At 59.1% G+C, this 57671-nt stretch carries 49 protein-coding genes (2 of these 49 cut by a window edge); 23 read left to right on the plus strand and 26 right to left on the minus strand.

The genetic code is table 11. From position 1 onward, the window contains the following. On the minus strand, positions 1-710 hold the 5' portion of the coding sequence (locus QZQ97_RS19735; RefSeq protein ID WP_311994830.1) for a threonine/serine dehydratase. The gene continues 259 nt to the left of window position 1, outside the view; only the first 710 of its 969 coding nucleotides appear in the window; its start codon is at positions 708-710; its stop codon lies beyond the left edge, outside the window. A 218-nt stretch (positions 711-928) separates the two neighbouring features. On the opposite strand from QZQ97_RS19735, the gene QZQ97_RS19740 reads away from it, so the two are divergent. Then, the gene (locus QZQ97_RS19740; RefSeq protein ID WP_311994831.1) at positions 929-2209 is read left to right on the plus strand and encodes a DUF3748 domain-containing protein; all 1281 of its coding nucleotides are present in this window, start codon (positions 929-931) and stop codon (positions 2207-2209) included. A 35-nt stretch (positions 2210-2244) separates the two neighbouring features. On the opposite strand, the gene QZQ97_RS19745 is transcribed toward QZQ97_RS19740, so the two are convergent. Continuing rightward, the gene (locus QZQ97_RS19745) at positions 2245-2589 is read right to left on the minus strand and encodes a YceK/YidQ family lipoprotein (RefSeq protein ID WP_311994832.1); all 345 of its coding nucleotides are present in this window, start codon (positions 2587-2589) and stop codon (positions 2245-2247) included. Positions 2590-2892: 303 nt separating this feature from the next. On the opposite strand from QZQ97_RS19745, the gene ibpA reads away from it, so the two are divergent. The 3 genes from ibpA to QZQ97_RS19760 all read left to right on the plus strand — a co-directional run bounded on the left by ibpA (position 2893) and on the right by QZQ97_RS19760 (position 5663). Continuing rightward, positions 2893-3306 carry a small heat shock chaperone IbpA gene (ibpA, locus tag QZQ97_RS19750; RefSeq protein ID WP_311994833.1) on the plus strand — a complete coding sequence of 138 codons (414 nt, stop codon included), beginning with the start codon at positions 2893-2895 and terminating at the stop codon, positions 3304-3306. Positions 3307-3409: 103 nt separating this feature from the next. Continuing rightward, positions 3410-3838, plus strand: a complete 429-nt coding sequence (ibpB, locus tag QZQ97_RS19755) for a small heat shock chaperone IbpB (protein WP_013810933.1) — start codon at positions 3410-3412, stop codon at positions 3836-3838. 166 nt (positions 3839-4004) lie between these two features. Then, positions 4005-5663, plus strand: a complete 1659-nt coding sequence (locus tag QZQ97_RS19760) for a putative transporter (protein ID WP_311994834.1) — start codon at positions 4005-4007, stop codon at positions 5661-5663. Positions 5664-5711: 48 nt separating this feature from the next. Here the strand turns inward: QZQ97_RS19760 and QZQ97_RS19765 are convergent, their stop codons facing one another. The 10 genes from QZQ97_RS19765 to QZQ97_RS19810 all read right to left on the minus strand — a co-directional run bounded on the left by QZQ97_RS19765 (position 5712) and on the right by QZQ97_RS19810 (position 16775). Continuing rightward, positions 5712-6965: a valine--pyruvate transaminase gene (locus tag QZQ97_RS19765; protein WP_311994835.1), complete on the minus strand. Its 1254-nt coding sequence runs from the start codon at positions 6963-6965 to the stop codon at positions 5712-5714. A gap of 134 nt (positions 6966-7099) precedes the next feature. Continuing rightward, positions 7100-9166, minus strand: coding sequence for an alpha-amylase (locus QZQ97_RS19770; RefSeq protein ID WP_311994836.1), 2067 nt, complete (start codon positions 9164-9166; stop codon positions 7100-7102). A 161-nt stretch (positions 9167-9327) separates the two neighbouring features. After that, on the minus strand, positions 9328-10305 hold the full coding sequence (gene ghrB, locus QZQ97_RS19775) for a glyoxylate/hydroxypyruvate reductase GhrB (RefSeq protein WP_311994837.1): 978 nt from the start codon (positions 10303-10305) through the stop codon (positions 9328-9330). A gap of 105 nt (positions 10306-10410) precedes the next feature. Further along, the gene (locus tag QZQ97_RS19780; protein ID WP_311994838.1) at positions 10411-11679 is read right to left on the minus strand and encodes an MFS transporter; all 1269 of its coding nucleotides are present in this window, start codon (positions 11677-11679) and stop codon (positions 10411-10413) included. Positions 11680-11911: 232 nt separating this feature from the next. After that, positions 11912-12871, minus strand: a complete 960-nt coding sequence (locus tag QZQ97_RS19785; RefSeq protein ID WP_311994839.1) for a sugar kinase — start codon at positions 12869-12871, stop codon at positions 11912-11914. Positions 12872-12876: 5 nt separating this feature from the next. After that, positions 12877-13629, minus strand: a complete 753-nt coding sequence (locus QZQ97_RS19790) for a sugar phosphate isomerase/epimerase family protein (protein ID WP_311994840.1) — start codon at positions 13627-13629, stop codon at positions 12877-12879. Between the two features lie 183 nt (positions 13630-13812). Continuing rightward, positions 13813-14829 (minus strand): LacI family DNA-binding transcriptional regulator, encoded by a 1017-nt coding sequence (locus QZQ97_RS19795; RefSeq protein ID WP_006321734.1) that lies wholly within the window; start codon positions 14827-14829, stop codon positions 13813-13815. A gap of 156 nt (positions 14830-14985) precedes the next feature. Then, positions 14986-15645 carry an OmpA family lipoprotein gene (locus tag QZQ97_RS19800; protein WP_013810943.1) on the minus strand — a complete coding sequence of 220 codons (660 nt, stop codon included), beginning with the start codon at positions 15643-15645 and terminating at the stop codon, positions 14986-14988. Between the two features lie 132 nt (positions 15646-15777). Further along, positions 15778-16212 (minus strand): N-acetyltransferase, encoded by a 435-nt coding sequence (locus QZQ97_RS19805; protein WP_311994841.1) that lies wholly within the window; start codon positions 16210-16212, stop codon positions 15778-15780. After that, positions 16209-16775 (minus strand): DNA-3-methyladenine glycosylase I, encoded by a 567-nt coding sequence (locus QZQ97_RS19810; protein ID WP_311994842.1) that lies wholly within the window; start codon positions 16773-16775, stop codon positions 16209-16211. The genes QZQ97_RS19805 and QZQ97_RS19810 overlap by 4 nt, the downstream gene beginning before the upstream one ends. Positions 16776-16972: 197 nt before the next feature. On the opposite strand from QZQ97_RS19810, the gene QZQ97_RS19815 reads away from it, so the two are divergent. Further along, a complete protein-coding gene (locus QZQ97_RS19815) occupies positions 16973-18961 on the plus strand; it encodes an autotransporter outer membrane beta-barrel domain-containing protein (RefSeq protein ID WP_311994843.1) in 1989 nt (662 codons plus the stop codon). On the opposite strand, the gene QZQ97_RS19820 is transcribed toward QZQ97_RS19815, so the two are convergent. Beyond that, the gene (locus QZQ97_RS19820; RefSeq protein ID WP_311994844.1) at positions 18945-20288 is read right to left on the minus strand and encodes an MFS transporter; all 1344 of its coding nucleotides are present in this window, start codon (positions 20286-20288) and stop codon (positions 18945-18947) included. The genes QZQ97_RS19815 and QZQ97_RS19820 overlap by 17 nt on opposite strands. A gap of 262 nt (positions 20289-20550) precedes the next feature. On the opposite strand from QZQ97_RS19820, the gene glyQ reads away from it, so the two are divergent. Together glyQ and glyS are read left to right on the plus strand one after the other, a co-directional pair. Then, positions 20551-21465 carry a glycine--tRNA ligase subunit alpha gene (gene glyQ / locus QZQ97_RS19825; RefSeq protein WP_006321728.1) on the plus strand — a complete coding sequence of 305 codons (915 nt, stop codon included), beginning with the start codon at positions 20551-20553 and terminating at the stop codon, positions 21463-21465. Positions 21466-21474: 9 nt separating this feature from the next. Next, positions 21475-23544, plus strand: a complete 2070-nt coding sequence (gene glyS, locus QZQ97_RS19830) for a glycine--tRNA ligase subunit beta (protein ID WP_311994845.1) — start codon at positions 21475-21477, stop codon at positions 23542-23544. Positions 23545-23582: 38 nt separating this feature from the next. Here glyS and QZQ97_RS19835 read toward each other — a convergent pair whose 3' ends face one another. Next, positions 23583-23858, minus strand: a complete 276-nt coding sequence (locus QZQ97_RS19835; protein WP_311994846.1) for a Fic family protein — start codon at positions 23856-23858, stop codon at positions 23583-23585. A gap of 203 nt (positions 23859-24061) precedes the next feature. Between QZQ97_RS19835 and QZQ97_RS19840 the strand changes: the two genes are divergently transcribed. The 4 genes from QZQ97_RS19840 to QZQ97_RS19855 all read left to right on the plus strand — a co-directional run bounded on the left by QZQ97_RS19840 (position 24062) and on the right by QZQ97_RS19855 (position 29089). Then, positions 24062-24781, plus strand: a complete 720-nt coding sequence (locus QZQ97_RS19840) for a DUF3053 domain-containing protein (protein ID WP_004950637.1) — start codon at positions 24062-24064, stop codon at positions 24779-24781. A 532-nt stretch (positions 24782-25313) separates the two neighbouring features. Continuing rightward, positions 25314-27233, plus strand: a complete 1920-nt coding sequence (locus QZQ97_RS19845) for a PTS mannitol transporter subunit IICBA (RefSeq protein ID WP_311994847.1) — start codon at positions 25314-25316, stop codon at positions 27231-27233. Positions 27234-27291: 58 nt separating this feature from the next. Then, entirely contained in the window at positions 27292-28443 is a 1152-nt protein-coding gene (locus QZQ97_RS19850; protein WP_311994848.1) for a mannitol-1-phosphate 5-dehydrogenase, read from the plus strand. 94 nt (positions 28444-28537) lie between these two features. Then, on the plus strand, positions 28538-29089 hold the full coding sequence (locus QZQ97_RS19855; RefSeq protein ID WP_041415802.1) for an MltR family transcriptional regulator: 552 nt from the start codon (positions 28538-28540) through the stop codon (positions 29087-29089). Here QZQ97_RS19855 and QZQ97_RS19860 read toward each other — a convergent pair. After that, complete coding sequence (locus tag QZQ97_RS19860) at positions 29086-29694, minus strand: LysE family translocator (RefSeq protein ID WP_311994849.1); 609 nt, start codon at positions 29692-29694, stop codon at positions 29086-29088. The genes QZQ97_RS19855 and QZQ97_RS19860 overlap by 4 nt on opposite strands. 139 nt (positions 29695-29833) lie before the next feature. Here QZQ97_RS19860 and QZQ97_RS19865 point away from each other — a divergent pair, with 139 nt between their 5' ends. Both QZQ97_RS19865 and QZQ97_RS19870 read left to right on the plus strand, forming a co-directional pair. Further along, positions 29834-31300 carry an aminotransferase-like domain-containing protein gene (locus tag QZQ97_RS19865; RefSeq protein WP_311994850.1) on the plus strand — a complete coding sequence of 489 codons (1467 nt, stop codon included), beginning with the start codon at positions 29834-29836 and terminating at the stop codon, positions 31298-31300. A gap of 73 nt (positions 31301-31373) precedes the next feature. Beyond that, complete coding sequence (locus QZQ97_RS19870; RefSeq protein ID WP_062869127.1) at positions 31374-31736, plus strand: YibL family ribosome-associated protein; 363 nt, start codon at positions 31374-31376, stop codon at positions 31734-31736. 31 nt (positions 31737-31767) lie between these two features. Here the strand turns inward: QZQ97_RS19870 and QZQ97_RS19875 are convergent, their stop codons facing one another. The 5 genes from QZQ97_RS19875 to fdhD all read right to left on the minus strand — a co-directional run bounded on the left by QZQ97_RS19875 (position 31768) and on the right by fdhD (position 36995). Then, complete coding sequence (locus QZQ97_RS19875) at positions 31768-32547, minus strand: class I SAM-dependent methyltransferase (protein WP_311994851.1); 780 nt, start codon at positions 32545-32547, stop codon at positions 31768-31770. Between the two features lie 52 nt (positions 32548-32599). After that, the gene (gene yiiM / locus QZQ97_RS19880) at positions 32600-33271 is read right to left on the minus strand and encodes a 6-hydroxyaminopurine reductase (RefSeq protein ID WP_311994852.1); all 672 of its coding nucleotides are present in this window, start codon (positions 33269-33271) and stop codon (positions 32600-32602) included. A gap of 98 nt (positions 33272-33369) precedes the next feature. Beyond that, positions 33370-35295: a methyl-accepting chemotaxis protein gene (locus tag QZQ97_RS19885; protein WP_311994853.1), complete on the minus strand. Its 1926-nt coding sequence runs from the start codon at positions 35293-35295 to the stop codon at positions 33370-33372. A gap of 124 nt (positions 35296-35419) precedes the next feature. Next, positions 35420-36040 carry a superoxide dismutase [Mn] gene (gene sodA / locus QZQ97_RS19890; RefSeq protein WP_006317212.1) on the minus strand — a complete coding sequence of 207 codons (621 nt, stop codon included), beginning with the start codon at positions 36038-36040 and terminating at the stop codon, positions 35420-35422. A gap of 127 nt (positions 36041-36167) precedes the next feature. Continuing rightward, positions 36168-36995, minus strand: a complete 828-nt coding sequence (fdhD, locus tag QZQ97_RS19895) for a formate dehydrogenase accessory sulfurtransferase FdhD (RefSeq protein WP_311994854.1) — start codon at positions 36993-36995, stop codon at positions 36168-36170. A 144-nt stretch (positions 36996-37139) separates the two neighbouring features. Between fdhD and fdnG the strand changes: the two genes are divergently transcribed. From fdnG to selB, 8 genes are all read left to right on the plus strand, one after another. Then, the gene (gene fdnG, locus QZQ97_RS19900; protein WP_311994855.1) at positions 37140-40187 is read left to right on the plus strand and encodes a formate dehydrogenase-N subunit alpha; all 3048 of its coding nucleotides are present in this window, start codon (positions 37140-37142) and stop codon (positions 40185-40187) included. Positions 40188-40199: 12 nt separating this feature from the next. After that, entirely contained in the window at positions 40200-41099 is a 900-nt protein-coding gene (gene fdxH / locus QZQ97_RS19905) for a formate dehydrogenase subunit beta (RefSeq protein WP_311994856.1), read from the plus strand. After that, entirely contained in the window at positions 41096-41731 is a 636-nt protein-coding gene (fdoI, locus tag QZQ97_RS19910) for a formate dehydrogenase cytochrome b556 subunit (RefSeq protein WP_013810963.1), read from the plus strand. The genes fdxH and fdoI overlap by 4 nt, the downstream gene beginning before the upstream one ends. Then, positions 41731-42660 carry a formate dehydrogenase accessory protein FdhE gene (gene fdhE / locus QZQ97_RS19915; RefSeq protein ID WP_311994857.1) on the plus strand — a complete coding sequence of 310 codons (930 nt, stop codon included), beginning with the start codon at positions 41731-41733 and terminating at the stop codon, positions 42658-42660. Before fdoI ends, fdhE begins: the two co-directional genes overlap by 1 nt. Positions 42661-42791: 131 nt before the next feature. Next, positions 42792-43433, plus strand: coding sequence for a DcrB-related protein (locus QZQ97_RS19920; protein ID WP_311994858.1), 642 nt, complete (start codon positions 42792-42794; stop codon positions 43431-43433). Positions 43434-43468: 35 nt separating this feature from the next. Further along, positions 43469-44074, plus strand: a complete 606-nt coding sequence (locus QZQ97_RS19925) for a glutathione S-transferase (RefSeq protein ID WP_311994859.1) — start codon at positions 43469-43471, stop codon at positions 44072-44074. Between the two features lie 70 nt (positions 44075-44144). Further along, the gene (gene selA, locus QZQ97_RS19930) at positions 44145-45536 is read left to right on the plus strand and encodes an L-seryl-tRNA(Sec) selenium transferase (protein ID WP_311994860.1); all 1392 of its coding nucleotides are present in this window, start codon (positions 44145-44147) and stop codon (positions 45534-45536) included. Further along, positions 45533-47380 (plus strand): selenocysteine-specific translation elongation factor, encoded by a 1848-nt coding sequence (selB, locus tag QZQ97_RS19935; RefSeq protein WP_311994861.1) that lies wholly within the window; start codon positions 45533-45535, stop codon positions 47378-47380. Before selA ends, selB begins: the two co-directional genes overlap by 4 nt. Before the next feature lie 476 nt (positions 47381-47856). Here the strand turns inward: selB and QZQ97_RS19940 are convergent, their stop codons facing one another. Beyond that, a complete protein-coding gene (locus QZQ97_RS19940) occupies positions 47857-49104 on the minus strand; it encodes an MFS transporter (RefSeq protein WP_311994862.1) in 1248 nt (415 codons plus the stop codon). A gap of 344 nt (positions 49105-49448) precedes the next feature. Here QZQ97_RS19940 and QZQ97_RS19945 point away from each other — a divergent pair, with 344 nt between their 5' ends. After that, complete coding sequence (locus tag QZQ97_RS19945) at positions 49449-50441, plus strand: acyltransferase (RefSeq protein WP_311994863.1); 993 nt, start codon at positions 49449-49451, stop codon at positions 50439-50441. Here the strand turns inward: QZQ97_RS19945 and QZQ97_RS19950 are convergent. The 5 genes from QZQ97_RS19950 to xylA form a co-directional block, all read right to left on the minus strand. After that, positions 50436-51359, minus strand: a complete 924-nt coding sequence (locus tag QZQ97_RS19950) for a GlxA family transcriptional regulator (protein WP_311994864.1) — start codon at positions 51357-51359, stop codon at positions 50436-50438. The genes QZQ97_RS19945 and QZQ97_RS19950 overlap by 6 nt on opposite strands. Beyond that, positions 51359-51913, minus strand: a complete 555-nt coding sequence (locus QZQ97_RS19955) for a cysteine hydrolase family protein (RefSeq protein WP_311994865.1) — start codon at positions 51911-51913, stop codon at positions 51359-51361. Before QZQ97_RS19955 ends, QZQ97_RS19950 begins: the two co-directional genes overlap by 1 nt. Positions 51914-52012: 99 nt before the next feature. Next, complete coding sequence (locus QZQ97_RS19960; protein ID WP_311994866.1) at positions 52013-53407, minus strand: amidohydrolase family protein; 1395 nt, start codon at positions 53405-53407, stop codon at positions 52013-52015. Positions 53408-53553: 146 nt separating this feature from the next. Next, positions 53554-55005, minus strand: a complete 1452-nt coding sequence (xylB, locus tag QZQ97_RS19965; RefSeq protein ID WP_311994867.1) for a xylulokinase — start codon at positions 55003-55005, stop codon at positions 53554-53556. 47 nt (positions 55006-55052) lie between these two features. After that, on the minus strand, positions 55053-56372 hold the full coding sequence (xylA, locus tag QZQ97_RS19970) for a xylose isomerase (RefSeq protein WP_311994868.1): 1320 nt from the start codon (positions 56370-56372) through the stop codon (positions 55053-55055). 343 nt (positions 56373-56715) lie between these two features. Between xylA and xylF the strand changes: the two genes are divergently transcribed. Beyond that, positions 56716-57671, plus strand: partial view of a D-xylose ABC transporter substrate-binding protein gene (gene xylF / locus QZQ97_RS19975; protein ID WP_311994869.1) — the 5' portion only. Its footprint extends 40 nt past the window's final position; the window shows 956 of its 996 coding nt (coding positions 1-956); its start codon is at positions 56716-56718; the stop codon falls past the right edge of the window.

Here is a 57671-nt window from a genome sequence, read left to right on the forward strand (position 1 = left end):
TCCACACCGCCGGCGGTACCGTCGGACAAGGTCTCCTGTTCTTCTACCGGGAAGATATGGCCGGCTTCCAGCGCGCTGTACATGCTGGTGGCATTCTCTGGCCAACAGGCTATCAGCTGGGTTTTCGGCGACAGTTGCTTCAGTACGGTGCCAATACCTGAAATATAGCCACCGCCGCCTACGGCGATAATCACCGCATCCAGATCCGGCTGCTGTTCGATCAGCTCCATGCCGCAGGTGCCCTGGCCGGCGATCACTTGCTCGTCGTTATAAGGGGAGACATACACTTTGCCCTGTTCCTGGGCCGCCTTCTCGCCTGCCTGTTCCGCTTTCAGAGCGTCCCCCGGCACCGTCACGACTTTACCGCCCAAAGCGCGGATGGTTTCAAGCTTGATCGCGGCGGCGGTTTCCGGCGCATAGACCGTCACGTTGACGCCCATCAGTTTGCCCGCCAGCGCCATCGCCTGGCCGTGATTACCGCTGGAGGCGGCGATCACCCCGCGTTGACGCTGCTCGTCACTCAGCAGCCGCAGTTTATTGCTGGCACCGCGAAACTTGAATGAACCGGTTGGCTGCAGATGATCGCATTTCAGATACAGCTCGCAACCCAGCTGTTGCGACAACAGCACACTGCGCTCCAGCGGAGTCACGCGTACCTGGGGACGCAACTGCTGATGGGCGGAAACAATTGCGTCAAATAAGCTGCTCATACCGGTTCCTTTTATTTTTCATCGAGTTGATGGCCATTTCTGGCCTGAGTTGCCACATGGGCATTAATTATTGATATAGACTAAAAAATCCATATTGTACTTTATTGTATTTATTGTAAACCCCTTCACCGACGGAAAATGCCCTGATGGGCGATGTGAAGCCATTGTCCAATCCGGTAAGATGGTGACTTAGCGCCAGCATGTGCAGGGGAGCCGTCATGAGCTATCGGGAAAAACAGCTGACTTTTGATCCGCGTGGACACCAGTTAACCAATATCAACGTCTGGACGCCAGACAGCCAGTGGCTGGCTTACGACGTGCGTCCGAACGGCGCTTCCTTTACCGGCCTGAGTATTGAACGGGTGAATGCCAACAGCGGCAAGGTAGAGGTGGTATATCGCGCCCAGCACGGCGCACATGTGGGTGTGGTAACCGTCAGTCCGGACGCGCCGGCCCGTTACGCTTTTATTCACGGCCCGGAACACCCGGACAGCGTTTGGCATTACGATTTTCATCACCGCCGTGGCGTGGTCGTCAGCGAACCGGATCGTGAACTGGCCATTACTCTCGATGCGATGGATATCACCGCGCCCTATACCCCCGGGGCGCTGCGCGGCGGCACTCATGTCCACGTCTTCAGCCCGGACGGCAGCCGCCTGAGTTTTACCTATAACGACCATGTGATGCATGAGTTGGACCCGGCACTGGATTTGCGTAACGTCGGTGTGGCTGTGCCGTTGCAGGGCGTAAATCCACCCAAGCAACACCCGCGTGAATATGATGGCAGCCATTACTGCGTGCTGGTCAGTGAGACCACGCCACAACCGCAGCCGGGCAGTGACCAGATTAGCCGTGCCTATGAAGAGGGTTGGGTCGGACAATGCGGCTATGCCCGGCCTGATGGACGCCAACAGCGTTGGGCACTGGCGTTTATCGGCGATACGCGTTCCGCTGCCGACGAAAAGTTGCCGGAAGTGTTTATTGTCGACCTGCCGTACGACGACGCCGATTACGCCAAAGCCGGTTCCCGACCGCTGCAGGGCACCTCGAGCCATTTACCCGCTCCCCCTTTGGGCGTGCGCCAGCGTCGCCTGACCTTTACTGGCCGGCGTCGTTACCCGGGTGTCGTCACCGTGCCGCGCCATTGGCTGCGCAGCTCGCCTGATGGCAGCATGATTGCCTTTCTGATGAAGGATGACGAGGGCGTAGTGCAACTGTGGACGGTTTCGCCGAACGGCGGTGAGCCGTGCCAAATTACCCGGGGCGAACACGGGATCCAGTCTGCGTTCAGTTGGCACCCGCAGGGTGGGCGGATCGCGCTGGTGTGTGATAACAGCCTGATGTTGTGCGAGGTGGCCAGCGGCCGCATGCAGCGTCTGACGCAACGCACTGCGCTGCCGCCGTCGGGCGATGCCATTGTTTTTTCGCCGGACGGTAACCACGTGGCATTTATGCGCGAGGTTGAGGGGTTCAGCCAGATTTTTGTGGCTGAGGTGTGATCAGGACGCGGGCCGGGCAGCCCGCGCAAGGTCTCTTAATGTGCGGCTACGTTGGCTGCATGGCTGGGATCGCCGCTGGCTGCCAGGTTCTGCTCTTCGCCGCGCAGGATGCGTGCTTTCGGTGAGTCGGCGGTGTCGTCGCTGCCGGAGCGCATATAGTCGTACGGCAGCAGTACGGTGTCCATCACGGCTGAGAAGGGCAGATCCAATACCACCAACGGCATCATCGCCCAACTGGTGTTGTCGTCCTTCAGCATACCCACGCTGGCGCGGGTACCTGGATAGTAGCCCTGATTCGGGCCGGTGTGGCTCATGACGCTGGAGCAGCCGTTGGTTGCCAGCAGTATGAAACTGGTTGCTATCACTTTTATCGTTTTCATTATTCCATCCTGCAGGGTGCTGTTCCCCAAAATTTGCTGATCTATAACATCTTGTCGATGTTTTAAAAGGAGCAAGGTCACGCTCTGTGGCGGCTCTCTCACTTTATTGTAAGGGATAAAAAAACTTTCGCCGAACTGATTGTCATTTTTTTGATCGCAGCCGGTTGAAATGATGAAATCAACCCCCATTTTCTTATCAGAAACAAATTAAGAATTTGCCGTAAGGAAATTCTTATTATTAGTCTGTCCAGAGTGGAAGGCTTAATTATTAAACCTCGCTGAAGTGCCTTAGGAGGCTGTTTTATGCGCAATTTCGATCTTTCCCCGCTATACCGTTCCGCCATTGGTTTTGACCGTTTGTTTAGCGCGCTTGAGGCCGGGCAGAGCCAGGGGAATGGTGGCTACCCACCTTATAATGTTGAGCTGGTGGATGAAAATCATTATCGCATTGCGATCGCGGTGGCCGGGTTTGCCGAGCAGGAACTGGAGATCACCACCCAGGACAATTTGCTGATTGTGCGTGGCGCCCATAATAATGAACCTGCTGAAAGAACCTACTTATATCAAGGTATTGCCGAGCGAAACTTCGAGCGTAAATTCCAGCTGGCCGAGCATATCAAAATTAAAGGTGCGAAGCTGGAAAATGGGTTGTTGTATATCGATATGGAGCGCATCGTGCCGGAAACATTAAAACCGCGCCGGATTGAAATTAAATAATTCTTATTTCATCAGCGAAACGTCTCGCTGGTGTTAAATGTTAACTTGCCCGCCGTCAGGGGGCGCTTAAACATCATCTCGCTTCATAGAAGGAGTTTACATCATGCGTAATTACGATCTGTCACCTTTGCTGCGTCAGTGGATTGGCTTTGACAAGTTGGCCAGCTCAATGGGCGGCCAGGAACCCCAGGGCTTCCCGCCTTATAACATCGAGAAAAGCGACGACAACCACTATCGTATTTCTCTGGCGCTGGCCGGATTCAAACAAAGCGAACTGAATATTGAAGTGGAAGGTCCACGCCTGACCGTGAGCGGTAAGCCGACCCCTCCGGAAAAACAGGTGGAATATCTGCATCAGGGGCTGGTGTGCAAAGAGTTTACTCTGACCTTCACGCTGGCCGAGCACTTGCAGGTTTCTGAAGCGCAGTTTGAAAACGGCCTGTTGCATATCGATCTGGTGCGTCAGGTACCGGATGCCTTGCAGCCACAACGTATTGCCATCGGCACCACGCCGGGATTAGAAGCCCAGTAACAGGCTGAAAAATAGGCAATAACACGGGGGAAGTCCAAAAGGACTTCCCCCGTTGCATTCTGTGGTGCAACCCACATTCCCCCTTTCCTGCTTATGTCAAAATCCATGCTAACCGTGTGTCTTTAACCGCAAGTCTGTTGTTAAACTTCTGGCAAGGATGTGACCTATGAGCGATATCGCCCTGACCGTCAGCATGTTGGCATTGGTGGCCGTTCTCGGGCTGTGGATGGGTAACTGGAAGGTGTATGGCGTCGGGCTGGGCATTGGCGGGGTGCTGTTCGGTGGCATTATCGTGGGGCATTTCGCTCAGCGCTGGCAAATCAGTCTTAACGGCGACATGCTGCATTTCATTCAGGAATTCGGGCTGATCCTGTTCGTTTACACCATTGGCATTCAGGTGGGGCCCGGTTTCTTCTCTTCCCTGCGGGTGTCCGGGCTGCGGCTCAATGGTTTCGCCATTTTACTGGTGCTGGTTGGCGGCGTAGTGGCGGCGGTGGTTCACAAGCTGTTTGCCGTACCGCTGCCAATCATTCTCGGCGTATTTTCCGGGGCGGTCACCAATACCCCCGCGCTCGGGGCCGGGCAGCAAATTCTTACCGATTTGGGATCAGATCCGGCATGGGTCGATCGCATGGGGATGGGCTACGCCATGGCCTATCCGTTCGGTATTTGCGGCATTCTGCTGGTGATGTGGCTGATCCGCCTGTTCTTCCGCATCAATATCGATCAGGAAGCGCAGGCGTTTGAAAACAGTCTGGGCAATCACCGCGAACTGCTGCACACCATGAACGTGGCGGTGCGTAATCCCAATCTGCAGGGAATGGCGATAAAAAATGTGCCGCTGCTGAACGGGGAGGACATCATCTGTTCACGGTTGAAACGCGGCGATCTGCTGATGGTGCCCGCGCCGCTCGAGAGGCTGGAGTTGGGCGACTATCTGCATCTGGTAGGAAAGCGCGAGAGCCTGGAAAATGCCCGGCTGGTGATTGGCGAAGAGGTGGACGTTTCGTTGTCAACGCGTGGCACGGCATTACAGGTGGTGAGGGCGGTGGTGACCAATGAGAAGGTACTGGGCTGCAAAATCCGCGATCTTAACCTGAAGCAAAAATATGACGTGGTGATCTCGCGCCTCAACCGTTCCGGGGTTGAACTGGTGGCAGGCAGCAACGTTACGCTGCAATTTGGCGATATCCTCAACCTGGTTGGCCGGCCGGAATCGATCGAAGCGGTCGCGGCTATCGTCGGCAACGCTCAACAGAAACTGCAACAGGTGCAGATGCTGCCGGTATTTATCGGCATCGGGCTGGGGGTGTTGCTGGGTTCTGTCCCGCTGTTTGTACCGGGTTTCCCGGCGGCATTGCGCCTGGGGCTGGCCGGCGGGCCGTTGGTGGCGGCATTGATCCTCGGGAGAATCGGCAGCATTGGCAAGCTGTACTGGTTTATGCCGCCGAGCGCCAACCTGGCGCTGCGCGAGTTGGGTATTGTGCTGTTTCTGGCGGTGGTGGGGCTGAAATCGGGAGGTAACTTTGTCGATACCCTGATGCACGGCGAAGGGCTGGCGTGGGTTGGTTACGGCGCGTTGATTACCGCCATCCCGTTGTTCAGCGTGGGCGTGCTGGCACGGGTGGTGGGCAAGATGAATTATTTGACGCTGTCCGGCATGCTGGCAGGTTCGATGACAGATCCGCCGGCGCTGGCTTTCGCCAACGGCCTGCACCCGACCAGCGGGGCTGCCGCGCTGTCCTACGCCACGGTTTATCCCCTGGCGATGTTTCTGCGCATCATGTCGCCGCAGTTGCTGGCGGTGCTGTTTTGGGCGATGTAACGTGCCGGGACGCAGCTTTTACCTGCCAACTGCGCCCCGGCTCAGACGTTAACTCGCTTCCTGATGCGCGCGTTCGATCTCTTCCGCCAAAATCGCTACGCCACGCTCAATTTTCTCCGGATCCGGCACGTAGTTCATCCGCATGCACTGGTGAGTATGCGGCCATTCATGCTCCAACCCCGGGAAGAAGTAGTGGCCCGGCACCATCAGCACGCCGCGTTTTTTCAGGCGCTGATACAGCAATTCGGTGGTGATCGGCAGATCCTTGAACCACAACCAAAGGAAAATCGCCCCTTCCGGTTTGTGGATCAGGCAACGCTCTGGCGACAGGTAACGGCGGATGATCTCGATGGTGTGTTCAACACGCTGTTTGTAGAACGGGCGGATCACCTCGTTCGACAGGCGCAGCAAATCGCCACGTTCGATCATTTCCGCTGCCATCGCCGGCCCCATGCTGCCCGGTGACAGGCTGATGATGCCGTTCATGTTGGTCAGGGCGCTGATGACTTTCTCATCGGCAATCACGATACCGCAGCGTGAGCCGGGCAACCCGAGCTTGGACAAACTCATGCACAGGATGATGTTTGGGTTCCACAGCGGCGTCGCTTCGCTGAAAATAATTCCGGGGAACGGCACGCCGTAAGCGTTATCGATCACCAGTGGAATATTGCGTTGTTGCGCCAGCAGATCGAGCTTCATCAGCTCTTCGTCGGTGATCACGTTACCGGTTGGGTTGGTCGGGCGCGACACGCAGATCATGCCGATATCGTCGCCGATGTTCAGATGTTCGAAATCAACGTGATATTTAAACTGGCCTTCCGGCAGCAGCTCGATATTGGGCTTGGCCGAAACGAACAGGCCCTCGTCCAGCCCGGCGTCGGCATAGCCGATGTATTCCGGCGCCAGCGGGAACAGCACGCGGCGGCGGCTGCCATCGGCATAACGCCCGGCAAACAGGTTAAACAAGTAGAAAAATGCGCTCTGACTGCCGTTTGTTAGTGCAATATTCTGTGGTGAAATCTGCCAGCCCAGCTCGTCGCGCAGCAAAGTGGCCAGGGCTTTCAGCAAGGCGTCTTTGCCCTGCGGGCCATCGTAGTTACACAGCGCCTCGGTCAGTTTGCCCTGGTCGAGCATGTCCTGACACAGCTGTTTGAAGTAGCTTTCCATCTCTGGAATTTGCGCCGGATTGCCGCCGCCGAGCATGATGGCGCCGGGCGTGCGCAGGCCTTCGTTCAGGTCATCCATTAAACGGGTAATGCCCGCGTAACGGGTAAATTTGTCGCCGAAAAGTGAAAAAGTCATAGGTGCAACAGTATTGTTTTTAGCAGGTAATCGCCCACCATACCGTCAGATAATTTTCGGCGCAATGCGGTACATAAATTAACCTTCGGGAATAAACTTCACCCTGAGGTTAATTTTCAGCATATTGTGCTGAATTAATGTGACCGATCGCCAACCCACACCACCATCACCTTGTCGTCGCCGAGCCGACGGCTGAAAGCATAGTAGCCTGCGGTTTGCTGCGACTGCTGCGTGCCGGCACCGATCGCCGGATGGCGGGCGCGGAACTGCCCAAGCCGCTGCCAATGCGCCAGCAGCGGAGCTTTGGGGCCTTGCAGCTCACTCCAGTTCATATCGGAACGCGTGCCCTGCAGCGGATCCGAACCGGTTGGGCCGAATTGGCGGCCGCTTTCATCACCGTAGTAAATTTGCACCGCCCCCGGGGCCAGCAGCAACAGATCTGCCGCACGCTGCTGCAATGGCAGCGAACCTTTGGCGTCGCTGGCGAAGAACAGCCGGGTATCGTGCGAGGAGAGATAGCTCAGTACATTGAAGTCCTGCAGTTTGCCGGCCATTTGCTGGTAAGTGGCATCGATACTGGAGAAACAGCTCAGCGCCTGCGAAGCCTGATCCTGAAAATCGAAATTGATCATCGCGTCAAAGCCATTCTGGTAATACTCGCTTTTCATCACGCCGTGGCCCCAGGCTTCGCCGGTCATCCAGAACGGGGCGTCATCCAGCGCCTGTTGCGGATTAGCGGCTTTCCATTGCGCCAGCGCCGCCGTGGCACGTTGTTTCAGCAGCGCCAGCGTGGGTTTATCCACGTGCTTGGCGGTATCGACGCGGAAGCCGTCAATACCGTAATCGCGCACCCATTGGCTCAGCCAGGTGGTGAGGTAGTCGCGGGTCGTGGCACCGGGAATGTCGCGTGCGGCGGTGTCGGGTTTGTGGCGATAGAACAGCGGTGGCCCACTGGCACCGGGCGCTTCGGTTTTGATGTCCGGGAGGAAGGCCAGTGACATGGTGAGGTCGTTATAACCCGGCGAGTCATAGTCGCCGATATCGGTGCGGATCCAGTTTTTTCCCCACCACGGGCTCCAGCCTGCCTTGTCGCTGAAATTAATGTAATCGTTGAAGCTGTGCCAGTTTTGACCTGGGCCAGGCCGCCAGTCGCCCCAGTTTTTACCCAGCGTTTTTTCGATCTCCGCGCCCTTCAGGTAGAGCGAGCCGAATTGGAAGGTCTGCATATCGGCCAAGGTGGCGTAGCCGACATGGTTTACCACCACGTCGAACAGAATGCGGATGCCGCGCTGGTGCGCCTGCTCGACCAGTGTGCGCAGGTCTTGCTCGGTGCCCATATTGGCGTCGAGCCGGGTCCAGTCCAGTGCGTAGTAGCCGTGATAAGCGTAGTGCGGGAAATCGCCTTTGGTGCCGCCGCCGACCCAACCGTGGATCTGTTCCAGTGGCGAACTGATCCACAGTGCGTTGACGCCAAGCCGTTGCAGGTAATCCAGCTTTTGCGTCAGCCCGGCGAGATCGCCGCCGTGGAAGGTGCCGATCTCCTGCATGCCGTCGCTGCGGCGACCGTAGCTGTAGTCGTTGGCCGGGTTGCCGTTCTCAAAGCGATCGGTCAGGGCGAAATAGACCGTGGCGTTGTGCCAGTTGAACGGTGCCGGTTTTTCCGTGCCGGCGGATTCCAGCAGCAACATGCCGCCACTGCCAGCTGCAGGCTGAAGGGTTACTTTGCCCAGGCTGACCCTGGCCGTTTGGCCGGAATAGAAATCGCGCACCGTTTCGCCTTCGGCAAAGGTCGCCGCTACGTCAAGGGTGACGGGCTTGCCGTCCCAGCGCTGGCAGATGTGGGTTGCCGCTGCTGCGGTGGCCTGTGGGGCCGTTTTCAGGCTGAGCAGCAGCGTCGGCGTACCGCTGCGGGTATCGACGCGCACCCGGTATTCACCGTCGCGGAACAGCCGCCAGTTGACCGGAGGGCCATCGCCGCAAGGTTGCAGCGACAGGGTTTGATTCAGCCTGGCCGCAGTGGTCGGCTGCCAGCATTGCCGATCCTGATAAATTTTCAGCGGCAGTTCGCCCTTGGGCAGCGTGGCTTGGCTGGTGAACAGCCCGGCGGTGGATTCGTCAAAGGCCGGGAAGCTTTGCAGCGTCCAGCTTGCTGTTGCGGCTGGTGACAGCAGCATCAGCAGGGGTAGGGTCAGGCGTTTCATGGCTCTCCTTACGCGTGGCAGGAAGCGTTTTTATTCTAGGGTAAGGTCAGTGTGACAAATGAAGAAAAAATAGCCTCATCCCGATGGCGTATTTTCAGGGAGGAGGGAGAAGGGGGATAAGAGGGAAAGAATATGGGCGGGAAAACTCCCGCCCGTTATGACTATTTCTTCAGCAACTGCGGATTGACGCAGTTTTCTTTTACCGTACCGGTCAGGGCGGCAATCAGGTTATCCACTGCGCATTCGGCCATACCATAGCGGGTTTCATGAGTGGCGGAGCCGATGTGCGGCAGTGCCACCACGTTCGGCAGCGTCAGCAGCGGAGAAGAGACCGGCAGCGGCTCTTTCTCGAAGACGTCCAACCCGGCGGCGTGGATCGTCCCGTTCTGCAACGCTTCGATCAGCGCCGCTTCATCCACCACAGGGCCACGGCCGGCGTTGATCAAAATACCGCTCTTTTTCATCTTCGCCAGTTGATCGCGGCTGATCATATGGAAAGTTTCTTCGGTCAACGGCAGCGTGATGCAGATGAAGTCGGACTCGGCCAACAGGGTGTCCAGATCGCAGCGGCGGGCGTTAAAACGCGTCTCGGCCTCTTCGTGATTGCGACGGGCGTTGTACAGTATCGGCATACCGAAGCCGAAATGCGCGCGCTGGGCCAGTGCCAGACCGATGCGCCCCATGCCGAGGATGCCGAGGGTTTTATGGTGCACGTCGACGCCAAACCAATCCGGCCCGATGCTGCCCTGCCATTCACCGGCTTTTACCCGCTCGGCCACTTCCACCACGCGGCGCGCCGTCGCCAGCACCAGGCTCATGATGGTATCGGCGACGGTTTCGGTCAGCACCGTCGGGGTATGCATCAGCACCACGTTATGGGCGTTAAGCGCGTCGACGTCGAAATTGTCGTAACCGACGGAAATGGTCGAGGCGGCGCGCAGCTTGGGCGCTTGTTGCAGGAAAGCTTCATCAATCTTGCCGCCGGAACCGATGATCCCTTCCGCCTGAGCGAGCGCTTGTTTCAGCTCGTCGCGGTTATCCGGCGACAGACCATCGAAGGCGTGCACGGTGAAGTGTTGTTGCAGTCGTTCACGCAGCTCGGCGGGAATACTTTTGTACAATACAATTGAAGGCTTCATCACGAACTCCAGCAATACCCTTCGTCTTTCAGGCTGTAGCGTTGTTGCCTGGCTACAACCTGAAATCCATTGGGTATGTTCAACAGAAAATAAAGTATAACGAGATCAGGCTACTTGTGGATGAACCTCGTTGCGGGCGGGTTTAACGATCAGCGTCACCACCACCGCCACGACCAGCGCAATCGCCATAAACATATAGGAAGCTGCCGGGGTGCCGGTCGCGCCGTTCAGGTAGCCGACGAACCAGGAGCCGAAGAAGGAGCCCAGCGCCCCCATGCTGTTGATCAGCGCCATCGCGCCACCGGCGACGTTTTTCGGCAGCATTTCGGGAATGATGGCGAAGAACGGTCCGTACGGGGCATACATTGCCGCGCCGGCGATCACCAGCAGGCTGTAGGAAACCCAGAAATGGTTGGTGCCGATGGCATAGGAACCGAAGAACGCCAGCGCGCCGATCAGCAGCAGCGGCCAAACGAACAGTTTGCGGTTCTGCATTTTGTCCGAAGCCCAGGACACCACGATCATGGAGATTGTCGCCGCCAGGTAAGGTACCGCCGACAGCCAACCGGCTTCCACCATGCCCATTTGCATGCCGCTGCGCAAAATGGACGGCAGCCACAGCACGAAGCCATACACGCCGATGCTCCAGGCGAAATACTGTACGCACAGCAGGATCACGTTGCGTGAACGGAAGGCTTCACCGTAGTTGCGTACCGCCTTGATGCCTTTCTGCTCCTCGTCAAGCTGCCGCTGCAGCGCCGATTTCTCGTCTTCGCTCAACCATTTGGCCTGCGCCGGCTTGTCTTTCGCCAGCACCCACCAGCAGAAGGCCCAGAGTACCGCCGGAATACCTTCGATGATGAACATCTCGCGCCAGCCGAAGGCGTGGATCAGGTAGCCGGAAACCACCGACATCCACAACACGGTTACCGGGTTACCGAGGATCAGGAAGGTATTGGCGCGTGAACGTTCTGATTTGGTGAACCAGTTGCTGATGTAAATCAGCATCGCCGGCATCACGGCGGCTTCCACCACGCCGAGAATAAAGCGAATGGCGGCCAGCATCGGGATATTGCTGACCACGCCGGTCAACGAGGCACAGCCGCCCCACAGGATCAGGCACCAGAAGATCAGTTTTTTAACGCTGCGGCGTTCGGCATAGATCGCACCGGGAATTTGGAAGAAGAAATAGCCAAGGAAAAACAGTGCGCCCAGCAGCGAGGACATGCCTTTGGTAATGCCCAGATCGTCGTTGATACCGGCGGCTGAAGCAAAGCTGAAGTTAGCGCGATCGAGGTAGGCCAGGCTGTAGGTGATAAACACGATGGGCATGATGTACCACCAGCGTTTGGCCGCGAGAGTGACTGTATTCATGTTCAGATTCCTCAGTGTCGGAGTGGTGCTCTCCCGGCGAGTCTGGTTGTAGGGCCAGAGGCGTGTGCCGTTCGGAGAAGGCTGTTAACTTTTTTATGTTTGTTATATACCCCAAATAATTCGAGTTGCAGGAAGGCGACAAGAGCGTGAATCCCGATGAGCTTACTCACGTAAGTGATTCGGGTGAGAGCTCGCAGTCAACACACCTGCAGCTTGAAGAATGACGGGTATTTTATTCAGCCAGTGCCGCGCGGGTTGGCAACCCTTCGCTGTCGCCGATGGCCTGGATCGCCAGCGAGCCGATTTTATTGCCGCGTTGCACCGCCTGTTTCAGCGTTTTGCCCTCCAGCAGGGCGCTGATTGTCCCGACGGCAAAGCCGTCTCCCGCACCAACGGTATCCACCACGTTGCTGACTTTTATCGCCGGCACCGTGGCCCGATCGCCGGCGGCGGTTTTAAACCAGGCGCCGTCCGGGCCGGTTTTGATGATCACCGCTTGCACACCGCGTTCCAGGTAGAAATCGGCGATGCCTTCCGGCGTTGATTGGCCGGTAAGAATTTGCCCCTCCTTGAGTCCCGGCAGCACCCAATCGGCAGCGAACGCCAGTTTGTTCAACTGATCGATCATCACCTGTTGGCTGGACCACAGCACCGGGCGCAGGTTGGGATCGAATGAAATGGTTTTGCCCATGGCGCGCATTTCACGGGCGGCATGGTTGCACAGCTCCAGCGACTGGCCGGACAGGGCGGCAGCCACGCCACTCAGGTGCAGATGGCGTGCGGAGCCGAAGTAATCGCGGTTAAAGTCGGCGGTCGACAGGTGGCTGGCCGCTGAGCCTTTGCGGAAGTATTCCACGCTGGGATCGGTACCATCGGTGGTTTTCGATTTGACCTGAAAACCGGTCGGATAGTTGCCGTCTATCGTGACCTGCTGGAAGTTAATGCCTTCCTTTTTCAGCTGTTGCAGGGCGAAACGGCCGAAAGCGTCGTTGCCGACCCGGCTGACCCAGCCCACGTTCAAACCCAGGCGCGCAAGGCCAATCGCCACGTTCAGCTCGGCACCGGCGATGCGTTTGGTGAAGGTCTCGACTTCAGCCAGATCGCCGGTTTGTGTGGCCACGAACATCGCCATGGCCTCACCCAGCGTAACTACGTCCAATGGCGCGTTACGCGCCGCGGTCAGGGTTGTCATGATGTTTACTCCGCACGCAGAAGGTTTACGTAGTGGCGGGTAACGGCTTCCAGGCTGTCACCCTGCAGGGGGAATTCTATGCCGCGCGGTGCATCCAGCGGCAGGCGGGCCAGCAGGTCGCGCCAGCTGCCGTCGGTATCATCCAGTGCCACCGCGCGCCAGCCGCGCAGGCCGTGAGTGGCGGCTTTGACGTGAACATAGCTGACGTGGCTCGCCAGGCGTTCGGCGGCGGCGAAGGCGTCTTGCCCCACCCAGAGCCAGTTGGCCATGTCGAACGTCATGCTGACCGGCAGGTGGTTGTCTTCCGCCGCATGGAAAAAGGCATTCAGCAGCGACAAGATCCCGCAGTCAGGGGTCTGGTCATTTTCCACCACCAGCTTGACCGGGTGCTGCTCCAGTGCCACTTTCAGTTCGGTAAAATCGAAACCCGGTTGGTAGTGGCCAAGGGAAAGCTTCAACTGACGTGCCTTCAGCAGCTGAGCTTCCGCCAGCAGCGCCGGCAGGTTTGGGTTCAGCGTATGCTGTGGGGTAAACAGCGCCTCAGGGGCGGAATAAACGGCAAATAGCTGTTGTTGTTCAATCGCCTGAGCCAGCGCCGGCAGGCTTTCCAGCTCTTGGGTGGAGAACAGCTCGCGGCGGATCTCCACGCCATCGGCGCCCGCGCCGGCGATGATCGGCAGTAAAGCGGCTTGCCCACCCTGTTGCTGAACCACATCGGTGCCGTATGCGCCGGTCACTACGATAATTTCTCTTTTCATTTTGGCTCCTGAGGTGGTGTTATTCCCACCGCTGCTGTTAAGAGTACGTTAAATGGAACCGGTTCCAGGTGAAAGCGACAGAATGTAAAAATATGATCGCAATCACGAACATGAGCAAAAAATAGTCTTTCAGAGGAGGGGGAGAGGCGCCGTAAACCGCGCCACAGCTGGGAGAAGGGGGGATTAGCGGGTGGTGGAGCCGCGAACGATCAGTTCACCGGAGAACATCTGTTCGCCGATCGGCGCATCCAGACCCTGAATACGTTGCACCAGTTGTTCCAGCGCCGCGTGGCCCATTTGATAGGTCGGCTGCTTCAAGGTGGTGATGCCTACCCCCGCCAGTTCGGCCCATTCCAGCTCGTCAAAGCCGAGCAGGCCGATATCGCTGCCCCATTGAATGCCCAGCCGGCGCATGGCGCGCGCTACCTGCAACGTCAGCGCGCCGTTGGCGGAAATCACTGCCTTGCGCATACCGCGGTGGCGGGCGTTAAAGCCGCTGAGCACGCTTTCCAGCTGCTTCAGGTCGTTAAGCGGCGTCTCGGCCTGTTCAGCCAGCAGCCCGTCATGTTGCGCCATAGTCTGGTTAAAGGCGTGCAGCCGCTCCAGCCGGGTATTGACCGTACCGATAGGCTCGCTGAGAAACAAGATGGCTTCGAATCCCTGCTGCAACAGATGTTCGGTGGCGGTGGTCGCCGCCTCATGGTTGTTCAGGCCGACCACATCGCAGGCGAAATCAGGGATTTTGCGGTCGATCAGGACCATCGGCAGCATGGATTGTTGCAGCGTCGACAACGCTTCTTCACGCATGCCGACGGCGTTGACCACGATGCCTTCCACCCGGTAGCTGCTGAGCAACTGCAGATAGTGTTGTTCCTGATTGACCTCGTTGTTGGTGTTACACACCAGCAGGGTAAAGCCGTGTTGACGGCAGGCGGCTTCGATGCCGCGCATGACGTCCACCGAGTAGGGGTTGGTGATATCGGCGATGATCAGGCCAATCAGGCGCGTTTGCCCGCCCTTCAGGCTGCGGGCCATTTGGCTCGGCCGGTAGTCGAGCTGGTGGATTGCCTGTTCGATGCGCTGTTTGAGATCGTCAGAAAGCAGGTGCTGCTCACCATTGAGATAGCGCGATACGCTGGTCTTGCCGGTTTTGGCGGTTTTCGCCACATCGCTGATGGTGGCGCGCCCCGAGGCGCGCATTGCCTTAACAGTGCTCACTGCCGATCTCCCCTGCGGTTAATTGCCAAGGAGACTACCACACCCGGCGCGGGGCCGGGAATGCTGAATGGCAGGTTGTGTGTGACCAGGGGATGGGCGGAAAGCGAGAAGCGGCGGGGCTTGGCACCCCGCACGGGATTACTGCAGCGGGCTGAGGGTGATCTCGACGCGGCGGTTTTGCGCCTTGCCTTCTGCCGTGCTGTTGGAGGCGATTGGGTTATCCGGGCCTGCGCCTGAGGTGCGGATGCGGTTTGCCGCCACGCCCTGAGTGATCAACGCGCTGCCTACGCCGTCGGCGCGCTGCTGCGACAGGGTCATGTTCAGGGAACGGGAACCGGAGCTGTCGGTGTAGCCAATCACGTTAACCGCAGTTTTTGGGTATTCCTTCAGCACCATGGCTACGCCGGTCAGGGTGTTGGCACCCGCCGGTTTCAGGGTAGCGCTGCTGCTGTCGAAGGTGACATTGTTCGGCATATTCAGCACGATATTGTCGCCCTGGCGGGTGACGCTGACGCCGGTGCCTTTCATTTTGTCACGCAGTTTGGCTTCCTGCACGTCCATGTAATATCCCGCACCGCCGCCCAGTGCCGCACCGGCTGCTGCGCCGATCAGCGCACCTTTGCCGCGGTCTTTTTTCGACGAAGATATCATGCCCACACCGGCACCCAGTGCCGCGCCAAGGCCGGCGCCAATACCGGATTTACCGGCTTCGGATTCCCCGGTGTACGGGTTGGTGGTACAGGCTGACAGCGTGAGCGCAACGCTCACCGCGCCGGCAATAATCGCAATGCGTTTCATGTTTTTTCCTTAACAAGCGGATAGACGCTGAGCCTGTTATCAGGGAAAAATCAGGGGAATACCATACAGCGGATTCTGAATTGAACGCACCCCGGTGCGGGATGCGTTATTTTTAAGCGAAATCGACAGGATTCAGACGGCCGCTGGCCAGTTCATGATCAGCGTATAAGCCTGGGTTTCTTCATTGAACAGCCGTTGGGCTACCTGAAAACCCTGTTTACGGTAAAACGCGCAGGCACGCAGATTTTGCTCATATACCTCAAGGCTCAACCGGGGATAGCGCTGCTGTACGTGCGTCATCAGCGCCTGGCCGACGCCGTGGCCGTGAAAGGCCTGTTCGACGAACAGCGCGCCGATAAAGCGTTCATCCAGCACGCTGATAAACCCGACGATCTCCCCTGCGTGGCAATACACCCAGCTTTGCGCCCGCGGCAGATAGCTATCCCGCACCAGTACAGCGCTTTCCCGCCAATAGCTTTCTGCCACAAACGGGTGGGCGGCGATGGTGCTGGGCAACCACAGGGCCATCAGCCGCGGCATATCGGCCGGGCGGCAGGGGCGGATCATTTCTGCTTTGGGTAGCAAATACACCCGGTCAGATGATCGTTCACCAACCCGCAGGCCTGCATAAAGGCGTAACAGATGGTGGAGCCGATAAATTTGAAGCCGCGTTTTTTCAACGCCTTGGACAAGGCACCGGACAGCTCGGTTTTCGCCGGCACCTGGTTCAGCGCTTGCCAGCTGTTGAGCTGCGGCTTGCCACCGACAAAGCCCCAGATAAAGGCGGAAAAATCTTCGCCGGCCGCTTCCATGGCCAAATAGGCTCTGGCGTTGGTGATGATGGCTTCGATTTTGCCGCGATGGCGGATGATGCCGCTGTCCTGCAGGAGCGTTTCCACGTCCTGCTCGGTCATGGCCGCCACTCGGACCGGATCGAAATTGTGGAAGGCGCGACGGTAATTTTCACGCTTTTTCAGCACCGTGATCCAGGAAAGCCCGGCCTGCTGGCCTTCCAGACAGAGCATTTCAAACAGTTCGCGCGCATCGGTGGTCGGTGCGCCCCATTCCTTATCGTGATAGTCGAGATATAACGGATCTGCCGTCACCCAACCGCAACGTTCGCTGGTCATACTGCCTGTCCTTAAGCTGTGTTTATTTACAGTAATCATCGCCTGAAGCGGTAAGCTTGGCAAGCCCCTGATTGTTTTATCATCAAGCGACTTGACGTGGCGAAAAAGCCAGCAATATTTACTAGATGGCCGAAGGTAAAAAAGGTCAATGATAAGAAACGGTTTTCCTTCATTTGCTGGCTCTCAGGAGTCTCTTCATGCCTCTAAAAATAACTCGCATGCCCCGCCCGGCGGCGCTTGCAGTGGCGATATTATGCAGTATGACTACCCCGGCGCCGGCTTATGACCAAGTCTACGTATTTGGCGATAGCCTGAGTGATACCGGCAACAATGGCCGCTTTACCTACGACAGCAATAAACACCTGTTGTATGACGAAGTGCTGGCGCAACGCATCGGCGCAGCGCTGGTGGCGTCGAACGACGGTGGCTACAACTATGCCGCCGGCGGCGGTGTGGCGGTGCCGGCGCTCAACCCGGCGGACAATACTCAGGATCAGGTGCAGAGCTACCTTGGTCGGGTCGATGGTAGGGCCGATGGCGACGGTCTGTATATTCACTGGATTGGCGGCAACGATCTGGCGGCGGCGGCGTTAAATCCCACCACCGGGCCGGACGTGGCCTATAACAGTGCAGCGGCAGCCGCTGAACAGGTTCATTCACTGTTGAATGCCGGTGCCGGTACGGTGATCGTGCCGACGGTACCGAATATTGGTTCAACGCCGCAGCTGATGGAGCTGATTATCCAGCAGGCGCTGACGCCGGTGCAGGGCGCCGCAGTGCAGGCGGCCTATGCCACCCTCAATTCGTTGGCCACGCCGGATAATGCTTCTCGCACCCAGGCGATCCATCAGGCGCTGACTTCCGCCGCCGCACAGGCCAGCGCAATCCCGCAGGTGCAGCAGGCGATTGCCGCACAGCTGATTGCCGCCTACGACAGCCTGAGTGCTCAGGCCGCGCAACTGACCGATTTTTATAACCAGAGTGAGGATCGCCTGCTGGCGCAGGGCGGCGGTAATATTGTTCGCGTCGACGTGAACAGGCTGTTTGCCGAGGCGATAGCCAATCCGGCGCAGTTTGGCTTTGCCAATACCGCCGGCATGGCCTGTCCGGCCGGGGTGTCGTCTGCGGTGTGCAGTTCCGCCACGCCGGGTTTCGACGCCAACCAGTCCTATCTGTTCTCCGACCATTTTCACCCCAGCCCGCAGGCGCATCTGCTGATTGCCGATTACATTCAGGCGGTGCTGGACGGCCCGGCGCAGGTGGTGGCGCTGAATCAGGCGACGGCGGCGATGGCGCGTGACAGCCGCGCGACGCTCGACAGCCGTTTCCAGCAACTGCGCAATGGCGACAACCCACAAGGCGCGCTGGGCGTTTTCGGCGGCTATGCCGGGCAGCATTATGATTACTCTGCCAATAAGGCGGCGGGCGACGGCAACGCCACCACCCATAATCTGACGGTTGGGGTAGATTATCAGTTGACCGAAGGCTGGCTGATTGGCGCGCTGATTTCCGGTTCCAATGACGATCAACAGCCTTCCAGCCGCTATGAATACAAGGCACGCGGCCTGTTGTTGTCGGCCTTTACCGCCCTTGATCTGTTTGAGCATGGCTGGGTGAATGCCGATCTGCACTACGCGACGATGGATTACGACGATATTCGCCGCAGCATGCAGCTTGGGCCGCTAACCCGCACCGAAACCGGCTCGACCTCCGGCAAGCAGTGGGGCGCGCGCCTTACCGCCGGATACGACTTCCCCATTACTTCTTATCTGGCTACCGGCCCGATGGCGCAATTTGCCTGGGATTACAGCAACGTCTCCGGTTACAGCGAGGATGGGAACAACAGCACCTCAATGCGCTTTAACGACCAGACCTACCATTCGCAGATCGGCGCGTTGGGCTGGCGGTTGGACAGCAAATTTGGTTTGTTTAATCCGTACGCCGAAGTCAGCTATCAGCATCAGTTTGGCGATGATGTCTACCGGGCCGGCGGCGGGCTGAAGTCCACGCAGACCTCGTTCACCCGCGACAGCGCCGGTCAGGATAAAAACTGGGTGGATGTCACGCTGGGGGCGAACATGCCGCTGACTGAGCAGGTGGCGGCGTTCGCCACCGTTTCGCAAACCGGCGGCCTGAGCAGCGGCGAGCAGTTTATGTATAACGTCGGCGTCAGCGCGCGGTTTTGACGCTTAGGGGCACAGATTCAGTGCCAGTTCTGGTTTCCTGCATCTTCCTTTCCGGCTGCAGCAGAGTCATGCACAGCATGCTGCAGAACGATACTGCGGCGGTGGCGAAGAACATGGCGCCATAGCCGTGGTGCTGCGCCAACCAACCGCTCAGCATCGGCGCGGTGATCGACGCAATATTAGCGATCGCCAGCGTCATGCCGCTGTAAGCGCCCACCGACGCCTTCGGCGTGACGTCGATCACCACCGACCAATACACGTTATTCACCAGCGCGTTCAGTGCATTGCCCAGCGTCATCAACAGAATGATTTCGGTCGCCGTGCTCATAAACGGGATCAGCAGGAAGCAGGTGGCGGTCAGCAGCAGCGTCACCGCCGCAAACAGGTTGCGCGCTAGCCGCAGATTGTCGAAACGTCTCAACAATGCATCGGCGATGCGGCCGCCGAGCAGCACGGTAAAGCAGGCGCCACTCCACGGGATCATCGCCACATACCACAGCGAGTGCAGATCGTAGTTAAAGGTGTCCTGCAGGTATTTCGGCCCCCAGGTGACCAGCACAAAGGTGACGTAGAGGAAAGAGAAGTAACCCAGGGCGTTAAACACCAGCGTGCGGTTAGTGAAAAATGCCCACCACGGCAGGTGCGGTTGTTGGCTGTCCGGCTCCTGATCGGCGCCGATGGCCGCCAGTTCGCTGGCGTTAACCAGAGGATGTTCCTGCGGCGTATCGGTAAAGAAGCGGGCGAACAACAAAATGGCGATCAGCGAGAACAGGCCCAGCAGGATAAACATGCTGCGCCAGTCATCGGTCAAGAGCAGCAGCCCCACCGCCAATGGTGCGGTAAGCAGCGATCCCACCTGGGTACTCAACAGGCCGATGCCCAATGAAAACCCCCGTTCCTTGCGCGGTGCCCAGTTGGCGATGGTTTTGTTCATCAGCGCGTAGGCCGGGCCTTCGGCAAAGCCGAACATGATCCGCAGCGCGGCGAAACCCATGATCGCCGAGCCGCCGAACAGCGCCACCCCCAGCTCGCCGGCCCAGGCGGTGGCGATCTCCAGCAGCGACCACAGCGCCCCGGCCATCAGCCAGACTTTTTTGGTGCCGATACGGTCGGCCAGAAAGCCGCCGCACAGCGAACCGAACAAATAACCAAAGCCGAAGTAGCCCAGTACGGCGCCCAATTGCGCCTTGTTGAAGTTGAATTCACGCGAGATATCGTTGGCGGCGAAGGATAACGCGCCGCGATCGACGTAGTTGATCAGCGCAATAAAAAACACCATGGCGAAAATACGGTAACGATAGCGACTGTCGGTTAAGGCGTTGGTCATCAGCGAACCTCCTGAAACGTTTGATATCAGGACGCTGCAAGGTTGGTGCCAGTCTCGTGGCCGTTGCGGGACGGGATGCGGCGAGGGGGTGAGAGCGTTGAATGGGCGCTTGGCAGGAGCATTTGCCCTAAAAGAGTGCATGAAAAGGCGACGCTTCTTTGCCGATTCGCAGTTGTTGCCGGATTCTGGCTGTATATCTTACGGTCAACGGGTATACTGGCCCATTCCATATAAATCCACTTGTATCGCGTGCGAATTCAACATGCAAAAGTTTGATACCAAGACCTTTCAGGGCCTGATCCTGACACTGCAGGACTATTGGGCGCGCCAGGGCTGCACCATTGTTCAACCATTGGACATGGAAGTCGGCGCGGGAACCTCTCACCCGATGACGTGCCTGCGCGCTCTCGGCCCAGAGCCGATTGCCGCCGCCTATGTGCAGCCGTCCCGTCGTCCGACCGACGGCCGTTACGGTGAAAACCCTAACCGCCTGCAACACTACTATCAGTTCCAGGTGATCATTAAACCGTCGCCGGACAACATTCAGGAACTGTACCTCGGCTCGTTGAAAGAGCTGGGTCTGGATCCGACCATCCACGATATCCGCTTCGTAGAAGATAACTGGGAAAACCCGACGCTCGGCGCCTGGGGCCTGGGCTGGGAAGTGTGGCTGAACGGCATGGAAGTGACGCAGTTCACTTACTTCCAGCAGGTCGGTGGCCTGGAGTGCAAACCGGTTACCGGCGAGATCACTTACGGCCTTGAGCGCCTGGCGATGTACATCCAGGGCGTGGACAGCGTCTACGATCTGGTCTGGAGCGACGGCCCGCTGGGTGTGACCACTTACGGCGACGTGTTCCACCAGAACGAGGTGGAGCAGTCCACTTACAACTTCGAGTATGCCGACGTCGACTTCCTGTTCTCCTGCTTCGAGCAGTACGAGAAAGAAGCGCAGTCGCTGCTGGCGTTGGAGAAACCGCTGCCGTTGCCGGCTTACGAACGTATTCTGAAGGCCGGCCACACCTTCAACCTGTTGGATGCGCGCAAGGCGATCTCGGTGACCGAGCGTCAGCGCTATATTCTGCGCATCCGCACGCTGACCAAAGCCGTTGCCGAGGCCTACTACGCTTCCCGTGAAGCGCTGGGCTTCCCGATGTGCAAAAAGAACGAGAACTAAGAGGCAGCCATGACTCAACAGACTTTCCTGGTGGAAATCGGCACGGAAGAGCTGCCGCCGAAGGCTCTTCGTTCACTGGCAGAATCCTTTGCCGCGAATTTTACCGCCGAGCTCGATAGCGCCAACCTCGAGCACGGCGAAGTGAGCTGGTTCGCCGCTCCGCGCCGTTTGGCGCTGAAAGTGGCCAATCTGAGCGCCGCACAGGCCGATCGCGAAGTCGAAAAACGCGGCCCGGCGATTGCCCAGGCGTTCGACGCCGAAGGCAAGCCGAGCAAAGCGGCCGAAGGCTGGGCGCGTGGCTGCGGCATCACTGTCGATCAGGCAGAGCGCCTGGTGACCGACAAAGGCGAGTGGCTGCTGTATCGCGCCCATGTCAAAGGCCAGTCCGCGCAAGCGCTGCTGGCGGGCATGGTCAGCACTGCGCTGTCCAAACTGCCGATCCCGAAACTGATGCGCTGGGGCGACTCCGAAGTGCAGTTCGTGCGTCCGGTACACACCGTGACCCTGCTGCTGGGCGATGAGCTGATCCCGGGCACCGTGCTGGGCATCGATTCCGCCCGTACCCTTCGCGGCCACCGTTTTATGGGTGAAGCCGAGTTCACTATCGACAACGCCGACCAATATCCGCAGATCCTGCTGGAGCGCGGTAAAGTGATTGCCGATTACGAAGCCCGCAAAGCGCTGATCAAGCGTGACGCCGAGCTGGCGGCGCAGCAGATTGGCGGCAAGGCCGATCTGAGCGAAAGCCTGCTGGAAGAAGTGGCCTCGCTGGTGGAATGGCCGGTGGTACTGACAGCCAAGTTCGAAGAGAAATTCCTGGCGGTGCCGGCGGAAGCGCTGGTGTACACCATGAAGGGCGACCAGAAGTATTTCCCGGTGTATGACGCTGCGGGCAAACTGCTGCCGAACTTTATCTTCGTGGCGAATATCGAATCCAAAGATCCGCAGCAAATCATCTCCGGTAACGAGAAGGTGGTGCGTCCGCGTCTGGCCGATGCCGAGTTCTTCTTCAACACCGACCGCAAAAAACGCCTGGAAGACAACCTTCCGCGTCTGGAAACCGTGCTGTTCCAACAGCAACTGGGCACCCTGCGCGACAAGACCGATCGCATCCAGGCGCTGGCGGGCTGGGTTGCCGGCCAAATTGGCGCCGACGTTAACCACGCTACCCGCGCGGGCCTGCTGTCGAAGTGCGATCTGATGACCAACATGGTCTTCGAATTCACCGACACCCAGGGCGTGATGGGCATGCATTACGCGCGCCACGACGGCGAAGCGGAAGACGTTGCCGTTGCGCTGAACGAGCAGTATCAGCCGCGCTTTGCCGGCGATGCGTTGCCGGAATCGCTGGTGGCTTGTTCGCTGGCGATCGCCGACAAGATGGACACCCTGGCCGGTATCTTCGGCATCGGGCAACATCCGAAAGGCGACAAGGATCCGTTCGCTCTGCGCCGTGCTGCATTGGGCGTGCTGCGTATCATCGTTGAGAAAAACCTGCCGCTGGATCTGCAGACCCTGACCGAAGAGGCCGTGCGCCTGTACGGCAGCAAGCTGAGCAATGCCAAGGCAGTCGACGAGGTTGTCGAGTTCATGCTGGGCCGTTTCCGCGCCTGGTATCAGGAAGAAGGCCACGCCGTCGACACCATTCAGGCGGTGCTGGCACGTCGTCCGACCAAGCCTGCGGACTTCGACGCACGCGTCAAGGCGGTCACTCACTTCCGTACGCTGGAAGCGGCTACGACGCTGGCGGCGGCCAACAAGCGCGTCTCCAACATCCTGGCCAAATCTACCGATACGCTGAACGATCGCGTTCACGCTTCGGTGTTGAAAGAGGCGGCTGAGATCCAACTGGCGACCCACCTGGTGGTGCTGCGCGATAAGCTGGAGCCTTTCTTTGCTGAAGGCCGCTACCAGGATGCGCTGGTGGAATTGGCGGAGCTGCGTGAGCCGGTCGATGCGTTCTTCGACAACGTGATGGTGATGGCCGATGACGAGGCGGTGCGTGTAAACCGTCTGACGTTGCTGAGCAAGCTGCGTGAGCTGTTCCTGCAGGTGGCGGATATCTCCGTATTGCAGTAAGCGTTCTGCCGTGAAAAAGGCGCCTGCGGGCGCCTTTTCTATTGCTGGCGGCGCTGTGTTGCGCCCTCTGCGGTGAGCCGGTATTTTTGCAGACGGCTGTTGGGCTTCTCCGGTAGCGTCATTTCGATCCATCCTGCATTCAGCGCAGGTTGCAGATAACGTTCGCGGAAAGATTTTCGATCCTGCAGTTGCAACGCGCTCTGAATGGCCTCGCGCGACATCTCTCCCTTTAGTGCCGCTAACAGCTCGCCGACTTGGGGGGTGACTTGGGGGGTAAGACTTTGCTCCAGCGCCCGCAAAATCATCTCCAGCATAAACTCCACAAAGGGCGCGCAGTCGGTACATGTGACAGAGTCTCCGTTACCGCCATTGAGCACCCTTTCGCCACAGAATCGTAACCGAATGGTGAATCGCGTATCGGATCGCACTCAGTTGATCTATTCTTATAGGCGCAAGGAGTGCAACAAAAGGGACGGAGTCCGATGAGAAAGCAGGTTTATAACAGGAGTTATGTCACATGGCGGTAGGGATCCAGAGCAGAGTTTTCGCGCGTTGGTTGGCCCCGGTATTGGCATTGTTGGTGGTCATGCAGTTGACTGCCTGCGGCGATAAAGAGCCGGAACAACGCAAGGCGTTTGTTGATTACTTACAGAATACGGTTATGCGCAGCGGCGCGAAAATCCCGACGCTGAGCGAAGATCAGAAGCAGAAATTCGGCAACTATGCCGGTGATTACGCCATCCTGGTCGGTTTTTCACAGCAGTTGTCCAAATCGCTGGATGCCAGCCTGACGCCGGCGTTGGATCAGATTAACCAGATCCGCACCGCGCAGGATTACATGAGCAAGCGCGATTCGCTGCAGCAATCCGTTGGGGCGCTGAACCTGCTGGGCCAGCAGATTCAGTCTGCCAAGTCACAGGCAGACACCTCCCGGGCGGCGCTGAAGCAACCTGACGATCTGAAAGCCGTTTATAATCAAGTGTATGACAAGATTGTCACCGGGCCGGCCAATGCGCTGATGCCGGTTATCCCTACCACCGCCAGTTTCGTTCAGGATCTGGTTCAGGTCGGGGATTTCCTGCGGACCCAGGGCAATCAGGTGAGCTTTAACAACAACGGCGTGCAGTTCCGTACTTCGCAGCAGGCAACGCAATACAACACCATGATGTCGAATCTGGTGGCCAAGCAGCAGGATTTACTGAATGCACAGAAAACCGTCGCGAGCGTGACCCAGTAATTGTTTTCAAGAGGCCGGCTTGCCGGCTTCTGTTATTCAACCCCCCAGCTTTCCAATAGCTTGCTCACTTCTTCCCCATCGCTTCTGTACTACACTCAATTCATCATCGTATTTCGTCATGTAGTTTTCTTACATTCATCACATCGCGATTTCCCGGCGGGATGAGTGCTCACAGGGAAGGTCTTCCCCCAAACCAGGATTCGGTAGCTACTGACAAAATAAATTGTGATAAACATCACAATTTAAAAACAAACACGCATCATGAAAATGTGACATTTATCACTATTTTTGCGCATTTACGCCGGTTTTGTTCGCGTTGTGTTTTTTTTACACGGAATAATTGTGACGAATGTCACTATAAGTACCTGGTGCATGGGGTGTTAGGTGTGATGTTGATCACGAAAAATCCGTGAAGTTCGCGTAGTAAAAACAGCGTGATAGAGTCCACTCGCAGACAGCACCAACACGGCTGGATCGTAACAACAATAATCACGCGCTCTATTGTCAGCGCGTAACAATAGGGGTGTGTTTTATGTTTTCACCAGACATCAAAGTCAAAGTTCAAAACTTTGGCCGCTTCCTGAGCAATATGGTGATGCCCAACATTGGCGCCTTTATCGCCTGGGGTATCATCACCGCGTTATTCATTCCTACCGGCTGGCTGCCGAATGCAACTCTGGCCAAACTGGTTGGCCCGATGATCACCTACCTGCTGCCGTTGCTGATCGGTTTCACCGGCGGGCGGTTGGTGGGGGGCGATCGCGGCGGGGTCGTCGGCGCCATCACCACCATGGGGGTGATCGTCGGTGCAGACATGCCGATGTTCCTCGGTGCGATGATTGCCGGCCCGCTGGGCGGCTGGTCAATCAAGCATTTTGACCGCTGGGTCGACGGCAAAATCAAAAGCGGCTTCGAGATGTTGGTGAACAACTTCTCCGCCGGCATTATCGGCATGCTGCTGGCGATTTTGGCATTTATGGCCATTGGCCCACTGGTGGAAGTACTGTCGAAACTGTTGGCGGCCGGCGTGCATGTGATGGTGGTGAATAACCTGCTGCCGTTGGCGTCCATTTTCGTTGAACCGGCGAAAATCCTGTTCCTGAACAACGCCATCAACCACGGTATCTTCTCGCCGTTGGGCATTCAGCAGGCCACCGAGGCCGGCAAGTCAGTGTTCTTCCTGATTGAAGCCAACCCGGGCCCGGGCATGGGCGTGCTGATGGCTTACATGTTCTTCGGCCGTGGCAGCGCCAAGCAGTCTGCCGGCGGTGCGGCGATCATTCACTTCCTCGGCGGTATCCACGAAATTTACTTCCCGTACGTGCTGATGAACCCGCGCCTGCTGCTGGCGGTGATCCTGGGCGGCATGACCGGCGTGTTCACTCTCACCATGCTGAACGGCGGCCTGGTTTCTCCGGCTTCGCCTGGCTCCATCCTGGCGGTACTGGCGATGACGCCGAAAGGCGCTTACTTCGCCAATATCGCGGCGGTGGCGGCGGCCTTCGCCGTGTCCTTCGTGGTCTCCGCTTTCCTGCTGAAAACCTCGAAAGTGAAGGACGAGGACGATCTGGAAGAAGCGACCCGCCGCATGCAGGAGATGAAATCTCAGGCTAAAGGCGGTGCTGCCGTGCACGCTGCGGTGGACGGCGACCTGACTACCGTACGTAAAATCATCGTCGCCTGCGATGCGGGCATGGGCTCCAGTGCCATGGGCGCCGGTGTGCTGCGCAAAAAAGTGGCGGACGCCGGGCTGAAAAACATCTCCGTGACCAACAGTGCCATCAATAGCCTGCCGGACGATGTGGATCTGGTGATCACCCACCGCGATCTGACCGAGCGTGCAATGCGCCATGCGCCGCAGGCCCAACACATCTCGCTGACCAATTTCCTCGACAGCAAGCTGTACAGCGATCTGACCGAACGTCTGGTGGCGGCCAACAAAACCACCGATAACCAGCAAAAAGTCATCAGCACGCTTGACGACAGCTTTGAAGCGACCGAGCAAAACCTCTTCAAACTGAGCGAAAGCAACGTGTTCCTTAACCTGCAGGCCAGCGACAAAGAGCAGGCGATTCGCTTCGCCGGCGAACAACTGGTTAAAGGTGGCTACGTAGAGCCGGAATACGTCCCGGCGATGCTGGAGCGCGAAAAACTCACCTCCACCTATCTGGGCGAGTCGATCGCGGTGCCGCATGGCACCATCGAAGCCAAAGACCGGGTGCTGCGCACCGGCGTGGTGTTCTGCCAGTATCCGCAGGGCGTGCGTTTCGGAGATGAAGAGGATGAAGTGGCGCGGCTGGTTATCGGTATTGCCGCCCGCAACAACGAACATATCCAGGTGATCACCAGCCTGACCAACGCGTTGGATGACGAAGGCGTCATCGAGCGGCTGGCGAATACCACCAGTGTGCAGGAAGTGTTGGATCTGCTGGGTGGCAAAAAAGTCGGATAACAGAATCATTTTAAAGGGTGCAGCTTGCTGCACCCTTCGACATTGGAAAGGTAGGAATATGAAAGCATTACATTTCGGTGCAGGGAATATCGGGCGTGGTTTTATCGGCAAGCTGCTGGCGGACGCGCACGCCGAACTGACCTTTGCCGACGTTAACCAAAGCGTGCTGGACCTGCTGAACAGCCGCAAAAGCTATCAGGTACACGTCGTGGGTGAGCAGGCGCGGGTTGAGAGCGTGAATGACGTCAGCGCGGTTAACAGCGGCAGCGAAGAGGCGGTGGCGCTGATCGCCGAAGCGGACATCGTGACCACCGCCGTCGGCCCGCAGGTCCTGGCTAAAATTGCCGGCACTGTCGCCAAGGGACTGATCAAACGCCATCAGCAGGGCAACACTCAGCCGCTGAACATCATCGCCTGCGAGAACATGGTGCGCGGCTCCAGCCAGTTAAAGCAGCACGTGTTCGACGCGCTGCCGCAAGATGAGCAGGCGTGGGTCGAACAGCATGTCGGCTTTGTCGATTCGGCGGTGGACCGCATCGTGCCGCCGGCGGAAGCGGGCAGCAACGATCCGCTGGAAGTGACGGTAGAAACCTTCAGCGAGTGGATTGTCGATCAGACCCAGTTCAAGGGCCAACCACCGGCGATCGCCGGCATGGAGCTGACCGATAACCTGATGGCGTTTGTCGAACGCAAGCTGTTCACGCTCAATACCGGCCACGCCATCACCGCTTACCTTGGCCAACAGGCCGGTCTGCTGACCATCCGTGATGCGATCCTCGACTCGGCCATTCGCCGCGTAGTGAAAGGCGCGATGGAAGAGAGCGGTGCGGTGCTGATCAAACGCTACGGCTTTGACGCCGACAAGCACGCCGCTTATATCGATAAAATCCTCAGCCGCTTTGAAAACCCGTACCTGCACGATGACGTAGAACGCGTGGGCCGTCAGCCGCTGCGTAAACTGAGCGCCGGTGACCGCCTGATCAAACCGCTGCTGGGCACGTTGGAATATGGTCTGCCGCACGCCAACCTGATCCAGGGCATTGCCGCCGCCATGAGCTACCGCAGTGAGCAGGATCCGCAGGCGCAAGAGCTGGTGGCGTTGCTGGCCAAACTGGGGCCAAAAGCGGCTCTGGCGCAAATTTCCGGTCTGCCGGTTGAAAGTGAGGTTGTAGAACAGGCGGTTGCTGTGTATAACGCCATGCAAAAGTAGATTCAGTATGACGAATCCACGGGCGCGGCAAGCTGCGCCCCTATACCCCGACTTCAGCATTGACGGCTTCTCCCAGGCCATTCGAAAAGCGACGATGATCGAGCCACAGGCATTTGAAAATCAGGTTCTGGAAAAGCTGAACGCAGGCAAGACGGTGCGCAGTTTTCTGATCGCAGCGGTAGAGCTGCTGGCGGAAGCGCTCAACGTGCTGGTGGTGCAGGTGTTCCGCAAGGATGACTATGCGGTGAAGTATGCCGTTGAACCGTTATTGTCCGGTGCCGGCCCCTTGGGGGAGCTGTCGGTACGCCTTAAGCTGATGTACGGGCTCGGCGTTATCTCGCGTCACGAATACGAAGACGCCGAACTGCTGATGGCGATGCGCGAAGAGCTCAATCACGACGGATCGGAATACCGTTTTGTCGACGATGAAATCCTCGGCCCGTTCGGCGAACTGCACTGTGTGGCCGCGCTGCCGCCGGTGCCGACTTTTCTGCAGCCCGGCGAAGCGGAAGAATCGCTGATCGCCATGCAGCGTCAGCGTTACCAGCAGGTGGTGCGTTCCACCATGGTGCTGTCGATTACCGATCTGATCGCCGGCATCGGCGCCAAACAGCCGTCCCGGCTTTCTCCTCTCGGCCGCGGTTAAGCAAAGGCCGCGCGCCACTCATCGAACAACAGCCACAGCGCCGTTACCGCCATCAACCCCGCCATCGTCGCGTTAAACAGCCGCAGCTTCCAGGTGACGCGCAGCGCATCGCGCAGGCGATCGCCCAGCGCCGCCCACACCAGCACGCAAGGGATATTCAAGGCGACAAAGCCGGCAACGAGCATTAGCGTGTGGCTAAGACTGGTCCCTTCGCGCGGGGTGAACAGGATCGCGATGTTAATTGCCATCAACCAGGCTTTGGGATTTACCGCCTGGAACAGCGCGCCGTTGAGCAAGCGCATCGGCTGCGCCTGCTGTTTGGCATCCGGCGAGGTTGCCTGGAACAGCTTCCACGACAACCACAGTAAATAGGCACAACCAATCACCGCCAGCGGGAAACGTATCGCTCCGGCCCAACTCAGCACCAGCGCCAGCAGACTGGTGGTCAGGGCCAACTGTATCCCACAACCCAGGCTGATGCCGAACACCATCGGCAGGGTGCGGCGCAGGCCGAAGTTGACGCCGGACGAGGCCAGCAACAGGTTGTTGGGGCCGGGGGTGATCGACATCACCGTGACATAACTGATAAAGGCGGAGTCCAGCATAACGGGTTCCTTAAACGGCAGAGTAGCAAGGGAACCAGCATAAAACCTGCGGACGGATGGTGACAGAACCAGAAACCCGCTATTGTTATGGGTACAGTTTAATAAGGCGTAAACTGTACCCATAACCTGGAGAGAAACTGTGACCCTGCTCGATGAAATGCCGGAAACGCGTTATCAGCAACTGGCGGATACCCTGGTACAGGCCATTCGCCGCGGCACGCTGCTGCCCGGCAGCCGTTTGCCTTCGGTGCGCCGCTGCGCGCAGACCCACAGCGTCAGCATCAATACCGTGGTGGCGGCCTACCGTGCGTTGGAAGACCGTGGGCTGATCGAAGCGCGGCCGCAGTCCGGTTTCTATGTGCGCAGCACGCTGCCGGCACTGAAAGCTGCCTCGCAGCCCAGTAGCCGGATTGAACCGCCGGCGGATGACGTGCTGGCGCTGATCGACACGGTGTTTGCCGCCCAGCAGAACCCGGCGTTCACCAACCTGTCGTTGGCCTGCCCGCAAACCTCTGATTTTTATCCCGGCGGCAAGCTGGGGCGGATGCTGTCGTCGCAGCTGCGTCGCCAGCCTGATCTGATCGGCAAGTACGCGTTACCGCCCGGCAGTTTGCGGCTGCGTCAGCAGATCGCCCGCCGCTCTATGACGCTGGGCATGCTGTTGGAGCCTGGCGATATCACTCTGACCCACGGCTGCATGGAGGCGCTGCAGCTGGCGCTGCGCGTGACCACCAAGCCGGGCGACTGCATCGGGCTGGAGTCGCCGACCTATTTTTATCTGCTGCCGCTGCTGGCCAGCCTGGGGCTGAAGGCGCTGGAAATCCCGACCGATCCGCAGCATGGCCTGTCGTTGGACGCGCTGGAATTGTTGTTGAATGAGAAGCGGCTGGATGCGGTGATCGCCATGCCGACGGTGCAGAATCCGCTGGGTTGCACCATGCCGCTGGCGGCCAAGAAGCGGCTGGCGCGGCTGATGAACGATCACCAGGTACCGCTGATTGAAGATGGGCTGTACGCCGAGATTCAGTTCGGCGGCGCGCTGTCGCCGGCGGTGAAATCTTTCGATCGCGACGGCTGGGTGCTGTTTTGTTCCAGCTTCACCAAGACGCTGGCGCCGGATTTCCGCATCGGCTGGATCGCCGGCGGGCGCTTCAACGAAGCGTTGCGCAAGCTGAAGGCGGTGTCATCGATGGCGGAATCACAGCTGCTGTCAGAGACGCTGGCGATGTTCCTGGAAACCGGCGGCTACGATCATCATTTGCGCAACCTGCGTAAACGCTATGCCGCGCAGGTGGAGGCGGCTCGGGCGTTGATTGCCCGCCATTTCCCGCGAGGCACGCGGGCGACGCAGCCGGCGGGCGGTTTTGTGTTCTGGGTTGAGTTGCCGGGCGGGATCGACAGCGTGGCGCTGTTCCATCAGTTGCTGGAGGAACAAATCTGCCTGACCCCGGGCACGTTGTATTCCCCCAGCGGTCGCTACCGCAACGGGCTGCGGCTCTCTTGCTGCTATCCGTTTAATGCGCGTTATACCCAGGCGTTGGCGCGCGTGGGGGCGAAAGCCTGCGAGATGAGCGGGTTGCCGCCGGGAATCGAGCAAGGCGAGTAACTGCGTGCGCATTTTGCTACAATGTGGGCATCATTGATTAGCGTGCCGTACAGGCACAAACAGGCCATAAACCATGAAAGAGAAAGAAAAGGCAGAGATTAAGCGCCTTAGCGACCTGCTGGACGCACTGAATCACAAAGACACGGCGGTGATCCAACAGGGTAATATCGAGCTGATTGCCCAGCACACCAAAGAAAAAGAGAAGCTGGCAACGGAAATCGAACGTCTGAAAGGCGTGCGCGTCGAGAAGCTGAGCGCGGAAGCGCAGAAGCTGAGCCAACTGCCCTTCAGCCGCGAAATCACCAAGAAAGAGCAGGCGGACATGGGCTCGTTGAAGAAAAGCGCGCGCGGCCTGATCGTGGTGCACCCGATGACCGCGCTGGGCCGGGAGATGGGCCTGAAAGTGGTCACCGGCTACGCCAAAAAAGCCTTCTGATCGCCGGGGCGCCATCTGCGGCGCCCGGTTTTCATAGCTTGGTCGTGAAATACGCCTTGGTTTGATAGGGCACGGTTACTGTTTCCTTGCCCTGTAATTCCCCTTCCTCCGCCACCAACTGGCGAATCTGATCGATCACCCGTTCCTGCTGTTGCGGCGGCAAAGCAGCGATAAAGCTGGTGGAACGCACCCGGTTGTAAATCACATCTTCTACTGCGCCCTGGTGGCTGAGCATAAACACCTGTTCATGCAGCGCGTCTAACCCCTTGGCCGGAAACAGCTTGCGCCATTCGCCGGTGTAAAAACGCGGGGCGTCGCCTTCGTGTCTGTCGACAATCTGATTCAGCTTGCGCACCCAGCTCACACGCGCATCGCGCATGTTCCATACCAGACCCAGTTTGCCGCCGGGCTTGAGGATACGCTGAATTTCAGCCAGCGCCTGTGGTGTGGCGAACCAGTGGAAGGACTGTGCGCAGACCACGGCATCGACCGATTCGTCCGGCAACGGGATGGACTCGGCGGTGCCCGCCAGCGTTTTCACCTGCGGCAGCGCGGCCGAAAGTTTCTCCAGCATCTGCGCTATCGGCTCGACGGCGATCACCTGCGCACCGGTTTCCAGCAGGCGCGGGGTGAATTTGCCGGTACCGGCGCCGAGGTCGATGACCGTCATGCCGGCGTGCAGGCCGATAACCTCACGCAACCAGGTGGTGATCTCCGGCGGATAATCCGGTCGCCCTTTCACGTAGCGGTCGGCGTTGGCCTGATAGCCCTCGGCGGCGGTGTGGTGGATCGAATGAGATGGAGTGGTCATGGCTTCTGCTCCTGCCTGAACGAGGTTGTACAACAGTATACCTGGGGTTTTTTCAACGCCCCAACAGACGGCGGTTAAGGTTTTCGATATGGCCGGTAGTGATGCGCGTCAGCATGGTTTTGCTCCAGCTTGCGGACAGCCCGGCTACCGCCAGCAGACGGCGATATTGCTCTTCATCGAACGGCATATGCCAGGCAATGCCGATGGCTTCGGCCACAGAGACGTCGCTGCTGCGCGTCACCAGCTCCAGCGGACGATCGCCGCTGACGGCGCCGGCGGACACCACCCGGTACAGCCAGCCGCAGCGGCCGCTTTGCTGCATCAGCACCGAGATGTCGTCGATCGCGAAGTGGTAATTGAGTTTGAAGCAGGGAGAGCGCGGCTGGGTGACCTGAATCAATGCATCGCCCCAGCGGAAGATATCGCCCATAAATACATTGTGCTCAGTCAGCCCCAGGGTGGAAATATTCTCGCCGAAGGCCGGCGCGCTGAACTGTTCCGCTTGTGCAGGGAACTGCTCGCGCCAGTGAGCGTAATGTTCACGCGGATAGTGGCACAGCGCGCGGTCCGGCCCGCCGTGATAGCTTTTTTCCGCCTGCTCGTCGCCTTCCAGGCCGAGCGGGGTCAGCTTGATGGCGCCGTCCACCAGGCGTTTGGCGATGCCGCTGGGCCGCCCGCCGTCATAAGGCTGGATGGTGCCGATGTAAACCTCTGGATGATGCATGTGCGCCTCCGTTCTTTGCGTCAGAGGTTCAGCATAGCCTGAGTTGATCGGCGGGAACAGAATATCCCGCCCGAAAATAACCGGGCGGGGAGGAAGCATCAGAAAGTGGTCCAGTTGTCTTCCGCTGTTGCGGCAGCCGCTTTAACCGCCTGAGCCTTTGGCGCGGCGGTTTTCGGCACGGCGGCGGGGGCTTTCTGCTCCGCCAGACGGAATACCGAGACGCTTTGCAGCAGCATGTCAGCCTGTTCTTCCAGTGAGTCGGCGGCGGCGGCGGATTCTTCCACCAGTGCGGCGTTCTGCTGGGTGGTATGATCCATTTCGACAATCGCCTGGCCGATCTGGGCGATGCCGCGCGTTTGCTCGTCGGAGGCGGCGGCAATCTCCGCCATGATGTCGCGCACGTGGGTCACCGACAGGACAATTTGTTCCATGGTGCTGCCGGTGTTTTCCACCAAAGTGGTGCCGGTTTGCACCCGGCTGACCGATTCGGCAATCAGCCCTTCGATCTCTTTTGCCGCCTGGGCACTGCGTTGCGCCAGATTGCGTACTTCGCTGGCCACCACAGAAAAGCCACGCCCCTGTTCGCCGGCGCGCGCCGCTTCTACGGCGGCATTGAGCGCCAGAATATTGGTCTGGAAAGCAATGCCGTTGATCAGGGTGGTAATTTCGGCGATTCGCTGCGAACTGCTGGAAATCTCGCGCATGGTGCTGACGACGTTCTCCACCAGCTTGCCGCCCTGTTGGGCGGTTTGCGAAGCGTCGGTAGCCAGTTGGTTGGCGTGATGGGCGTTTTCGGCGTTCTGTTTCACCGTAGCGGTCAGCTGTTCCATGCTGGCGGCGGTCTCTTCTACCGCCGCCGCCTGTTGTTCGGTGCGAGAGGACAAATCGGTGTTGCCTGCGGCAATCTCTGCCGCAGCGGTGGATACCTGGCTGACCCCCATCTGAATTTTCTCGATCATATCGCGCAGGTTTCGGCTCATCGCCGCCACTGCATTCAGCAACTGGCCCAGTTCGTCGCGACGGGTGCTGGTTTGCGCCTGGCGCAGATCGCCGTTGGCGATGCGTTCCGCCAGCGCCAGAGTACTGCGCAGCGGCCGGGTGATTTGCAGCGTGATGCGCCACGCAATCAGCAATCCGGCGACAATGGCAATCAGCGTGGTGATGCCCATTTGCAGCTGCGCCGCATTAATGTCGTTATGGGTTTGCGCCAGTTCGTCCTGCATAAAGGCGTTGACCAGCGTACCGACTTCCTGAGCGCTGTCGCCCAGCCGTTGGCTGATCTGCTGTTCTTGTTCATAGGCCGGCAGGTAAGCTTCGATTCGGTTTTTGTAGTCGTCGAGCGCGCCCAACAGCGGTTGCAGCAGGGGACGCTGGGCATCGCTGAGCCGTCGGCTGAGTGCGTTTGCCGCGCTGCGCGCGTCATCAATCGCCGCTACCAGCGGCGCTTCGGATTCGCGGTTCAGGCTCAGCAACAGGCCGCGCGCGCCGTAGCGCACCAGGGTCAGTTTCTGATTCAGCTGCACAAAAGCCAGTTGCAGGTCGCCATTGGTCAGTTGGCGCTCTACCTGATTCAGGCTGTCTTGCACTTCCGACATGTTCCAGCTTTGACGTACCGCGTCTTTCGCCGCCACCGCCTTTTCGAAGGCGTTTTGCTGTTGCTGGTATTCGCCGATCAATACCACCAGCCGCTGCAGGTCTTGCCGGCTCTGGGCGTCCCAGTCCAGCGCCTGGCCCTGGTTGATCAACCGTACCGCGTTTTCGATATTGGCGCGGTTATTCTTCAGGTACTCAGGCCGATAGGTTTGGCCGAACAGCGCCCGGTTATATTTGGCCTGATTGATTTCGTCATTCAGCCGGTTGCTGAAATCGATGCGGTCGGCGCGGGATTCGATGATATGCAGGTACTGTGCGCCGGTGCCGGCGATGATTGCCGTCAGCAGCAGCATCAGGCCAAATCCGAGGCCGAGCTTTTTACCCACGGTGAGATGAACGAACTTTCCTGCCAGTGTTTGCAATGCCGCCATATTATTTTTCCTTTCCGGGCGAACGTCAATTGAACAAACCATCGGCAAAGGGCGGTCAAACTTTAGCGGATTTTGGGCAAAAAAATGCCCGCTTTACGCGGGCATCATCAGTGCCGGGGGCGAATTACTTCTTCGCAGCGAAGCGTGCTGCCGCTTCGTCCCAGTTAACCACGTTCCAGAATGCTTTGATGTAGTCTGGGCGTTTGTTCTGATATTTCAAGTAGTAAGCGTGTTCCCACACGTCCAGGCCAATGATTGGGAAGCCTGAAGCGCCGGCAACGGCTTCGCCCATCAGCGGGCTGTCCTGGTTAGCGGTAGACACCACGGCCAGTTTGTCGCCTTTCAGCACCAGCCAGGCCCAACCTGAACCGAAGCGGGTCGCTGCGGCTTTTTCGAACTCTTCCTGGAATTTCTCGACGCTGCCGAAATCGCGCTCGATAGCGGCTTTCAGATCGCCACCCAGCGTGGTGCCGATTTTCAGGCCTTTCCAGAACAGGCTGTGGTTAGCGTGGCCGCCGGCGTTGTTACGCATGAAAGTGCGCTTGTCGGCAGGCACTTTATCCAGATCCTGGATCAGCGCTTCAACGCTCAGCGAAGCCAGCTCAGGGTACGCTTCCAGCACGGTGTTCGCGTTGTTGACGTAAGTCTGGTGGTGTTTGGTGTGATGGATTTCCATCGTCTGCTTGTCGAAATGCGGTTCCAGTGCGTCGTAGGCGTACGGCAGGGATGGCAGTGAATAACTCATAATCATCATCTCCAGTGGTGTATGGGCGGCGCAAGGTGCGAGCACCGCGTAAGCAGTCGGATCATTATAGTTAATTAAATGATCTTGAAAATGATTATCAATGCCCTACTTAGTGTAAGGGATTAAATTAATCCACAATGCGCTGCGGGTGAGTAAACACCGTGGCGCGGCCGGGTTTGCTGAAGCCGACCAGCGTCAGGTTGCTGCGCTCGGCGATTTCCACCGCCAACGAGGTGGCCGCAGAAACCACGAACAGGATCTCGACGCCGCACATCGCGGATTTCTGCACCATTTCATAGCTGGCGCGGCTGGAGACCAGGATTGCGCCCTGTTGCCAATCTTGCTTGGCGCGCACGCCGAGCAGTTTGTCGAGCGCTACGTGGCGGCCGACGTCTTCGCAGCCGCCCAGCAGTTCACCCTGCGACGAAATCCAGCTGGCGGCGTGGGTGCAGCCGGTGAGTTGCCCGACGCTCTGCACCTGCTTGAGCTGCCCCAGCGCGTGGTCGAGGTTGGCGAGAGAAAAGCGTTGGGTGAACGGCAGCGCAGGCAGCGGGCGGAAGATGTCCGCCAACTGTTCAATACCGCACACGCCGCAGCCGGTACGGCCCGCCATGGCACGGCGGCGCTCCTTCAACCCGGCAAAGCGGCGGCTGGAGAGCTCTATTTGCACCTCCAGCCCGTTACAGGTTTGGTTAATCTCTATACTGTAAATATCGCGCGGTGACTCGATAATACCTTCGGACAGCGAAAAGCCGAGGGCGAATGCCTCCAGATCTTTTGGCGTGCACATCATCACTACGTGAGAGATGCCGTTATAGACCAGGGCGACAGGCACTTCTTCCGCCAGCCAGTCCGGCTGCGCGGTGGCGAGTTGCCCGCGCTGATAAACCTGGGCCTGGGTCACCCCTGTGAGCGGGGTCTCATTTATGTGCTGCTCTGGGTTTATAGTGTTCACTTAACTGGCACCTGTTTGTAACAACCCCATATACGCTGTGGTAATATTGCCGCGTAAAAACAAAATCAATTTTAGCGCTTCCTGCTTCAAGGGGGAAAGCGCCATTTGAAACAATGTGACAATCGAGAGTGAAAGGAGATCCCCATGCAGGTCAGCAGAAGGCAGTTCTTTAAGATCTGCGCTGGCGGTATGGCAGGAACGACGGTAGCCGCACTGGGCTTTGCCCCGGAAGTGGCGTTAGCGGAGACCCGGCAGTACAAACTGCTGCGCGCCCGTGAAACCCGTAATACCTGTACGTATTGTTCCGTCGGCTGCGGGCTGTTGATGTACAGCCTTGGCGATGGCGCCAAAAACGCCAAAGAAAGCATATTCCACATTGAAGGGGACCCGGATCACCCGGTAAACCGCGGCGCGCTTTGCCCGAAAGGCGCGGGGCTGGTCGACTTCATCCACAGCGAAAGCCGCCTCAAGTACCCGGAATACCGTGCGCCAGGTTCAGATAAATGGCAGCGCATTACCTGGGACGATGCCTTTACCCGCATCGCCAAGCTGATGAAGGAAGACCGCGACGCCAACTTCGTGAAAACCAACGAACAGGGCGTCACCGTCAACCGCTGGCTGAGCACCGGCATGCTGTGTGCCTCCGCTTCCAGTAACGAAACCGGTTATCTGTCGCAAAAATTTAGTCGCGCTCTCGGCATGCTTGCCGTAGACAACCAGGCGCGTGTCTGACACGGACCAACGGTAGCAAGTCTTGCTCCAACATTTGGTCGCGGTGCGATGACCAACCACTGGGTTGATATCAAGAACGCGAATTTGATTATCGTCATGGGCGGTAATGCGGCGGAAGCGCATCCGGTGGGGTTCCGCTGGGCGATGGAAGCCAAAATTCACAATAAAGCCAAGCTGATCGTTATCGATCCGCGCTTTACCCGTACCGCATCGGTGGCGGATTTCTACACGCCGATCCGTTCCGGAACCGACATCGCTTTCCTGTCGGGCGTATTGCTGTACCTGATCACCAACAACAAAATCAACCGCGAATACGTCGAGGCCTACACCAACGCCAGCCTGCTGGTGCGGGAAGACTTTACCTTCGACGACGGCCTGTTCAGCGGCTATGACGCGGAAAACCGCAAATACGATAAAACCACCTGGAATTACCAGCTGGATGAAAACGGCTTCGCCAAGCGCGACGTCACGCTGCAGGATCCGCGTTGCGTGTGGAACCTGCTGAAACAGCACGTCAGCCGCTATACGCCAGAGGTGGTGACCAACGTGTGCGGCACGCCGAAGGAAGATTTCCTCCAGGTGTGCGAATACATCGCCGAAACCTGCGTGGCGGATAAAACCGCATCGTTCTTGTACGCCCTGGGCTGGACCCAACACTCGGTCGGCGCGCAGAACATTCGCACCATGGCGATGATCCAGCTGCTGCTCGGCAACATGGGCATGGCGGGCGGCGGCGTCAACGCGCTGCGCGGCCACTCCAATATCCAGGGGCTGACCGATCTGGGCCTGTTGTCGCAGAGTCTGCCGGGCTATATGACGCTGCCGTCGGAAAAACAGCCGGATCTCGACACCTACCTGAAGGCCAACACGCCGAAGGCGCTGCTGCCGGGCCAGGTGAACTACTGGAGCAACTACCCGAAATTCTTCGTCAGCTTGATGAAGAGCTTCTACGGCGACAAGGCGCAGAAAGACAACGGCTGGGGCTTTGATTGGTTGCCGAAGTGGGACAAAGGCTACGACGTGCTGCAGTACTTCGAGATGATGTCGCAAGGGAAGGTCAATGGCTATTTCTGCCAGGGCTTTAACCCGGTCGCGTCGTTCCCGAACAAAAACAAGGTCGTGGCCTCGCTGTCGAAGCTGAAGTTCCTGGTGACGATAGACCCGCTCAATACCGAGACGTCCAACTTCTGGCAGAACCACGGCGAGTTCAACGACGTCGATCCGTCGAAGATTCAGACTGAAGTGTTCCGCCTGCCGTCCAGCTGCTTTGCCGAAGAAAACGGCTCGATCGTCAACTCCGGCCGCTGGCTGCAGTGGCACTGGAAGGGCGCGGACGCCCCGGGCGAAGCGCTGAACGACGGGGAAATCCTGGCGGGCATTTTCATCCGCCTGCGCGAGATGTACGCGCGCGATGGCGGTGCGGTACCGGAACAGGTGCTGAACATGACCTGGGATTACCTGACGCCGGAAAACCCGGCTTCGGAAGAAGTGGCGATGGAAAGCAACGGCAAGGCGCTGGCGGACATTCTCGACGCCGACGGCAAAGTGCTGGCGAAAAAAGGCGAACAGCTCAGCACCTTCGCCCACCTGCGCGACGACGGCACCACCGCCAGCGGCTGTTGGATTTTCGCCGGCAGCTGGACGCCGGCCGGCAACCAGATGGCGCGGCGTGACAACGCCGATCCGTCCGGCCTCGGCAACACGCTGGGTTGGGCCTGGGCCTGGCCGCTCAACCGCCGCATTCTGTATAACCGCGCTTCGGCCGACCCGCAGGGTAAACCCTGGGATCCAAAACGTCAGTTGCTGGAGTGGGACGGCGCCAAGTGGGGCGGGGTGGATATCCCGGACTACAGCGCCGCCGCACCGGGCAGCGACGTCGGGCCGTTTATCATGCAGCCGGAAGGCATGGGCCGGCTGTTCGCCACCGACAAAATGGCGGAAGGGCCGTTCCCGGAACACTACGAGCCGTTCGAAACGCCGCTCGGCACCAACCCGCTGCACCCGAACGTGGTCTCCAACCCGGCGGCGCGCGTGTTCAAGGACGATCTGGCGGCGATGGGCAAATCCGACAAGTTCCCTTATGTCGGCACCACCTATCGTCTGACCGAACACTTCCACTACTGGACCAAGCACGCGCAGCTCAATGCCATCGCGCAGCCGGAGCAGTTTGTGGAGATCGGCGAGAAGCTGGCGGAGAAAAAAGGCATCAAGCACGGCGATACGGTGAAAGTCAGCTCCAACCGCGGCTATATCAAGGCCAAGGCGGTGGTGACCAAGCGTATCCGCACATTGCAGGTGAACGGCCAGGAGGTCGACACCATCGGCATCCCGATCCACTGGGGTTACGAAGGGGTGGCGAAGAAAGGCTTTATCGCCAACACGCTGACGCCGTTTGTCGGTGATGCCAACACGCAAACGCCGGAATTCAAGGCGTTCCTGGTTAACGTGGAAAAGGTGTAACGGAGACGAATTATGGCAATGCAATCTCAGGACATCATTCGTAAATCCGCCACCAATGGTTTCACGCCGGCCCCGCGCGCCCGTGACCATCAGGAAGAAGTGGCCAAACTTATCGATGTCACCACCTGCATCGGCTGCAAGGCCTGTCAGGTAGCCTGTTCCGAATGGAACGACATTCGCGATGAAATCGGCAGCAACGTCGGGGTGTACGATAACCCCGCCGACCTGACCGCCAAATCCTGGACGGTCATGCGCTTCTCCGAAGTGGAGGAAAACGGCAAGCTGGAATGGCTGATCCGCAAGGACGGCTGCATGCACTGCGCCGATCCGGGCTGCCTGAAGGCTTGCCCGTCGGAAGGCGCAATCATTCAGTACGCCAACGGCATCGTCGACTTCCAGTCCGAGCACTGTATCGGCTGCGGTTACTGCATCGCCGGCTGCCCGTTCGACGTGCCGCGCATGAACAAGGACGACAACCGGGTGTACAAATGCACCCTGTGCGTCGACCGCGTCGATGTCGGCCAGGAACCGGCCTGCGTGAAGACCTGCCCGACCGGCGCCATCCACTTCGGCACCAAGGACGCGATGAAGCAGATTGCCGCCGAGCGCGTCGGCGAGCTGAACACCCGGGGCTATAAGAATGCCGGTCTGTACGATCCGGCGGGCGTGGGCGGCACCCATGTAATGTACGTGTTGCATCACGCCGACAAACCGCAGCTGTATCACGGTTTGCCGGATAATCCGACCATCAGCCCGGCGATCACGTTCTGGAAAGGCGTGTGGAAACCCCTGGCGGCCATCGGCTTTGCCGCCACCTTTGCAGCCAGCGTGTTCCACTATGTCGGCGTCGGGCCAAACCGCGTCGAAGAGGAAGACAACGACGAGCTGCACGATGAGGAGACGCGCAAATGAAGAAGGAAAAGCGGATTCAGCGCTACAGCGCGCCGGAGCGGATAAACCACTGGATTGTGGCATTCTGTTTCGTGTTCGCCGCCATCAGTGGGTTGGGGTTCTTTTTCCCCTCCTTCAACTGGCTGATGAACATTTTCGGTACGCCGCAGCTGGCGCGCATCCTGCACCCCTTTGTCGGGGTGATCATGTTTGCGGCCTTCTTGCTGATGTTCCTGCGCTACTGGAAGCATAATCTGATCAACCGGGAAGACATCGTCTGGGCCAAAAACATCCACAAAATCGCCATGAACGAGGAAGTGGGTGACACCGGGCGTTATAATTTCGGTCAGAAGTGCGTATTCTGGGCAGCCATCATCAGCCTGGTGCTGCTGTTGGCCAGCGGTGTGGTGATCTGGCGGCCGTATTTTGCGCCGTCGTTCCCGATACCGCTGATCCGCATCGCGCTGCTGGTGCATTCGCTGGCGGCGGTCGGTCTGATCATCGTGATTATGGTGCACATTTACGCCGCGCTGTGGGTAAAAGGCACGATCACCGCGATGGTCGAAGGCTGGGTGCCTGCGGCCTGGGCTAAAAAACATCATCCGCGCTGGTACCGAGAGGTCCGCGAGAAACAACAGGAAGACAAACCCTGATGAGCATCCGCATCGTTCCTAAAGAGCAGTTAGGGGCACAGCGCGAGAAGTCCACAACGGCGGAGACAATTCCGCCGTTACTTTTCGCCAATTTGAAAAGCCTCTACAGCCGCCGCGCCGAACGCCTGCGCAAGCTGGCTACGGACAACCCGCTGGGCGATTACCTGAACTTCGCCGCCCAACTGGCCGAGGCGCAGCACCACGCGCTGCACGACAACCCGCTGCAGCTTGATCTGACCGAAGCGCTGTTGCAGGGCGCGACCAGCGGCAAGCCGCCGCTGGATTTGAGTGTCTATCCGCGCAGCGAGCACTGGCACCGGCTGCTGGACTCGCTGATCGCCGAGCTGCGTCCACAGGCGCCGGAGCACATTCTGGCGGTGCTGGATAACCTGGAAAAGGCGTCAGCGCATGAGTTGGAGCTGATGGCCGACGCCTTGCTCAACCGCGAGTTCGGCAGGATCGGCAGTGAGAAAGCGCCGTTCATCTGGGCCGCGCTGTCGCTTTACTGGGCGCAGATGGCAAGCCTGATCCCCGGTAAGGCGCGTGCGGAATATGGCGAGCACCGTCAGTTCTGCCCGGTATGCGGCAGCATTCCGGTCTCCAGCGTGGTGCATATCGGCACCGTCAGCGGCCTGCGTTATTTGCACTGCAACCTGTGCGAAAGCGAGTGGCACGTGGTGCGGATAAAATGCAGCAACTGCGAGCAAACCCGCGATCTGAATTACTGGTCGCTGGACAGCGAGCTGGCGGCAGTGAAAGCGGAAAGCTGTGGCGACTGCGGCACTTACCTGAAGATTTTATATCAGGAAAAGGACCCGCAGGTTGAGGCGGTAGCCGACGATCTGGCCTCGCTGGTGCTCGACGCCAAGCTGGAAGATGAAGGTTTTGCCCGCAGCAGCATCAACCCGTTCCTGTTCCCGGGGGAGTGAATCGCAAAACGCCGGCATTTGCCCCTTACGAGAGGTCAGATGATGAATTTCAGACTGCGCATCTGGCATTCGCAGGGGCGAGTTGCTACGTTTACGCAATGACGCGCAACGCGAAAGAAAAGGGACGGACGATGTTGAAGACCATTGCGAAACTCACGGCGATCGCCGTTCTGGCGATCGGGCTGTCGGCCTGTGACAACAAGGAAGACACCAAACCGGCAGTACCGAAGCCGGACCCCAAGCCGATCGTTACGCAGCCCATTGCGCCGCCACCGCCACCGGTGGAAAGCGAGCCTGTGGGGCTGAAGGTGTCGCTGCAAAGGGGCAACGTGACCTTTTTGCTGCCGGCGGGGTTTAGCGATCAGACCCAGAACAGCGGCATTATCAACGACAGCAAATCCACCATTCAGCGTTTCCTCGACGGCAAGACACGTCAGAGCACCGTCTCTTCTGAAGTGGTCCCGCCTGACGACATGAAGCTCAATACCAGCGATAAAATGCTGAAAGATCTGACGCAAAGCATCATCACCGAGCTGGCCGATCGCTATCAGAATATCAAGACGACCAAAGAAGAGAACTTCATCGTCGGTAAGCAGAAGTTCCATCGGCTGGATACCGAACAAAGCGTCAATGGGCAAAAGGTGATTTCCACCTTTGTGTTGACGGTATTGAATAAAAGGGTGGTGACGTTGCAAATGTTGTCACCGGCCAAAACGCCCGAGGCGCACCAGGCGCTGGTTCAGCGGATTATCGACACGCTGGTGGTGAAATAACAACGCTGTGTTTCGACAGCTCGGGGGGAAGACGAATGAAGCTGATTGGCAGCTATACCAGCCCTTTTGTACGCAAGATTTCCGTGATGCTGCTGGAAAAGGGGATAGCGTTCGAATTCGTTAACGATCCGCCGTATGAGCCGGGTAGCCGGGTGGTGGAGCTGAATCCGCTCGCCAAGGTGCCGGTGCTGGTGGCCGATGACGGCGCGGTGTATTACGACTCGCGCGTCATTGCCGAATACCTCGAACTGCTCCCCGCCGCCCCGGCATTTTTGCCCGCCGATCGCGCGGCTGCGCTGCGTATTCGCCAGGTTGAAGCGCTGGCCGACGGCGTAACCGAAGCCGCCGCCACGCTGTTTCGCGAGAGCAAGCGCGCGCCGGAAAAACAGGACGAAAACTGGATACTGCGCCAGCGCGACAAGCTGACGCACGGGCTGGACACGCTGGAGAAGCTGGCACAGGAAAAGACGCTGCTTAACGCCGCCGAGCTGACGTTGGCGGACATCGCTACCGGCTGTGCGCTGGGCTACCTCAATTTCCGCCGCATCATGCCCAATTGGTGCGTCGAACGGCCTGCGTTGATCAAGCTGGCCGAGCGGCTGTTTGCCCGCGAAAGTTTTGCCCGTACTTCACCCCCCTGAATTCCCTCACCCCGCTTTGGCGGGGATTTTGCTTTATGCCGACATCATCACACAAAAAAACCGAGCGACCATGAGCACTGAATCCCACCGTCTTTACAGCCAGTTACCCGCCATTGACCGCCTGCTGCGCGATCCCGCTATCGAACCGCTGGTGGCCCGGCATGGCCAGACGCTGATTAGCGACCTGCTGCGCGAGCTGCAGTTGCAGGCGCGTGAGACGATCAAGCAGCAGCAACGGCTGCCCGACTGGTGCAGCGACTGGTCGCAGGCGCTCAGCGCCGGTTTGGCGCAACGGCAGCGTTCGGCGTTGACGCCGGTCTTCAATCTGAGCGGCACCGTGCTGCACACCAACCTTGGCCGCGCGCTGTTGGCGCAATCGGCTATCGAGGCGGTGACGCAGTCGATGGGGGCGGCGGTGACGCTGGAATACGATCTGGACGGCGCCGGGCGCGGGCATCGCGATCGCGCCGTGGCGGACTTACTGTGCCGCCTGACCGGCGCGGAAGATGCCTGCATCGTCAATAACAATGCGGCGGCCGTGTTGCTGATGCTGGCGGCGGTAGCGCCCGGCAAGGAAGTGGTGGTGTCGCGCGGTGAACTGGTGGAAATCGGCGGCGCGTTCCGCATCCCCGACGTGATGCGCCAGGCGGGCTGCCGGCTGGTTGAGGTCGGCACCACGAATCGCACTCACCTGAAAGATTATCGCAACGCCATCAACGAACAGACCGGGCTGCTGATGAAGGTGCATACCAGCAACTACAGCATCCAGGGCTTTACCGCCGCGGTGGATGAAGCCGAACTGGCGCAGCTCGGTGCCGAATATGGCGTGCCGACCGTCACCGATCTGGGCAGCGGCTCGCTGATTGATATGGCGCAGTACGGCCTGCCGGCCGAGCCGATGCCGCAGCGGCTGCTGGCCGCTGGGGTGGATCTGGTGACGTTCTCCGGCGACAAGTTGCTGGGTGGCCCGCAGGCCGGGATTATCGTCGGGAAAAAGGCGCTGATCGCCCGGTTGCAGCAGCATCCGCTTAAACGTGCGCTGCGTGTCGGCAAGCTGACGCTGGCGGCGCTGGAAGCCACGCTGCGCCTTTATCAACAACCTGAATTGTTGGCGGAGCAACTGCCGACGCTGCGGCTGCTGACCCGCCCGCAGCAGGCGATGCAGGCCGCAGCCGAACGCTTGCTGCACGCGCTGGAACCGCAGTTTGGCGAACGCTTCCAGCTGCGCGCCGAGCCGTGTTGGTCGCAGATTGGCAGTGGCTCGCTGCCGGTGGACAGGTTGCCCAGCTATGCATTGACCTTTACGCCGCTCGACGGCCGAGGGGCGACGCTGGAAGCGCTGGCAGAACGCTGGCGCCGCTTGCCGCAGCCGGTGATTGGCCGAATTAACGACGGCCGGCTGTGGCTGGATCTGCGTTGCCTTGAGCAGGAACAGGCGCTGGTTGAGGCGTTGCACGCATGATTATCGCCACCGCCGGTCATGTCGATCATGGCAAAACCACCCTGTTGCAGGCGATCTCCGGGATCAACGCCGATCGCCTGCCGGAAGAAAAACGCCGCGGCATGACCATAGATCTGGGCTATGCCTACTGGCCGCAACCCGACGGCCGGGTGCTGGGTTTTATCGACGTGCCCGGCCATGAAAAATTCCTCGCCAATATGCTGGCGGGCATCGGCGGTATCGATCATGCGTTGCTGGTGGTGGCCTGCGACGACGGCGTGATGGCGCAAACCCGTGAGCATCTGGCGATCCTGCGGTTGAGCGGGCGTCCGGCGCTGACGGTGGCATTGACCAAGGCCGATCGGGTGGACGAAGCACGGGTTGACGAGGTGCGGCGGCAGGTTCGCGATGAACTGGCGCGGCAGGGCTGGCCCGATGCGCCGCTGTTTGTCACCGCTGCGGTGCGGGATCGCGGGATTGACGCCCTGCGCGCGCATCTGCTGGCGTTACGGCCTGATGAGCATGCGCTGACGCGCCGTTTCCGGTTGGCAATAGACCGCGCCTTCAGCGTGAAGGGGGCGGGTCTGGTGGTGACCGGCACCGCGCTGGGTGGGCAGGTAGCGGTAGGGGATACGCTGTGGCTGACCGGTGCGGACGCGCCGGTGCGGGTACGCGGCCTGCATGCGCAGAATCAACAGGTTGAACTGGCGCAGGCCGGGCAGCGCATCGCGCTGAATATCAGCGGTGACGTCAGCAAAGAGCAGGTGGCTCGCGGTGACTGGTTGTTGGCGAAAAAACCGTTGCAGGCGGCAGAACGCATTCTGGTGGCGCTGGATACCGACCAGCCGATAAAGCATTGGCAACCGCTGCATCTGCATCACGCTGCCAGCCATATCACCGGCCGGATTTCGTTATTGAATGAACACCTGGCGGAACTGATCCTCGATCGTCCGCTGTGGCTGGCGGACAACGATCGGCTGGTGCTGCGCGATATCGGCGCCCGCCAGACCCTGGGCGGCGCACGGGTGCTGAGTTTGACGACGCCGAAACGCGGTAAACGCCAGCCGGACTACCTTGCCTGGTTGGCGGCATTGGCGCAGGCCGGCGACGATCGCCAGGCACTGGCGCTGCATCTGCCCAATGGGCCGCTGGATCTGGCGACGTTCGCCTGGGCGAGGCAACTGACCGACGGTGGGCTGTCAGCGCTGTTGGCGAACCATGAATTGCTGATTGCCGGTGAGTGGGCGCTGGCGCAGGAGAATGCGCTGCAGGGTCAACAGCGCCTGTTGCAAGTTTTGGTCGAGTATCACCAGCAGCATGCCGATCAGCTTGGGTTGGGGCGAGCGCGCCTGCGGCGCATGGCGTTGCCTTCGTTGCCTGAAGCGCTGGTATTTATGATGATCGATCGGTTGCTGGCCGCCGGTAGCGTGCGCAATACGCGCGGCTGGCTGCACTTGCCGGAGCATGGCTTGGCATTCAGCGCTGAAGAACAGAGTCTATGGACCCGTATTGCGCCGCTGTTCGGTGACGAAGCCTGGTGGGTGCGCGATTTGGCCGCAGAATTGGGCGAGGAAGAGGCGCCGGTGCGTGCGACGCTGCGTAAAGCGGCGCAGCTCGGTCATATCGCGGCAGTGGTGGTGGACCGTTACTATCTCAGCCAACGTATCGAACAGTTCGCCGCGCTGATCCGTGAACTGGATGAAACGCAGGGCAGCGCCAACGCCGCCGATTTTCGTGACCGGCTCGGCGTGGGCCGCAAATTGGCCATTCAGGTGCTGGAATTTTTCGATCGCAGCGGTTTTACCCGCCGCAAGGGCAATCAACACCTGCTGCGCGATAGCGGGCTGTATACCCGTCATACTTGAAGTTGCCTCTGTGTTGGCTGCGAGCACTCACCCCAGTCACTTACTTGAGTAAGCTTCTGGGGACTCATGCTCTTGCCGCGTTACTCGGCAAAGCCTCGCCCCGTTGGGGCCAGCGCAAGCGCTGTTCAACAAAGCCGTGGCTTTGTTGTGATGCAACTCCAATTATTTTGGGTATAGCCGTGTATTTTGATTAAGTCTCGAGGTCATCAGGATGAATACTGAAGGTTTATCGCCACTGTCCGTAGGAAAAGATGATGAAAAGTATGACGGGCCTGTGCGAGAGAAAGAACAGAGGTGCTTGACGCTAGAGGCACTTAGTGATGTTGAACAGATGAATATTATTAGCCATGAGGCGGTACTGGCATGGGCTATGAGTTTGAGAACTGATTCACCAGACTGATAGTGTTAAATCCTGTGTAAATCTTGAAACACGGAAAGAGATATTGTCTCTTCCCGTGTCGTTAACCCGGCGCTTGTTACAGCGCTTGGTTAGGCGCAGGCGTTGCGTCGCCGCTGCGGCGTTTGCTGAGGAACAGCGCCACCAGCGCCAGCCAGCACAGGCCGCTGATCAGGTTAAACAGGTTGAACAACCCGCTGCCGCCCCAGACATAGGCCACTTTCGCCAGCTCGATGCCGACGGTAAACACCAGCATGCTCAGCATGCCCATGGTGGCCGAGACCGTCCCTTTGCTGACGGCGCTTGAGAACAGCGTCAGGCGGTACAGCCCGGCGTTGGCCAGCCCGATACCGTAGGCGTACAGGCTCAGCCCGGCGGTCATCCACAGATAGGCATGGCTGGAGAACAGCGTAGCCAGCGCCGCGATCAGCAGCCCCAGCATCATAGGTACCGCGCCCAGCTTGATCAGGCGCTCTACGCTGTTTTTGCCGGTCAGGCGCGCCAGCGTCAGGTTGCCGAGGATCAGCGCGCCGAACACCGGGATCTGCAGCAGGCCGTAATCCAGCGTCGACAGCGATTCGCCGCTGATCAGGATCACCGGCGACTGGGCAATCCAGGCCAGCAGCGGCAGGCTGGCGAAGCCGATGGCCAGCGCCCCGCAGACAAAGCGGCGGTTGGCCAGCACCTGGCGATAGTCGCGCCACAGGTTGGCGGCCGAGAATTTATCGCCCTGCAGCGAGGCGGTTTCCGGCATCGCCTTCCACAGGCCGTAAAAGGCAATCGCCGCCAGCGCCGCGAACAGCACGAACATGCTCTGCCACGGCGCCACGTGGATCAGCGCAGCCCCGGCCAGCGGCCCGAGCAGCGGGGCGATCAGCGCCACGTTGGCCATCAGCGCGGTGATTTTTATGCACACCGATTCCTCGAAGGATTCCTGTATCGTGGCGTAGCCGACCGCGCCGATAAAGCACAGGCCAATGCCCTGCAGGAAACGCATAAAGATAAATTGCTCGATGTTGGTCACCAGCAAAATGGCCAGACAGGCGACGATAAAGAACGCCACGCCGGCCAGCATCACCGGCCGGCGGCCACGTCGGTCCGACAGCGGGCCGAGCAGCCATTGCAAGAAAATACCGCCGGCCAGATAGGCGGTCATGGATGTCGGCACCCACTCTTCACCGGCGTTGAACTCTGCCACCACTGCCAGCATACCGGGCTGGATCATATCGTTGGCGATATAGGTGGCAAATTCGAACAGCACCAGACAAAGAGGGAATAAAAGCGCCTGTCGGCCCAAGCGTGCCGCAGGTGGTAATGTCGTTTTCATATTTATAGTACTGATAGTGAAGAAGAAAAAAGGAACTGCCAGGGCGGGAAGCGCAAACTGAGCCAGTTATGGCGGCTATTTTGCCGCCAATTGTTCACCTTAGCAACGATAAGGTGTTGTTTCAGCACATTCTGATATTTCGTTTTTGGGTTGTCGCCGCCCCCTGCGCTCTATACCCTAAATAATTGGCGTTGCATCCAGGCGGCAAGCGCGCTCATCCTCAGGAGCTTAGTAAACTAAGTGACTGGGGTGTGCGGGCGCGGCCAACACAGATGCAGCTTCAAGTATGACGGGTATATAACCTCTTATTAACATGCAAATATGACACAACGTCGGGCACCGTTTTGAGCACTAAAATCGGCTGGATAGATAACCTGCGCGCGGTGGCGTGCATGATGGTGGTGATGATCCACGCTACCACCTATTACGTCACCAACGGCATGGCGGTGGGGGAACATAACTGGGACATCGCCAACGTGCTGAACGGCATGTCGCGCGTGTCGGTGCCGCTGTTTTTCATGATTTCCGGCTATCTGTTTTTCGGCGAGAAAAGCGCCGGCAAAAAACATTTCATCCGTATTGGCTGCTGCATCCTGTTCTATAGCCTCGTTGCGCTGGTCTATATCGCGGCCTTCACCAAAATCGGCTTCTGGCCGTCGCTGCGCGGCATGCTGCAAAAACCGGTGTTTTATCACCTGTGGTTCTTCTATGCGATTGCGGTGATTTATTTGCTCTCGCCGCTGATCAGCGTCAAACCGGTCTCGCGCCGTTATCTGGCCGGGGTACTGGTGATCCTGGCGGTGATCGCCAACCCCAATACCCGTGCGGTGACCGTCGGCAACGCTCACCTGCTGCCGGTCAATCTGTATATCTACGGCGACACCTTCTATTACCTGTTGTACGCGCTGGCCGGGCGGACGATTGGCATGATGGACACCGGGCGGCGCGGCATCAGCTGGCTGGCGGCGCTGGGTTTTGTACTCAGCGTGGCGTTGATCGTTCGCGGCACCAAAAGCCAGATGTTCATCAACGGCAGCTTTGCCGATACCTTTTACATCTACTGCGGCCCGCTGGTGTTTATCGCGGCGGTGTCGCTGCTGGTATGGTTTAAAAACTGCCTGCCGGACCCGATCGGCTGGCTGGGCGTTTTTTCCCGCCATTCGCTGGCGATCTACGGTTTTCACGCCATTATCGTCAACTTTATGCGCAGCCGGCATCTTGAGCTCACCGCTCATCCGCTGCTGGATATCTTCTGGGTATTCGGTGTGGCGCTGGCGCTCAGCCTGCTGCTGTCGATGGGGCTGCAAAAGCTGGATGTTCGAAGGCTGGTGTCATAACGGGTTTTGCCCGCGCTGTTGCGCGCGCCGCAGCTGGCGGCCGGACGAGAACCCTGCCGCCAGCGCCGCTTTCTCAAGCCCGTAACCTTGTTGCAGCCGCTGTTGCGCCACGGCCAGCCGCAACTGTTCATGATATTCCCGCACGCTGATGCCGATATGGCTGCGAAACAGCCGCGCCAGATGGCGGCTGCTGACGTGGGCTTTTTCCGCCACCTGCGGCACCGACCATTCGGCCTCCGGCTCGGCGGCCATCACGTCCTGGGCGCGGTGTACCGCCGGGTGCAGATGATTGCGATAGCGCAGCCACGGCGAAAGCTGCGGGTCGTCGCCGGAACGGCGGAAATACACCACCATTTCGCGGGCGACTTCCGTCGCCCGGGTTGCGCCACACTGGCGGTTAATCAGGTGCAGCGCCAGATCGATACCGGCGGTAATGCCGGCGCTGGTGTAGACGCTGCGGTCTTCGACAAAAATACGATTTTCTTTCACCAGTGCTGCCGGCGCCTGCAGGCGCATGCGTTCGATCACGTCGTGATGGGTGGTGCACTGGTAACCGTCGAGCAAGCCGGCCTGTGCCGCCAGCAGCGCGCCGGAACAGACGCAGACCAGCGTAATGCGCCGGTTTTGCAGATCGGGTTGCAGCGCCGCCAGCCAGCGACGGGCCTGCTCGGCTGGCGGATTGGCAAAGTAGCGCGCCGAATCGCTGACCCCCGGCACCACCAAAATAGCGCCGTCTTCCAGCCGGGCGGGCAGCGGCTCCAGCCGACTCAGCGTCATGCCGATGGAGCAGGTCACCTGCGGCTCCGGGCCGATGTAATGCAGACTGAACGTTCCGGCCAGGCGCAGGGTTTCGGCCGGGCCACTGACGTCCAGCGACAGCACCTGGGGCAGCATCAGAAAGTAGACGGCCTGCGGCATTATGACTCCTGTGACAGTTGCGCCAGCACCTCATCCACGCTGGCGAGCTGGGCGAAACGGTCGACCAGCACCGTCTCAGTATGCCGCTTGAGCTGTTCGGTGGTAAAGACCTGGCCGTCGGGGTGTTGCATCGGGAACGTCAGGGTCGCCTCGGTGACGAAGGTTACCCGATAGCCGAGATCGCTTGCCACGCGAGTGGTGGTTTCGCAGCACTGCTCGGTACGAATGCCGGAGATAATCAGGTGATTGATCTCCCGTTCACGTAGCCAGGCGTCCAACCCGGATTCGGTCAGCGCGTTATGCACCTGCTTGTGCACGGTAACGTCCGCCTGGTGGCTGAGGAACGGCAGGCGCTGCACAAAGCCGGACGCCAGCGAGAATGGCCCCTGCGGGGAAACGTGGAACACGTCGACCAGCGCCACGCCCTGCCGGCGGCAGCCGTCGATTAATTCTGTGAGCGCCTGCTGGAAAGCGGGCAGATCGTCCTCTTGCCAGAAAGGGCGATGCTGGAATGATTGCTGAACATCGATGATCAATAATGCGCTGTGTGACATTTTCGGCCTCCGCCTGTGGGGTATGACGCCATACTGCGCCGTTATCCTGCAGGTAAGAAGGCCAAAAACGGCCATCATGATGGCATCAGCGGACCAGCATCAGGCTTTGCTGACCTGGCCGGCGACCAGACGCCCCCGATGGAAGGTGGCGCGGCGTGCAGGCAGGCGAGCCACCGCCTCGGCGGAGCAACTGGCGTCGATCAACACGAACTCCGCGCTGTCGCCGGCTTTGGGCCACGTACGTTGGCCTTTGTCGTTCAGCGGCAGCACGCCGCCGGTGGAAATGGCCAGGGCGCGCGACAGATGGAACTCATCCGAACCGCGATACAGCTGGGCGTAGAGATTGGCTTTTTCCAGAATGTCGCCGGTACCGAACGGCGACCAATGGTCGATCACGCTATCGGTGCCGGTCATCACAAATACCCCTTTTTCACTGAGCTGCGGCAGCGGCATCATCAGCCCGCCGATCGGCACCGTGGAGGCGATGGTGATTTGCTGCGCCGCCAGGCGGGTGGCGGTTTCCGCCAGCTCATTCGGGTTCAGCGTGGTCAGGGCGAACGCGTGGCTGATGGTGACCTTACCGCGCAGCGCCGGGTTTTTTTCTACGGTGGCGATCATGTAGTTAATCGCCGCTACCCCGGCGGGGCTGGTTTCATGCAGGTGGATATCGACGCCTTTGCCGGTGTCGAGCGCAATCTGGAACATCGCGTCCAGCGACGCCTCCATCGCGCCGTCGACGTTGGTCGGATCCAGCCCGCCGACGTATTGGACCCCCATCTGCATGGCTTCGCGCATCAAGCCGTCGACTTTAGAATGCAACAGGCCGTGCTGCGGGAAGGCGACGATTTCGCAGCTGAAATCGGCCCGGTGATTTTCCAGCGCACGTTGCAGGTGCTCCAGGCTTTTCAACCCGCTGACCGGATCGATATTGCAGTGGCTGCGCGCCACGGTGCTGCCTTTGGATTGCAACAGGGCGATCAGGTTTTCCGCGCGCTGTTGCGAGGTCGGCAGCAGCTTGGGGATCAGCGTTTGTTCCAGCGCGATCATGTCCATGATGGTTTTGCCCTGGCGTGGGCGCGGTGCCTGCCACGGGCCGCTGTAGAAGGTTTTATCCAAATGGATGTGCATGTCGCGAAACGCCGGCAGCAGCAACTGACCCTGGGCCTGATAGCGCGGCACGCCCGCGATCGGCGCCGTATCCGCCGCGTGGATGGCGGCGATGTTGCCGTCTTTGATTTCCAGCTGGTAGAGCGCGGTACGGGTGCCGATCACCGTATCGCCATCGTATTCAAAACCGTCTTCCAGCCGCACGTCGCTCAGCACGTAGTGATGGTCGGTCAGGGTCATGGGTTTAGCCTCCGGCGCACAGTGGCCGCCAGCCTGCGGTGCGGCCTGCGCCACGCCGCCGGTCAGCCCGATTACCGCGCAGGCGGTGGTTAGCTTGCCGGTTTGGCTGAGGAAAGCTCTGCGGCTTTGTTGTTGGGTTTTTTCCACGTTCAGTTCCTTAATCCAGAGGTGAGGTGCGTCAAAAAACACCCACCAATTTAGGAGAGGAACTCGTAGGTTGGCAGCGACATTTGCCACTGGCGACTATTCGATTTGGTAATAATGAGGGGGGCAGGGTTACTGCCCCCGCGGCCTCACATCAGCGGCAACAAACAGGCATACAGCTCGCGGAAGGTGCTGCGCCGCGCGGCATAGTACCGATGGCGATCGGCATCCGGTTCGTGCAGTTGTTCCAGCGGCAATTCGGGCAGCAGGTCGCTCAGCGGGCGCTGCGGATTCAGGGCAATCTGCGCCAGGCGCGCCGCCCCCAACGCCGGGCCGACGTCGCCACCGGTGCGGTATTCCAGCCGTTGGCCGCTGATATCCGCCAGCATCTGCCGCCAGAACGGGCTGCGTGCACCACCGCCGATCAAGGTGATGTTCGAAGGCTGCAGGCCGCTGGCATGCAGCACGTCCATGCCGTCCGCCAGGGCAAAACCGACGCCTTCGAGCACCGCGCGCGCCAGATCGTTCGGCCCATGCTGGTGGGTGAGGCCCCAGAACGCCCCTTTGGCGTTGGGATTGTTATGCGGCGTGCGTTCGCCGGAAAGATAAGGCAAAAACCACAGCGGGGCGTCCGCCGGGGGGGCCTGTTCGACGTTGCGCAGCAGAGTGGCGACGTTGTCGACATGGGTCAGTTTGCAGACCCAGTCCAGGCAGGAGGCGGCGCTGAGCGTCACCGACATCAGGTGCCAGGTGTCGGGCAGCGCATGGCAGAAGCTGTGCACCGCGCTGGCCGGATTGCTGAGAAAACCGTCGCTGACCGCAAAGTAAACGCCCGAGGTGCCGAGCGACAGCATGGCTTGCCCGGCCTGATACAGCCCAACACCGATCGCCCCGGCGGCATTGTCGCCGCCGCCGGCCACTACCGGCACCGGCGGCATCCCCCAGCGCCTGGCCAGCTCGATGTGGGTCTGGCCGGTGATTTGATTGCCTTCGAACAGCTGCGGCATGTGGCGGCGCGACAGGCCGCAGGCGGCCAGCATCTCGTCGCTCCAGTCGCGCTGCGCTACATTCAGCCACCCGGTGCCTGCGGCGTCCGACATATCGCCGGCGAATTCACCGGTCATGCACCAGCGCAGATAATCTTTGGGTAACAGCACTTTATCGATCTGGCTGAACACATGCGGCTCGTACTGTTGTACCCACAGCAGCTTGGGTGCGGTAAAGCCGGGCATCATCAGGTTGCCGGTAATGTGCCGCGATTGCGGCACCGCCCGCTCCAGCGCCTGACACTGCGCGGCGCTTCTGCCGTCGTTCCACAGGATAGCCGGGCGCAGCACCTGTTGGCGGTCATCCAGCAGCGTGGCGCCGTGCATCTGGCCGCTGAGGCCAATGGCCTTCACCTGTTGCAGACTGTGCTGCTTGCCCAGCGCCAGCATGGCGCGATCGGTGGCGTGCCACCAGTCCTGCGGCGCCTGTTCCGACCACAGGGGATGGGGACGGGAGATGGGCAGCGCTTCACTCTGGCTGGCGAGCAGTTGACCCTGCTCACCGAGCAAAATGATTTTTACGCCGGAGGTGCCGAGATCGATGCCGATGTACATGATTGAGATCCTTTAAAGCGCGGCGGACGGTGCGCCGCGCGGGTCAGTTAACCGAACAGGTAGCGGTTCATCAGGTTCTCGAGCTGTTCCTGACGGCCGCTGGCGTGCTGCGGCGCCAGTGCATGCTGTTCAGCGTACTGCGCCAAGGCTTCCAGCGACAGTTTGCCCTGCAAAATTTGCTGGCCCAGCTCACCGTTCCAGCCGGCGTAACGTCGGGCGACCTGCTGAGGAAGCTGGCCGTCGGCCGTCATTTTGGCCGCCACTTTCAGCGCCAGCGCCATCGTGTCCATCGCACCGATATGGCCGTAGAACAGATCGTATTTGTCGGTGCTTTGGCGGCGGACCTTGGCGTCGAAGTTCAGGCCACCGGTGGTGAAACCGCCGGCCTTGAGGATTTCGAACATCACCAGAGCGTTCTCCTCCACACTGTTGGGGAACTGGTCGGTATCCCAGCCCAACTGCGGGTCGCCGCGGTTGGCATCGACCGAGCCGAAGATGCCGAGCGCGATGGCGCTGGCGATCTCATGGTGGAAGGAGTGCCCGGCCAGGGTGGCGTGGTTGGCCTCGATATTGACCTTGATCTCCTTCTCCAGCCCGAACTGCTTCAGGAAGCCGTACACGGTGGCGACGTCGTAGTCGTACTGGTGCTTGGTGGGTTCCTGCGGTTTGGGTTCGATCAGCAGCGTGCCCTGGAAGCCGGTTTTGTGTTTGTGCTCGACCACCATTTGCATAAAGCGGCCAATCTGCTCGCGCTCCTGGCGCAGATCGGTATTCAGCAGGGTTTCGTAACCTTCGCGCCCGCCCCACAGCACGTAGTTCTCGCCACCCAGTCGATGAGTGGCGTTCATGGCGGTGAATACCTGCGTGGCTGCCCAACTGAACACTTCCGGATCCGGGTTGGTGGCCGCGCCTGCGCCGTAGCGCGGATGGGTAAAGCAGTTGGCGGTGCCCCACAACAGCTTCACGCCGCTGCTTTGCTGCTTTTCCGCCAGCACGTCGGTCATTATCGCAAAGTTATTCAGATACTCTTTCAGCGAAGCGCCTTCCGGTGACACGTCGACGTCGTGGAAGCAATAGTAGGGCACGTTCAGCTTGTGGAAGAATTCGAACGCCACGTCGGCCTTGCGTTTTGCCAACGCCAGCGCATCGCCCGGCTGCTGCCAGGGCCGATCAAAGGCGCCGACGCCGAACATGTCCGCGCCGTTCCAGCAGAAGGTGTGCCAGTAACAGGCGGCGAAGCGCAGGTGGTCGGCCATGCGTTTGCCGAGCACCAACTCATCGGGATTATAGTGGCGGAAAGCCAGCGGGTTATTGCTGTCGGGGCCTTCGTAGCGAACTTGCTCAAGCTGATCAAAATAGGATTGCATTTTCGACTCCTGGGTAGCGATGCCCGGTTTACGGGATGCATTTATCTTCGGAGTTAGAACCCTGCGGCTCAATTACGTTATTTCACTCTTAAATTCACAGAATTATTAAATGTGCGGCAGATCTCATAATAGGCATTTAAGCGCGTTTCATTTGAATTTTATGGCGCACGACAGTGCTTTTCAGGGTGAAAGCATGACCGCCATCATAAAAACAACATTAAACCAAAAAACATAATTCGCCGGTAAAAATCTGTAATTGCCGAATAGTAAATAACCGACAACAATCCTTAACCAGTTCGTTTCAATTATTACCCTTACACATTAAATAACAAAGGTATATAAGATGAAATTAAAACCCCTGTTCCTTTCGGTCTGCGCGCTGTTGGCGCTGGCCAGCCAACCGGCCCTGAGCAAAGAAATCAAAATCGGCATGGCGATCGACGATCTGCGCCTGGAGCGCTGGCAAAAAGACCGCGATATTTTCGTCGGCAAAGCCAAGGCATTGGGGGCGGACGTCTTCGTTCAATCGGCCAACGGCAATGAAGAAACCCAGATGGCGCAGATAGAAAACATGATCAACCGCGGCGTCGACGTGCTGGTGATTATTCCCTATAACGGCCAGGTGCTGAGCAACGTCATCAGCGAGGCCAAGCGGGAAGGCATTAAGGTATTGGCTTACGATCGCATGATCAATAACGCCGATATCGATTTCTATATCTCCTTCGATAACGAAAAGGTCGGTGAACTGCAGGCGCAAAGCCTGGTGCAGCGGGTGCCGCAGGGGAATTATTTCCTGATGGGCGGTTCACCGGTGGATAACAACGCCAAACTGTTCCGTCAGGGCCAGATGAAGGTGCTGCAACCCTTGATCGACAGCGGGAAAATCAAGGTGGTGGGCGATCAGTGGGTTGATGGCTGGCTGCCGGAAAATGCATTGAAAATCATGGAAAATGCGCTGACCGCCAACAGCAATCATATCGACGCCGTGGTGGCCTCCAACGACGCGACCGCCGGCGGGGCGATCCAGGCGCTGGCCGCGCAGGGGTTGGCGGGCAAGGTGGCCATTACCGGCCAGGACGCCGATCTGGCGGCGGTGAAGCGTATCGTGGCCGGTACCCAGACCATGACGGTCTACAAGCCGATCAGCAAGCTGGCCGATGAGGCGGCGAGCATTGCCGTGCAACTGGGCAAAGGCGAAAAACCCAAATCCAACGCGACCCTGAATAACGGCGTCAAACCGGTGCCGGCCTGGTTATTGACGCCGATCCCGGTGGATAAATCGAATATCGACAGCACCAT

The sequence above is a fragment of the Serratia sp. root2 genome (assembly GCF_031931805.1).
Classification (GTDB): domain Bacteria; phylum Pseudomonadota; class Gammaproteobacteria; order Enterobacterales; family Enterobacteriaceae; genus Serratia; species Serratia inhibens.

Bases quoted from the DNA above. Each gene is read 5' to 3' on its own strand.
- QZQ97_RS19835 (WP_311994846.1), bottom strand. From the start codon at position 23,858: ATGCTGGAGATGATTTTGCGGGCGCTGGAGCAAAGTCTTACCCCCCAA.
- QZQ97_RS19765 (WP_311994835.1), bottom strand. From the start codon at position 6,965: ATGACTTTTTCACTTTTCGGCGACAAATTTACCCGTTACGCGGGCATT.
- fdxH (WP_311994856.1), top strand. From the start codon at position 40,200: ATGGCAATGCAATCTCAGGACATCATTCGTAAATCCGCCACCAATGGT.
- yiiM (WP_311994852.1), bottom strand. From the start codon at position 33,271: ATGCATCATCCAGAGGTTTACATCGGCACCATCCAGCCTTATGACGGC.
- fdhE (WP_311994857.1), top strand. From the start codon at position 41,731: ATGAGCATCCGCATCGTTCCTAAAGAGCAGTTAGGGGCACAGCGCGAG.
- glyS (WP_311994845.1), top strand. From the start codon at position 21,475: ATGACTCAACAGACTTTCCTGGTGGAAATCGGCACGGAAGAGCTGCCG.
- QZQ97_RS19790 (WP_311994840.1), bottom strand. From the start codon at position 13,629: ATGAAAAGAGAAATTATCGTAGTGACCGGCGCATACGGCACCGATGTG.
- QZQ97_RS19785 (WP_311994839.1), bottom strand. From the start codon at position 12,871: ATGACAACCCTGACCGCGGCGCGTAACGCGCCATTGGACGTAGTTACG.
- QZQ97_RS19815 (WP_311994843.1), top strand. From the start codon at position 16,973: ATGCCTCTAAAAATAACTCGCATGCCCCGCCCGGCGGCGCTTGCAGTG.
- QZQ97_RS19795 (WP_006321734.1), bottom strand. From the start codon at position 14,829: ATGCGCGCCTCGGGGCGCGCCACCATCAGCGATGTGGCGAAAACCGCC.
- xylA (WP_311994868.1), bottom strand. From the start codon at position 56,372: ATGCAATCCTATTTTGATCAGCTTGAGCAAGTTCGCTACGAAGGCCCC.
- fdoI (WP_013810963.1), top strand. From the start codon at position 41,096: ATGAAGAAGGAAAAGCGGATTCAGCGCTACAGCGCGCCGGAGCGGATA.
- QZQ97_RS19745 (WP_311994832.1), bottom strand. From the start codon at position 2,589: ATGAAAACGATAAAAGTGATAGCAACCAGTTTCATACTGCTGGCAACC.
- selA (WP_311994860.1), top strand. From the start codon at position 44,145: ATGAGCACTGAATCCCACCGTCTTTACAGCCAGTTACCCGCCATTGAC.
- QZQ97_RS19845 (WP_311994847.1), top strand. From the start codon at position 25,314: ATGTTTTCACCAGACATCAAAGTCAAAGTTCAAAACTTTGGCCGCTTC.
- QZQ97_RS19800 (WP_013810943.1), bottom strand. From the start codon at position 15,645: ATGAAACGCATTGCGATTATTGCCGGCGCGGTGAGCGTTGCGCTCACG.
- selB (WP_311994861.1), top strand. From the start codon at position 45,533: ATGATTATCGCCACCGCCGGTCATGTCGATCATGGCAAAACCACCCTG.
- QZQ97_RS19780 (WP_311994838.1), bottom strand. From the start codon at position 11,679: ATGAATACAGTCACTCTCGCGGCCAAACGCTGGTGGTACATCATGCCC.
- QZQ97_RS19875 (WP_311994851.1), bottom strand. From the start codon at position 32,547: ATGACCACTCCATCTCATTCGATCCACCACACCGCCGCCGAGGGCTAT.
- QZQ97_RS19810 (WP_311994842.1), bottom strand. From the start codon at position 16,775: ATGACCAGCGAACGTTGCGGTTGGGTGACGGCAGATCCGTTATATCTC.
- ibpA (WP_311994833.1), top strand. From the start codon at position 2,893: ATGCGCAATTTCGATCTTTCCCCGCTATACCGTTCCGCCATTGGTTTT.
- QZQ97_RS19940 (WP_311994862.1), bottom strand. From the start codon at position 49,104: ATGAAAACGACATTACCACCTGCGGCACGCTTGGGCCGACAGGCGCTT.
- xylB (WP_311994867.1), bottom strand. From the start codon at position 55,005: ATGTACATCGGCATCGATCTCGGCACCTCCGGCGTAAAAATCATTTTG.
- QZQ97_RS19955 (WP_311994865.1), bottom strand. From the start codon at position 51,913: ATGTCACACAGCGCATTATTGATCATCGATGTTCAGCAATCATTCCAG.
- QZQ97_RS19885 (WP_311994853.1), bottom strand. From the start codon at position 35,295: ATGGCGGCATTGCAAACACTGGCAGGAAAGTTCGTTCATCTCACCGTG.
- QZQ97_RS19925 (WP_311994859.1), top strand. From the start codon at position 43,469: ATGAAGCTGATTGGCAGCTATACCAGCCCTTTTGTACGCAAGATTTCC.
- QZQ97_RS19855 (WP_041415802.1), top strand. From the start codon at position 28,538: ATGATCGAGCCACAGGCATTTGAAAATCAGGTTCTGGAAAAGCTGAAC.
- QZQ97_RS19740 (WP_311994831.1), top strand. From the start codon at position 929: ATGAGCTATCGGGAAAAACAGCTGACTTTTGATCCGCGTGGACACCAG.
- QZQ97_RS19850 (WP_311994848.1), top strand. From the start codon at position 27,292: ATGAAAGCATTACATTTCGGTGCAGGGAATATCGGGCGTGGTTTTATC.
- QZQ97_RS19760 (WP_311994834.1), top strand. From the start codon at position 4,005: ATGAGCGATATCGCCCTGACCGTCAGCATGTTGGCATTGGTGGCCGTT.
- QZQ97_RS19770 (WP_311994836.1), bottom strand. From the start codon at position 9,166: ATGAAACGCCTGACCCTACCCCTGCTGATGCTGCTGTCACCAGCCGCA.
- ibpB (WP_013810933.1), top strand. From the start codon at position 3,410: ATGCGTAATTACGATCTGTCACCTTTGCTGCGTCAGTGGATTGGCTTT.
- QZQ97_RS19860 (WP_311994849.1), bottom strand. From the start codon at position 29,694: ATGCTGGACTCCGCCTTTATCAGTTATGTCACGGTGATGTCGATCACC.
- QZQ97_RS19805 (WP_311994841.1), bottom strand. From the start codon at position 16,212: ATGATCCGCCCCTGCCGCCCGGCCGATATGCCGCGGCTGATGGCCCTG.
- QZQ97_RS19820 (WP_311994844.1), bottom strand. From the start codon at position 20,288: ATGACCAACGCCTTAACCGACAGTCGCTATCGTTACCGTATTTTCGCC.
- glyQ (WP_006321728.1), top strand. From the start codon at position 20,551: ATGCAAAAGTTTGATACCAAGACCTTTCAGGGCCTGATCCTGACACTG.
- QZQ97_RS19840 (WP_004950637.1), top strand. From the start codon at position 24,062: ATGGCGGTAGGGATCCAGAGCAGAGTTTTCGCGCGTTGGTTGGCCCCG.
- ghrB (WP_311994837.1), bottom strand. From the start codon at position 10,305: ATGAAGCCTTCAATTGTATTGTACAAAAGTATTCCCGCCGAGCTGCGT.
- QZQ97_RS19870 (WP_062869127.1), top strand. From the start codon at position 31,374: ATGAAAGAGAAAGAAAAGGCAGAGATTAAGCGCCTTAGCGACCTGCTG.
- QZQ97_RS19920 (WP_311994858.1), top strand. From the start codon at position 42,792: ATGTTGAAGACCATTGCGAAACTCACGGCGATCGCCGTTCTGGCGATC.
- sodA (WP_006317212.1), bottom strand. From the start codon at position 36,040: ATGAGTTATTCACTGCCATCCCTGCCGTACGCCTACGACGCACTGGAA.
- QZQ97_RS19950 (WP_311994864.1), bottom strand. From the start codon at position 51,359: ATGCCGCAGGCCGTCTACTTTCTGATGCTGCCCCAGGTGCTGTCGCTG.